The sequence below is a fragment of the Cryobacterium sp. Y82 genome (genome assembly GCF_002929495.1).
In the GTDB taxonomy this organism is placed as follows: domain Bacteria; phylum Actinomycetota; class Actinomycetes; order Actinomycetales; family Microbacteriaceae; genus Cryobacterium; species Cryobacterium serini.
This window is the reverse complement of record NZ_PJJJ01000021.1, coordinates 1-56434: the sequence shown is the minus strand read 5'-3', so window position 1 is coordinate 56434 and position 56434 is coordinate 1. Positions and strand designations below refer to the sequence as shown.

Annotated in this window: 55 protein-coding genes, 4 tRNA genes and 3 pseudogenes (1 of these 62 cut by a window edge); 30 read left to right on the top strand and 32 right to left on the bottom strand. The window is 62.6% G+C overall.

What is annotated here, in order from left to right:
* Positions 1-719: the 3' portion of a DeoR/GlpR family DNA-binding transcription regulator gene (locus CXY70_RS02135; RefSeq protein WP_233205690.1), read on the top strand. The gene continues 79 nt to the left of window position 1, outside the view; only the last 719 of its 798 coding nucleotides appear in the window; the start codon falls outside the window, past its left edge; the stop codon is at positions 717-719.
* A gap of 143 nt (positions 720-862) precedes the next feature.
* On the opposite strand, the pseudogene CXY70_RS18165 reads toward CXY70_RS02135, so the two are convergent.
* The 3 genes and pseudogenes from CXY70_RS18165 to CXY70_RS02120 all read right to left on the bottom strand — a co-directional run.
* Positions 863-1085: pseudogene (locus CXY70_RS18165) on the bottom strand (recombinase family protein); the annotation flags it as partial.
* Positions 1086-1126: 41 nt separating this feature from the next.
* Positions 1127-2413, bottom strand: a pseudogene (locus CXY70_RS02125) (IS256 family transposase).
* A gap of 233 nt (positions 2414-2646) precedes the next feature.
* On the bottom strand, positions 2647-4326 hold the full coding sequence (locus tag CXY70_RS02120) for an ABC transporter ATP-binding protein (protein ID WP_104190738.1): 1680 nt from the start codon (positions 4324-4326) through the stop codon (positions 2647-2649).
* 335 nt (positions 4327-4661) lie between these two features.
* Between CXY70_RS02120 and CXY70_RS02115 the strand changes: the two genes are divergently transcribed.
* From CXY70_RS02115 to CXY70_RS02100, 5 genes and pseudogenes are all read left to right on the top strand, one after another.
* A complete protein-coding gene (locus CXY70_RS02115; protein ID WP_104190737.1) occupies positions 4662-6305 on the top strand; it encodes an ABC transporter substrate-binding protein in 1644 nt (547 codons plus the stop codon).
* An 18-nt stretch (positions 6306-6323) separates the two neighbouring features.
* Positions 6324-6542: pseudogene (locus CXY70_RS18160) on the top strand (ABC transporter permease); the annotation flags it as partial.
* 51 nt (positions 6543-6593) lie between these two features.
* Positions 6594-7280, top strand: coding sequence for an ABC transporter permease (locus CXY70_RS02110; protein WP_233205695.1), 687 nt, complete (start codon positions 6594-6596; stop codon positions 7278-7280).
* The gene (locus CXY70_RS02105; RefSeq protein WP_233205689.1) at positions 7277-8152 is read left to right on the top strand and encodes an ABC transporter permease; all 876 of its coding nucleotides are present in this window, start codon (positions 7277-7279) and stop codon (positions 8150-8152) included. The genes CXY70_RS02110 and CXY70_RS02105 overlap by 4 nt, the downstream gene beginning before the upstream one ends.
* A 76-nt stretch (positions 8153-8228) precedes the next feature.
* Positions 8229-9827, top strand: a complete 1599-nt coding sequence (locus tag CXY70_RS02100) for a gamma-glutamyltransferase family protein (RefSeq protein WP_104190735.1) — start codon at positions 8229-8231, stop codon at positions 9825-9827.
* 8 nt (positions 9828-9835) lie between these two features.
* Here CXY70_RS02100 and CXY70_RS02095 read toward each other — a convergent pair whose 3' ends face one another.
* On the bottom strand, positions 9836-10732 hold the full coding sequence (locus CXY70_RS02095; RefSeq protein ID WP_158250884.1) for an N-acetylglucosamine kinase: 897 nt from the start codon (positions 10730-10732) through the stop codon (positions 9836-9838).
* Between the two features lie 249 nt (positions 10733-10981).
* On the opposite strand from CXY70_RS02095, the gene CXY70_RS02090 reads away from it, so the two are divergent.
* From CXY70_RS02090 to CXY70_RS02070, 5 genes are all read left to right on the top strand, one after another.
* Positions 10982-12199, top strand: coding sequence for an ROK family protein (locus CXY70_RS02090; RefSeq protein WP_158250883.1), 1218 nt, complete (start codon positions 10982-10984; stop codon positions 12197-12199).
* Positions 12200-12250: 51 nt separating this feature from the next.
* Entirely contained in the window at positions 12251-13033 is a 783-nt protein-coding gene (gene nagB, locus CXY70_RS02085; RefSeq protein WP_104190732.1) for a glucosamine-6-phosphate deaminase, read from the top strand.
* Positions 13034-13130: 97 nt separating this feature from the next.
* Positions 13131-13847, top strand: coding sequence for a YoaK family protein (locus CXY70_RS02080; protein WP_104190757.1), 717 nt, complete (start codon positions 13131-13133; stop codon positions 13845-13847).
* A gap of 93 nt (positions 13848-13940) precedes the next feature.
* Positions 13941-14294 (top strand): hypothetical protein, encoded by a 354-nt coding sequence (locus tag CXY70_RS02075; protein ID WP_104190731.1) that lies wholly within the window; start codon positions 13941-13943, stop codon positions 14292-14294.
* A 434-nt stretch (positions 14295-14728) separates the two neighbouring features.
* A complete protein-coding gene (locus tag CXY70_RS02070; RefSeq protein ID WP_158250882.1) occupies positions 14729-15262 on the top strand; it encodes a site-specific integrase in 534 nt (177 codons plus the stop codon).
* A gap of 78 nt (positions 15263-15340) precedes the next feature.
* On the opposite strand, the gene CXY70_RS02065 is transcribed toward CXY70_RS02070, so the two are convergent.
* Both CXY70_RS02065 and CXY70_RS02060 read right to left on the bottom strand, forming a co-directional pair.
* Positions 15341-15414: transfer RNA gene (locus CXY70_RS02065), tRNA-Met, on the bottom strand.
* Between the two features lie 31 nt (positions 15415-15445).
* Positions 15446-15517: transfer RNA gene (locus tag CXY70_RS02060), tRNA-Thr, on the bottom strand.
* Positions 15518-15643: 126 nt separating this feature from the next.
* Here CXY70_RS02060 and CXY70_RS02055 point away from each other — a divergent pair.
* Positions 15644-17344: a glycoside hydrolase family 13 protein gene (locus CXY70_RS02055; RefSeq protein WP_104190729.1), complete on the top strand. Its 1701-nt coding sequence runs from the start codon at positions 15644-15646 to the stop codon at positions 17342-17344.
* On the top strand, positions 17341-18165 hold the full coding sequence (locus CXY70_RS02050) for a GTP pyrophosphokinase family protein (protein WP_199183339.1): 825 nt from the start codon (positions 17341-17343) through the stop codon (positions 18163-18165). The genes CXY70_RS02055 and CXY70_RS02050 overlap by 4 nt, the downstream gene beginning before the upstream one ends.
* 160 nt (positions 18166-18325) lie before the next feature.
* Here CXY70_RS02050 and CXY70_RS18540 read toward each other — a convergent pair whose 3' ends face one another.
* The 3 genes from CXY70_RS18540 to CXY70_RS02035 all read right to left on the bottom strand — a co-directional run bounded on the left by CXY70_RS18540 (position 18326) and on the right by CXY70_RS02035 (position 20685).
* Positions 18326-19516 carry a M23 family metallopeptidase gene (locus CXY70_RS18540; protein WP_146066029.1) on the bottom strand — a complete coding sequence of 397 codons (1191 nt, stop codon included), beginning with the start codon at positions 19514-19516 and terminating at the stop codon, positions 18326-18328.
* A gap of 181 nt (positions 19517-19697) precedes the next feature.
* Entirely contained in the window at positions 19698-20534 is an 837-nt protein-coding gene (locus tag CXY70_RS02040) for an inositol monophosphatase family protein (protein ID WP_104190728.1), read from the bottom strand.
* A 66-nt stretch (positions 20535-20600) separates the two neighbouring features.
* A tRNA-Tyr gene (locus CXY70_RS02035) sits at positions 20601-20685 on the bottom strand.
* Positions 20686-20999: 314 nt separating this feature from the next.
* Here CXY70_RS02035 and CXY70_RS02030 point away from each other — a divergent pair.
* The gene (locus CXY70_RS02030) at positions 21000-21488 is read left to right on the top strand and encodes a YajQ family cyclic di-GMP-binding protein (protein ID WP_092106423.1); all 489 of its coding nucleotides are present in this window, start codon (positions 21000-21002) and stop codon (positions 21486-21488) included.
* A gap of 7 nt (positions 21489-21495) precedes the next feature.
* Here CXY70_RS02030 and CXY70_RS02025 read toward each other — a convergent pair whose 3' ends face one another.
* The 3 genes from CXY70_RS02025 to ubiE all read right to left on the bottom strand — a co-directional run bounded on the left by CXY70_RS02025 (position 21496) and on the right by ubiE (position 24734).
* Positions 21496-22878 (bottom strand): FAD-dependent oxidoreductase, encoded by a 1383-nt coding sequence (locus CXY70_RS02025; RefSeq protein ID WP_104190727.1) that lies wholly within the window; start codon positions 22876-22878, stop codon positions 21496-21498.
* 61 nt (positions 22879-22939) lie between these two features.
* On the bottom strand, positions 22940-24010 hold the full coding sequence (locus CXY70_RS02020; RefSeq protein ID WP_104190726.1) for a polyprenyl synthetase family protein: 1071 nt from the start codon (positions 24008-24010) through the stop codon (positions 22940-22942).
* Positions 24011-24032: 22 nt separating this feature from the next.
* The gene (gene ubiE, locus CXY70_RS02015) at positions 24033-24734 is read right to left on the bottom strand and encodes a bifunctional demethylmenaquinone methyltransferase/2-methoxy-6-polyprenyl-1,4-benzoquinol methylase UbiE (RefSeq protein ID WP_104190725.1); all 702 of its coding nucleotides are present in this window, start codon (positions 24732-24734) and stop codon (positions 24033-24035) included.
* Positions 24735-24827: 93 nt separating this feature from the next.
* Here ubiE and CXY70_RS02010 point away from each other — a divergent pair, with 93 nt between their 5' ends.
* Positions 24828-26060 carry an isochorismate synthase MenF gene (locus CXY70_RS02010; protein ID WP_233205688.1) on the top strand — a complete coding sequence of 411 codons (1233 nt, stop codon included), beginning with the start codon at positions 24828-24830 and terminating at the stop codon, positions 26058-26060.
* Between the two features lie 10 nt (positions 26061-26070).
* Here the strand turns inward: CXY70_RS02010 and CXY70_RS02005 are convergent, their stop codons facing one another.
* From CXY70_RS02005 to CXY70_RS01995, 3 genes are all read right to left on the bottom strand, one after another.
* Positions 26071-26940, bottom strand: a complete 870-nt coding sequence (locus tag CXY70_RS02005; RefSeq protein WP_104190724.1) for a DUF4190 domain-containing protein — start codon at positions 26938-26940, stop codon at positions 26071-26073.
* Between the two features lie 179 nt (positions 26941-27119).
* Positions 27120-28823 (bottom strand): 2-succinyl-5-enolpyruvyl-6-hydroxy-3-cyclohexene-1-carboxylic-acid synthase, encoded by a 1704-nt coding sequence (menD, locus tag CXY70_RS02000; RefSeq protein WP_104190753.1) that lies wholly within the window; start codon positions 28821-28823, stop codon positions 27120-27122.
* Positions 28816-29277 carry a PLD nuclease N-terminal domain-containing protein gene (locus CXY70_RS01995; protein ID WP_104190723.1) on the bottom strand — a complete coding sequence of 154 codons (462 nt, stop codon included), beginning with the start codon at positions 29275-29277 and terminating at the stop codon, positions 28816-28818. The genes menD and CXY70_RS01995 overlap by 8 nt, the downstream gene beginning before the upstream one ends.
* Positions 29278-29349: 72 nt before the next feature.
* On the opposite strand from CXY70_RS01995, the gene CXY70_RS01990 reads away from it, so the two are divergent.
* Positions 29350-29649 carry a DUF4229 domain-containing protein gene (locus tag CXY70_RS01990; RefSeq protein ID WP_104190722.1) on the top strand — a complete coding sequence of 100 codons (300 nt, stop codon included), beginning with the start codon at positions 29350-29352 and terminating at the stop codon, positions 29647-29649.
* Here CXY70_RS01990 and CXY70_RS01985 read toward each other — a convergent pair.
* Both CXY70_RS01985 and CXY70_RS01980 read right to left on the bottom strand, forming a co-directional pair.
* Entirely contained in the window at positions 29623-30615 is a 993-nt protein-coding gene (locus CXY70_RS01985; protein ID WP_104190752.1) for a 1,4-dihydroxy-2-naphthoate polyprenyltransferase, read from the bottom strand. The two genes, CXY70_RS01990 and CXY70_RS01985, sit on opposite strands and share 27 nt — an antisense overlap.
* Before the next feature lie 14 nt (positions 30616-30629).
* On the bottom strand, positions 30630-31826 hold the full coding sequence (locus tag CXY70_RS01980; protein WP_369851451.1) for an AMP-binding protein: 1197 nt from the start codon (positions 31824-31826) through the stop codon (positions 30630-30632).
* Between the two features lie 280 nt (positions 31827-32106).
* Between CXY70_RS01980 and CXY70_RS01975 the strand changes: the two genes are divergently transcribed.
* The 3 genes from CXY70_RS01975 to CXY70_RS01965 all read left to right on the top strand — a co-directional run bounded on the left by CXY70_RS01975 (position 32107) and on the right by CXY70_RS01965 (position 34523).
* Positions 32107-33069: an RNA polymerase sigma factor RpoD/SigA gene (locus CXY70_RS01975; protein ID WP_104190721.1), complete on the top strand. Its 963-nt coding sequence runs from the start codon at positions 32107-32109 to the stop codon at positions 33067-33069.
* Positions 33070-33108: 39 nt separating this feature from the next.
* Positions 33109-33444 (top strand): ATP-dependent DNA ligase, encoded by a 336-nt coding sequence (locus CXY70_RS01970; RefSeq protein WP_104190720.1) that lies wholly within the window; start codon positions 33109-33111, stop codon positions 33442-33444.
* 95 nt (positions 33445-33539) lie between these two features.
* On the top strand, positions 33540-34523 hold the full coding sequence (locus tag CXY70_RS01965) for an o-succinylbenzoate synthase (RefSeq protein ID WP_199183338.1): 984 nt from the start codon (positions 33540-33542) through the stop codon (positions 34521-34523).
* Positions 34524-34605: 82 nt separating this feature from the next.
* Here the strand turns inward: CXY70_RS01965 and ccsB are convergent, their stop codons facing one another.
* The 5 genes from ccsB to CXY70_RS01940 are packed head-to-tail and all read right to left on the bottom strand — an operon-like array spanning position 34606 to position 39380.
* Positions 34606-35679: a c-type cytochrome biogenesis protein CcsB gene (gene ccsB, locus CXY70_RS01960; RefSeq protein ID WP_369851449.1), complete on the bottom strand. Its 1074-nt coding sequence runs from the start codon at positions 35677-35679 to the stop codon at positions 34606-34608.
* Between the two features lie 15 nt (positions 35680-35694).
* Positions 35695-37371: a cytochrome c biogenesis protein ResB gene (locus CXY70_RS01955; RefSeq protein ID WP_104190718.1), complete on the bottom strand. Its 1677-nt coding sequence runs from the start codon at positions 37369-37371 to the stop codon at positions 35695-35697.
* Positions 37355-38116 carry a cytochrome c biogenesis CcdA family protein gene (locus CXY70_RS01950; protein WP_104190717.1) on the bottom strand — a complete coding sequence of 254 codons (762 nt, stop codon included), beginning with the start codon at positions 38114-38116 and terminating at the stop codon, positions 37355-37357. Before CXY70_RS01950 ends, CXY70_RS01955 begins: the two co-directional genes overlap by 17 nt.
* Positions 38113-38724, bottom strand: a complete 612-nt coding sequence (locus tag CXY70_RS01945) for a TlpA disulfide reductase family protein (RefSeq protein WP_233205686.1) — start codon at positions 38722-38724, stop codon at positions 38113-38115. Before CXY70_RS01945 ends, CXY70_RS01950 begins: the two co-directional genes overlap by 4 nt.
* An 11-nt stretch (positions 38725-38735) precedes the next feature.
* Positions 38736-39380, bottom strand: a complete 645-nt coding sequence (locus CXY70_RS01940) for a histidine phosphatase family protein (RefSeq protein WP_104190715.1) — start codon at positions 39378-39380, stop codon at positions 38736-38738.
* Between the two features lie 92 nt (positions 39381-39472).
* Here CXY70_RS01940 and aspS point away from each other — a divergent pair, with 92 nt between their 5' ends.
* Entirely contained in the window at positions 39473-40786 is a 1314-nt protein-coding gene (aspS, locus tag CXY70_RS01935; RefSeq protein ID WP_104190714.1) for an aspartate--tRNA(Asn) ligase, read from the top strand.
* Positions 40787-40943: 157 nt separating this feature from the next.
* Here the strand turns inward: aspS and CXY70_RS01930 are convergent, their stop codons facing one another.
* The 4 genes from CXY70_RS01930 to CXY70_RS01915 all read right to left on the bottom strand — a co-directional run bounded on the left by CXY70_RS01930 (position 40944) and on the right by CXY70_RS01915 (position 42316).
* Complete coding sequence (locus CXY70_RS01930; RefSeq protein WP_104190713.1) at positions 40944-41243, bottom strand: Dabb family protein; 300 nt, start codon at positions 41241-41243, stop codon at positions 40944-40946.
* Positions 41240-41509: a glutaredoxin family protein gene (locus CXY70_RS01925; RefSeq protein ID WP_104190712.1), complete on the bottom strand. Its 270-nt coding sequence runs from the start codon at positions 41507-41509 to the stop codon at positions 41240-41242. Before CXY70_RS01925 ends, CXY70_RS01930 begins: the two co-directional genes overlap by 4 nt.
* A gap of 131 nt (positions 41510-41640) precedes the next feature.
* A complete protein-coding gene (locus CXY70_RS01920) occupies positions 41641-41739 on the bottom strand; it encodes a 30S ribosomal protein bS22 (RefSeq protein ID WP_003792170.1) in 99 nt (32 codons plus the stop codon).
* A gap of 109 nt (positions 41740-41848) precedes the next feature.
* A complete protein-coding gene (locus CXY70_RS01915; RefSeq protein WP_104190711.1) occupies positions 41849-42316 on the bottom strand; it encodes a helix-turn-helix transcriptional regulator in 468 nt (155 codons plus the stop codon).
* A 153-nt stretch (positions 42317-42469) separates the two neighbouring features.
* On the opposite strand from CXY70_RS01915, the gene CXY70_RS01910 reads away from it, so the two are divergent.
* The 3 genes from CXY70_RS01910 (at position 42470) to CXY70_RS01900 (ending at position 45993) form a co-directional block, all read left to right on the top strand.
* Positions 42470-43852, top strand: a complete 1383-nt coding sequence (locus CXY70_RS01910; protein ID WP_233205685.1) for a TrkH family potassium uptake protein — start codon at positions 42470-42472, stop codon at positions 43850-43852.
* Positions 43845-44516: a TrkA family potassium uptake protein gene (locus CXY70_RS01905; RefSeq protein ID WP_104190710.1), complete on the top strand. Its 672-nt coding sequence runs from the start codon at positions 43845-43847 to the stop codon at positions 44514-44516. The genes CXY70_RS01910 and CXY70_RS01905 overlap by 8 nt, the downstream gene beginning before the upstream one ends.
* A 112-nt stretch (positions 44517-44628) precedes the next feature.
* Positions 44629-45993 carry a cobalamin biosynthesis protein CobQ gene (locus CXY70_RS01900; RefSeq protein ID WP_104190709.1) on the top strand — a complete coding sequence of 455 codons (1365 nt, stop codon included), beginning with the start codon at positions 44629-44631 and terminating at the stop codon, positions 45991-45993.
* Between the two features lie 7 nt (positions 45994-46000).
* Here the strand turns inward: CXY70_RS01900 and proC are convergent, their stop codons facing one another.
* Positions 46001-46849, bottom strand: coding sequence for a pyrroline-5-carboxylate reductase (gene proC / locus CXY70_RS01895; RefSeq protein ID WP_104190708.1), 849 nt, complete (start codon positions 46847-46849; stop codon positions 46001-46003).
* Positions 46850-46941: 92 nt separating this feature from the next.
* Here proC and CXY70_RS01890 point away from each other — a divergent pair, with 92 nt between their 5' ends.
* Positions 46942-47904 (top strand): cation diffusion facilitator family transporter, encoded by a 963-nt coding sequence (locus tag CXY70_RS01890; protein WP_104190707.1) that lies wholly within the window; start codon positions 46942-46944, stop codon positions 47902-47904.
* Positions 47905-47907: 3 nt separating this feature from the next.
* Here CXY70_RS01890 and tadA read toward each other — a convergent pair whose 3' ends face one another.
* Positions 47908-48384 (bottom strand): tRNA adenosine(34) deaminase TadA, encoded by a 477-nt coding sequence (gene tadA, locus CXY70_RS01885; protein WP_255412002.1) that lies wholly within the window; start codon positions 48382-48384, stop codon positions 47908-47910.
* 44 nt (positions 48385-48428) lie between these two features.
* Here tadA and upp point away from each other — a divergent pair, with 44 nt between their 5' ends.
* The 4 genes from upp (at position 48429) to CXY70_RS01865 (ending at position 52027) form a co-directional block, all read left to right on the top strand.
* On the top strand, positions 48429-49061 hold the full coding sequence (gene upp / locus CXY70_RS01880) for a uracil phosphoribosyltransferase (RefSeq protein ID WP_104190706.1): 633 nt from the start codon (positions 48429-48431) through the stop codon (positions 49059-49061).
* Positions 49062-49588: 527 nt separating this feature from the next.
* Positions 49589-50293, top strand: coding sequence for a winged helix-turn-helix domain-containing protein (locus CXY70_RS01875; RefSeq protein WP_104190705.1), 705 nt, complete (start codon positions 49589-49591; stop codon positions 50291-50293).
* Between the two features lie 384 nt (positions 50294-50677).
* A complete protein-coding gene (locus CXY70_RS01870; RefSeq protein ID WP_233205684.1) occupies positions 50678-51076 on the top strand; it encodes a MarR family winged helix-turn-helix transcriptional regulator in 399 nt (132 codons plus the stop codon).
* A gap of 252 nt (positions 51077-51328) precedes the next feature.
* Complete coding sequence (locus CXY70_RS01865) at positions 51329-52027, top strand: SDR family oxidoreductase (RefSeq protein WP_104190703.1); 699 nt, start codon at positions 51329-51331, stop codon at positions 52025-52027.
* A gap of 4 nt (positions 52028-52031) precedes the next feature.
* Here CXY70_RS01865 and CXY70_RS01860 read toward each other — a convergent pair whose 3' ends face one another.
* Together CXY70_RS01860 and CXY70_RS01855 are read right to left on the bottom strand one after the other, a co-directional pair.
* Complete coding sequence (locus tag CXY70_RS01860; protein WP_104190702.1) at positions 52032-53495, bottom strand: cryptochrome/photolyase family protein; 1464 nt, start codon at positions 53493-53495, stop codon at positions 52032-52034.
* A 99-nt stretch (positions 53496-53594) separates the two neighbouring features.
* Positions 53595-53667: transfer RNA gene (locus CXY70_RS01855), tRNA-Arg, on the bottom strand.
* A 150-nt stretch (positions 53668-53817) separates the two neighbouring features.
* Here CXY70_RS01855 and CXY70_RS01850 point away from each other — a divergent pair.
* Positions 53818-54537: a flavodoxin family protein gene (locus tag CXY70_RS01850; protein WP_104190701.1), complete on the top strand. Its 720-nt coding sequence runs from the start codon at positions 53818-53820 to the stop codon at positions 54535-54537.
* A 149-nt stretch (positions 54538-54686) separates the two neighbouring features.
* Positions 54687-55100, top strand: coding sequence for a DUF1294 domain-containing protein (locus CXY70_RS01845; protein WP_104190700.1), 414 nt, complete (start codon positions 54687-54689; stop codon positions 55098-55100).
* Here the strand turns inward: CXY70_RS01845 and CXY70_RS01840 are convergent.
* Positions 55097-55732, bottom strand: a complete 636-nt coding sequence (locus CXY70_RS01840) for a hypothetical protein (protein WP_104190699.1) — start codon at positions 55730-55732, stop codon at positions 55097-55099. The genes CXY70_RS01845 and CXY70_RS01840 overlap by 4 nt on opposite strands.
* A gap of 46 nt (positions 55733-55778) precedes the next feature.
* Entirely contained in the window at positions 55779-56150 is a 372-nt protein-coding gene (locus tag CXY70_RS01835) for a MerR family transcriptional regulator (protein WP_233205692.1), read from the bottom strand.
* Between the last annotated feature and the right edge of the window lie 284 nt (positions 56151-56434).

The window sequence follows — 56434 nt, the reverse complement described above, 5'->3', positions numbered from 1 at the left end:
CTGCCACGTTGCGCCGTGATCTCGCCGATTTGGATGAGCAGGGTCTCCTGATTCGCACCCACGGCGGCGCTCGGGCGTTGGATGCCCGTAATGAGATTCCGGTCCGGCTTCGAAACAATCAGTACCGAGAGGCCAAGCATCTCATTGCACGCAGAACTGTGGAGATGATTCCGCCTGGTCCGTATGCTCTCGCTCTCAGCGGTGGCACGACGACTGAAGAGGTTGCCCGCGCGCTCCGCAACCGTTCAGAGCTGACGATTGTGACCAATTCGCTGACCATAGCCATGGAGTGCGCTGCACGCCCACTCATCAAAGTGATCATTACAGGAGGGGTCGTTCGACAAAGCTCATTTGAGGCCGTGGGTTTTCTATCGGAATACACGTTCAACGCCATCAATGTTGCCACTGCTGTACTCGGCACAGACGGCATAAGCGCGGCTGGTGGAGTGACGACGCATGATGAAACGGAAGCTCGAACAAATCATGCAATGGTCGCGAAGGCTCGGCGAGTCATCGTCGTCGCCGACGGGTCCAAAGTAGGTCAGGTGACCTTTGCGAAGATGGCCGACCTCAGTGAGATCGATGACTTTGTCACTGACTCCAGCGCAAACCCAGAAGCCCTCGCTTTGATCGCCGAGAGCGGAATTGTTGTCCACGTCGTCAATCTAGCCTTGACCCGGTCGAGTGACGCAGAGGCCCTGGCCGCCGACGGCAGCTGACAATAAAGAAGACAAACAACTTGGGGTCGGGTGACACTCACCGCGGATCTCTTCCTGCCCATCACAACAATGCGGCGAAGTTTCAGTCGCAAAAGACGACGGCCGCCACACCCATCCGGCACAATTCTCAGCCAGCGGTGCTACTACTCCTGGGAGAGACGCTTCGCGCCGTCAGGTCGCAGCTCCCCCAACGGGGAAACATGGCGGTACAGCGTCTGCCGGGTGACCCCGAGCTCCTTACAGAGAGCACCCATCTTGGTTTCCCGCTGCCCCATCACAGCCATGGCTTGGCGAACCTTGGCTAAACGTCATCTTGAATGGACGCGCGCCCGTCCTCCCCCGTGCTCGCGCCGCGGTCGGCCCGGCGGCCGGGGGTGTCTTGGTAACGGTGTTTCCGGCGTTTTTCATTAGTAGGATTCTGCGTTCGGCCAGCGGTCGTGGAAGGTGATGACGAAGGCGTTGAGCGCTGGTTTCCACCTCATCGTTCAACGGGCTCGGCCTACTCCGGTGGGGTCGAGACTTCGCGTGACCAGAGACAAGCATTTCAGAGCGGCCTGCTCGGTGGGGAAATGTCCTCGCGCGCGCACCGCCCGCCGATACCGGGCGTTGAGCGACTCGATCGCATTGGTGGAGCAGATCACGTGGCGAATCTCGGGATCGTAGGACAGGAACGGGGTGAACTCTTCCCACGCCGACTCCCACAAACGGACGATCGCACCGTATTTCTTCCCCCAGATCTTGGTCAGATCATCCAACGCTGCCCGCGCGGCGTCGACGGTCGGAGCGGTGTAGATCGGCTTCACCGCTCGTTTCATCGCATCCCAATCCTTCTTTGAGGCGAGCTTGAACGTGTTCCGAATCAGATGAATGATGCAGGTCTGCACCGTCGTCAACGGCCACACGTTCCCAACGACGTCGGGCAGACCCTTCAAACCGTCCCAGACCAGGAAGAACGTGTCGATGACACCACGGTTCTTGATATCGGTCAGGACAGACATCCAGAACTTGGCGCCCTAACCGCCGGTGCCGGCCCACAACCCGAGAATGTCCTTCTCACCGTCCAGAGTCACGCCGATGGCCGCGTAGATGGGCCGGTTGGCGATCTGCCCATTGGTTTCTCCCTGCTCGGGATTCGCAACGATCAGTAGAAACTGCCCGGCGTCCAACGGGCGTGACTGCCAGGTCTGCATCCCCTCGATCACTTTGTCTGTGATGCGGGAGATGGTCTTTTTCGATACCTGCGCACCATGAATCTGGTTGAAGTGCGCGCTGATCTCGCCGGTCGTGAGACCGCGAGCATACAAGGACAGCACGATATCATCGACGCCAGTCAAACGGCGATGTCGTTTCGGCACGATCACCGGAGTGAACGTGCCGTCCCGATCACGGGGCACCTGAATGGTGACCGGCCCCGTCGTGGGACTGATCACCGTTTTGGTGCGGGTCCCATTGCGCACGTTCGAGTCGTCACGCTCGTCCGGCGCACGGTTCTTTTCATGACCGAGGTGATCGGTCATTTCCTCGTTCAGCGCGGTCTCGAGAAATCTTTTCGTGAACTGGCCCAGCAGCCTATTCGGACCGTCAAGGGCCAGGCCCTGCTCTTTGGCCAAGCGCACCCATTCCTTCGCCGCCACCGCCTCACGAGTGGGCTCAGATTTCGTTTTCTTCGTCACAGCATCAAGTGTCGTCATCACGGCGCCTTTCCCGCCAGACCCACGTCCAGCGCGTCAGGCCGGAAACACCGTTTAAGAGACAGTCCCGTCAGGCCGAAAACACCGTCAAAGAGACAGCCCCGATTTCGTCAGTGTGGTGCCTACCCCTTTGGACGCGCTTGGCGTGGGTGCATGGAATTGCCGTGAATGGTGGCTAGACAGCTGAGGGATTGGCGATCTCGGGAGGTGTGGTGGTCAGGGAGTGAGGACCCGCCTCACACGGCCTTGGCTCGAGCCTCGCGCTTCAATGCCTGGGCCCCAGGATCGGGCAACGGTACCGCGTTGATCAGGTTTCGGGTGTAGGCGTGTCTCGGCGAGTGCAACACCTCTCGGGTGGAGCCGAGCTCGACGATCTCGCCATATCGCATGACGGCGAGTCGATGGGCTAGGGAGCCGACGACAGCCAGGTCGTGTGTGATGAACAGGCAGGCGAAATTGAACTCTCGCTGCAAGTCGAGGAACAACTCGAGAACCGCTGCCTGAACGGACACATCTAAGGCCGAGGTCGGTTCGTCTGCGAGAACAAGCTTCGGACTCAAGCTCAGGGCGCGAGCCAAGCTCGCGCGCTGACGCTGGCCACCGGAAAGCTCGTGCGGGAAGCGCTGGGCGAAATTCGACGGCAGCTGAACCGCGTCCAGCAGTTCAAGCGTCCGCTTGCGGCGGTCATTTTTCGACCCTACTTTGTGGATCGCCAGCGGTTCGGCGATGCCTTCACCCAGTGTCATGCGCGGATTGAGCGAACTGCGTGGGTCCTGGAATACCATGCCGAGGTTACGGCGCAAGCGAGTGAGCTCAGACCCGCGGGCCACCGCCGGGTCGACGCCCAGAGTCCGCACCTGGCCAGATGCCGGAGACACGAGCCCCAGCACCGCTTTCGTGAGGGTCGACTTTCCAGAACCGGACTCGCCGACCAGGCCGAGGATTTCGCCGGGTGCAATTTCCAGATTCACCTTCTTGACCGCTTTGACGGGAGGTCGGCGGAATCCGCCTGGATAGGTCACTGTCACATTATCCAGTCGGAGTGCGGGTTCGATCGTCGAGTCCCGTTCTTTGACCAGTTCGTCCGGACGTGCCTCATCGAATAGCCGCGGCACGGCTGCCAGTAGGGTGCGCGTGTATTCAGCTACCGGGGCCGCGAAGACTTGGTTCACCTCGCCATCCTCGACGATTTCCCCTTTGTTCATCACGATGATCCGGTCAGCTAGGTCAGCAACAACGCCCATGTTGTGGCTGATTAGGAGGATCGAGATGCCGAGCCGGTCGCGGAGCGAGCGCAGGAGCTCCATGATTGACGCTTGCACAGTCACGTCCAGCGCGGTGGTCGGCTCGTCGGCGATGATGAGCGGCGGATCGAGTGCTATGGCCATGGCGATCATTACCCGCTGTTGCTGGCCGCCGGAGAGCTGATGAGGGTACGAGCGGATGCGCTTTGCGGGATCCGGGATTCCAACTAGGTTCAGCAATTCAATTGCACGTTCTCTTGCACTTTTTCGTGCAAGGTCTCCGTGTGCCATAAGCGCTTCAACGAGTTGGTCCCCGACCCGGTAAACGGGATCGAGTGCTGATGCGGGCTCCTGGAAGATCATCGATGCCTTGCGACCGCGAATGCTTTGGAGGTCACGTGGCGAGAGGTTCAGGAGATCCCTGCCCAAGAGCTCGATCGAGCCCGTCACTATTGCCGTGCGCGGAAGCAGGCCGAGCGCGGCACGGGCAGCCACGGATTTGCCTGAGCCGGACTCGCCGACTATCGCGAGAATTTCTCCTTTTTTCACATCGAAGGTTATTCCCTTGAGGGCTTCGACTTTCCCATTCTCCGTACTGAAGGCAACGTGTAATTCCGTGACGGATAGCACACGTCCTGTATGAGTCGCAGTAGTGCGGGGTGAAATCGCCATGAGCTGCCTTTCTTCGCTCTGAGTCGGTGAGAGTCAGGCCGCAGGCTTTTGAGAACTACTACGGACAACGTTCTTGCATACTAGGTTAATCGGGTTACAGAACTCAAGCAAGCCATTGTCTATTGCAAATGGATGAACTGGAGCGCGAGATTTTCATTACATATTGATCAAGCAACTAAGTTAATAAATTTGCTTATTTTTATTTTCAAGTCAGCTAGTATCAACCAACGCTCGTTTTAGCGACCTGAGGGTGCGAGACACAAGCGGTTCCGGTGGGGGACCGAGCGGAAGAGCGAGTCATTCTCCAAAACCAATGAAGACGAAAGAGAAAATCAATGCGACATAACGCGCGTTCCAACACGTTGACAGCACTTGTCCTCGTCGCTGCCCTTGGTACCCTGACGGCCTGCAGTCCCGTCGAGGCAAAGTCGGCGTCGGTCGCTGTTGACCCGGGCGGAGACGATTTCGGGACGGTCCTCAACGAATCGGAGGCTGTCAAGGGTGGCGATCTTGTCATGGGTCTCTCCTCGGAGCCTGACACCCTCGACCCGACTCAGGCCGGCACGTCTTACTCCCGTTTCGTCCTCGCGTCGATGTGCGAGAAGCTCTACGACACCGATGAGAAGGCATCCATCGTGCCTCAGCTTGCGACCGATCTCCCTGAGATCTCCGACGATGGACTGACCTACACGATCCCCTTGCGCAGCGATGCAGTCTTTGCGGACGGCACTCCCATGGACGCGGCTGCCGTGGCGAACTCGCTCCAGCGGGCCATCGATCTCCCGACGTCTAAGCGCAGGTCGGAGCTTGGCCCCATTAATTCCATTGAGGTCGTCGATAAATCGCATGTCGCCCTCCACTATACGACGCCCTTCTCAGTGTTGCCTGCGGTCCTCGCCGATCGGGCCGGGATGATCATGAGTCCGACTGCGTTGAAGACAACGGGGGATGATGGTTTCGGTACATCACCTGTGTGCGTTGGTCCCTTCAAATTCGTGAGTTGGGTTCCGCAGACGGCTATTTCGCTGGAAAAGGATCCGAACTACTACGCAGCGGACAAGGTTTACCTCGACACCATCGAGTTCCGTCTGATCATCGATGCCAGCGTTCGAGGCGCCAACCTCCAGTCCGGCGACATTGATGTGGCGGATACCCTTTCCACCCAGAACATCGACGCCATTGCCGCCGACCCAAACCTCAAGGTCCTGAAAAGCTCAGCTCTGGGCTGGCGCGGCCTCGTTGTCAACGTCGCCAACACGAGCGGCCCAGGAAAGCCAACCGGTGACATCGAGGGTGATCTTGCGAACAACTCGAAGGTACGCGAAGCCCTCTCCTATGCAGTCGACCGCGAAGCGCTCGTGGAGACCGCATTCGGGGGTTGGTACACATCGGCATGTTCTCCCATCCGAGAAGGCAGCGACTTCGCTACCGATGTGACCACCGCCTGCAACGAGTACGATCCTGATAAGTCCAAGGCACTGCTGAAGGAAGCCGGCGTTGCCGTGCCGTTCGAGCTCACTATCCTCGGATCGACCAACACGGACACACAGCGTTACCTGCAGGCGCTGCAGTCGCAACTCCCGGCCGCCGGCTTCAGCGTGAAGCTCGACCCGCGTGAGGAAAGTAGCCTCGTCAGCCAGATCAACGTCGGTGATTTCTCGGTTCTCTTCCAAGAGTGGTCAGGCCGTGTCGATCCGGATGGCAACATGCGTGCATTCCTGAGCACGGGTGGATCGCAGAATTACAGCGGATTCTCCACGCCCGAACTCGACGACGCCCTGAACAAGGCGTCCGTCACGAGCGACCTTGAGGGCCGTAAGGCACTGTACGAAGAGGCAACGTCGATCGTTCAGGAGGAGAACCCCCTGATTGTTTTGTTCCGCTCGCGCAATCTCACCGGCGTGGCAACTGGCCTGAACGGAGTCCAGGTGTTCCCAGACGGTCTCCCGCGCCTCGCTTTCGCCGCGTTCTCCGAGTAAGGGAAAGTTCGTAGTCCGATGAACGTCCGATACATTGCAACGAAGGCGGGTCAGGCCCTCCTGACCCTCCTTCTTGCGTCGGTCGTGGTCTTCCTGGGAGCGCGGGCGCTCCCAGGGGACCCCGCCCTGACGCTCGCCGGTGAGAACCCATCTCCGGATCTGATCGCTGCCATCAACGAGAAGTACGGCTTCGACCAGCCCCTGATCGTTCAATACGGCCGTTTCGTTCTGTCGGTGCTCCGAGGGGACCTAGGGCGGTCATCGCGAAGTGGGTTAGCGATCTCCGACATGATCGGACAGACCCTCCCGGTCACCATCCAACTCGCCGTGCTTGCAGTCGCCATGGCGGCGCTCATCGGCATCGTGTTCGGGGTTGCCGCGGCGTACTGGAAGGGGCGCTGGCCTGAGTGGGTCGCCAACTCTGCCGCCATCATCGGGTTGTCGGTCCCGAGCTTCTGGCTCGGCATGCTGGCCATTCTGCTCTTCTCAGTGCAGCTAGGCTGGCTTCCAGCTTCAGGTTACGTGTCCATATTTGTAGACCCGATTGGCGCGCTGTCGCACCTAATCATGCCGGCGTTCGTGCTGAGCACTGGTCTCGCCGCGGTGGTTATGCGCCAGACTCGGTCCGGGATGCTCGCGGCGTTCGCCACCGAATACATCGTTGCCGTCCGCGCCAAAGGTCTGAGTGAACGGCGTGTGGTGATCAACCATGCTTTGCGTAACAGCATGATTGTCGTCACGACAATCATCGGTCTCCAGCTCGGCGCCTTGATTGCCGGTGTCGTTATCACCGAACGCCTCTTTGGCCTGCCGGGCTTTGGAAAGCTCACTGTGGACGCGATTGCCCAGCGCGACTATGCGGTTATCCAAGCCGCAGTCCTTGTGGTCGCGGCGTCGTACGTATTAATCAACCTAGTAGTCGATGTTCTGTATACGGTCATCGACCCTCGTGTTCGCGTTGGAGGCTCTCAGTGACCGAGCTAGTCGAGGTTGAAAAGTCGACGTTGATCCAATACCGCACAGGGTCGAAGCGCGCGTTGTATCGGCTCGTCCATAATCCGCTCGGGCTGTCCAGCGCCATTGTCGTCGTGATAATCATCCTGATCGCATCGCTCGCTGCCGTTATTTCTCCCTACGGACCAGGCGATGCCAATTTTGGCGCCCTGACGCAGCGCCCAGGCACCGCAGGCTATCTGCTCGGCACCGACAACCTTGGCCGGGACATGCTCACCCGCACCTTCTGGGGGATGCAGGCATCGTTACTCGTCGGTGTGATTAGCGTCCTTGTGGCAATCGCTATCGGAGTCCCGCTCGGATTGCTCTCCGGCTCGAACCGCTACATCGATGCCGTGGTCTCGCGACTGAGTGACGTGACACTCGCATTCCCCGCACTCATCGTGGCGCTCGGGCTGGCCGCAATCAACGGCGCCAACCTCACAAATGCGGCCATCGCCATCGGAATCTCCTACATTCCAGTCATCACGCGTGTGGTCCGCGTCGAGACGCTTCGCATTTCAGCACTTGACTTCGTAACGTCGGCCAAGGTTCAGGGGGCAGGACAGCATCGGATCTTGTCGCGGTATGTCCTGCCTAACGCGTTGTCGCCCCTGATCGTGCAGGTGACCATGATCATTCCGACAGCTATTCTTATGGAGGCCGGTCTGTCATTCCTGGGGCTAGGGCTCCAGCCGCCGATGCCGAGCCTGGGCGTTATGCTCGCCGAAGCGCAGCAATATTTCACGGTCGCTCCGTGGGCCGCTGTCGTCCCCGGTCTCGCGATCCTCCTCATGTGCCTCTCGTTCAACATACTGGGCGACGCGCTACGAGACGCGCTCGACGTTTACTAGTCCGAGAACATCCGTCCGGACGTCGATTGCTTACAGGGCTCGGCGCCCCCGCACTACTTGACCAAAAAGGAGCCTCATGACGCTGCCAACCACTGGCGCCATCGTCACCCCGCATTATCTAGCGACTGATGCTGGAAATCGAATCTTCGGCTTAGGCGGAACAGCTGTCGACGCGGCGATCGCAGCCAGCGCTGTTCTGTGCGTGGTATACCCGCATATGGTCTCCTTGGCTGGTGACTCGTGGTCGTTGCTCGCCGACGATTCTCACGTTCGCGCCGTCGACGGCACCGGCCGTGCCCCGCGGGCCCTGAGTGCGGCGTTCCTGCGCGGGCGGGGCGACGAAGCCATGCCAGACCGTGGCCCACACACGATCACGGTTCCCGGTGGAGTGGCGGCCTGGGGACTGATGCACGCCGAGAGCGGACGAATCCCGTTTGCTGAACTCTTGAGTGACGCCATCGGATTCGCTGAAGATGGAGTCGAGGTGGCGAATTCGCTCGCCAGAGACATCGTCGACTACCGACCGATGCTCGAGGCGGATCCCGGCTGCAGAGCGCTCTTCTTCACCGTGGACGGCAGACCAAAATCCACAGCTGACCGTATCGTGCAGCCCGAACTCGCCGCCACGCTTCGTTCCATAGCCCTTGACGGGCCCAGGGTCTTGTACGAGGGGCCGATCGCCGAGGCTTTTGTGCGGGGAGTCGCGAAACGGGGGTCATTACTGACGACGACGGACCTCGCCGAACACCAGCCAGGGTTCGTTGAGCCGATCGCGCGCCAATACGGCGAATCCGAGGTATTGACGGCGCCACCGAGCTCGCAAGGCTTCGTGCTCTTGCAGATGCTCGGCGCGGCCGAGCTTGCCGGTTCGCCGGAATGGACTCACGGGGCAGACCTGGCCTGGATGCCGCGGGCGGTCGACGCATTCGGGAGGATGCGGGACGCTGTGCTCGGGGATCCGCGCAGCATGACGGTCACGGGGGAGGATCTCGTATCCGATGACACGATCCGTCGTATTCTCGAAGAGGCGACCGCTCCCCGGGATACGGGGTACGCGCAGCCGACTCTGACGGGAGACACTATTGCGCTGATGGCGGTCGATACTGAGGGCCGAGTCGTGTCCCACATCCAGAGCGTGTCTGGTGCCTTCGGCTCCGGCATCCTTGAACAGTCGACAGGAATGATTGGGCACAATCGCGGTTCGGCATTCACCCTTCAGCCGGGCGACCCTTCAGAACTAGTCGGGGGCAACAAACCGCCGCACACGCTGATGCCCGCACTCGTGCGACGCGGTGGACGAGTGATTGCTGCCGCAGGAACGATGGGGGGCAAGAACCAGCCTGCGATTGTCGCCCAGGTGATCGCGCGCCTCCTCAACGGTGCGTCCGCACAGGAAGCCGTCGATGCCCCAAGGTGGGTGGTTCCTTCCGTGTCGGGAGGCGAGACATCCACGATTTTGATCGAGCGCCGGACCGATCCCTCGAGCCTCATAATGCTCCGCAAGGCAGGCATGCCGATAGAACTGATCGATGAGGTCGACAATCGATTCGGCCAGGCCCAGGCGATCCTTATTACTAGCGACGGATTTCAATTGGGCTCGGACCGACGTTCCGACAGCCTCCGCACCTCAGGGTTGATCCGCGGGGTGAGCCTCACGTCGTCGCTGTCGGGCTGAGAAGCCGATCAGGTGGGGACCACACCGAGCAAGTGCTCGCGCGCGAGCCGAACTGCCCCTGCAACGGGAGCTCCAGCATGCACGACGAGCGGTAGCCCGTTGTCGTGTGCAAGGTAACGGGCCAACTTCGCGGCGAAAGTGGGCTGGTTGACGATGACGCCTCCCGCAGCCACGACCGCTTCGGCGATCGCCCCGCGTTGAAGGAGTGTAGTGACGAGCGCGGACAGAGTCCGGGCGCCCTGGGAAATTGCTTCTTCAGCGAGCGACGACCCGACGGCTGCTGCCGTGAAGACTGCGGACACCCAAGTGGCCCAGTCAGCGGCCGGCCAACGCTCCAGGTAGGCGACCAAGTCACGCAGATTTGCGCAGTTCGATGCCATCAGCAGTCCGTCCAGCAGGATCTGGTCGCCCTCGCCCCGGTCTGCTGCCGCAGTTAGCAGCATCACCGACTCGCGCACGATTCCCCATGCGGAGCCGGCGTCGCCGAGGAGCCAGCCCCAGCCGCCGGCATATAGCGTGGAGCCGTTTGCATCGCTGCCGAGAACGATAGACCCAGTACCACTGATCAGGCTGATGCAGCGACCATAGCCGGCGGCGGGACCCAGAAGTAGCGAATCATTCACGACAACGGTCGGCACGCCGACTCGAGCCTGGAGGTTCTCAGCCAGCGCGGCACAATCCGCATCGGTGTCACAGCCGTGTGCACCGACGACGATGCGTTCCAACGGTGACCCACCGATATCCCGAATGAGCTTCGCTAATGTGTCAGCCTTGGCGTGGAGAGTTGTTTCCCAGTCGGTCGTCGGGCGCACGACATCGATTACTATTCGTCCGTCGTCGTCCTGCACCCGCAGGTGCGTCTTCGTTCCGCCGACGTCGATTCCGAGAACAAGTCCTGTGGTCACGTCGCTCTTTCTTGTCTTGGCGAACGGCCTCACGCCCACACTCTCGGCGAGATGCCCAGGGCTTTGACCCGTAATAGTTAATTTTGTTTACGATATGCTGTGACCAGAGAAATCATACGCACCCGGGTGCTGTGTGACATAATTCTACAGACATCCAGAAGATAAAAGAAAACAATATTATTAACCAGTCCACGCGGCTAAAGTGGGCTCGGATGCTCGCTGAACGCGGAATGGGGAAAAAGAATGAGCATGGAATTATCCGAATCCTCGCTCGAACTTCTCAATGAACTCATCACGGGCGAGAGCGTCGCGCGCCCGGAGCTCAGTAGACGCCTCAGCGTCACTGCGCCGACCGTCGGCAGCGGCTTGAGGGAACTGCAGGCGGCGGGCCTTGTCGTCCAGACCGGGGCACAGAAGGGGCCCATGGGACGGACGGCGGCGCTCTTCGGCCTGAGCCAGAGGGCAGGCTGGGTACTCGGCGTCGATTTCGGTTCCACGCAAGTCGCCGTGGCAGCACGGGCGCTCAACGGGGCGTCCCTGGGAACGGAGCAATACTCGGTCGGGTTGGCAAGCGAAGCCCTCGATGGCCCGACCAACGACTTAATCGATGCGGCCAAGGAGCTGGTGACGCGACTCATCGAGAAGTTCAGCCCTACACACGGGAACCTTCTTTCCGTCGGGATCGCGCTACCGCACGTCGTTCCCAACGACATGGACTACGACACCTTCATATCCTGGGACGGCAACCCGATCCGCGTGAGTTCTCTTCTGGAGACCATCGGCATTCCGTCTGGTGTTCCGGTGTTGCTCGAGAACAACACCAACTGCGCTGCTCTGGCCGAACTTGCCGAGGGACGTGCCGTCAACGTGAAGAACTTTCTGTATCTGCAGATCGGTGTCAGAATCGGGGCCGGAATCGTATCGGACGGGCGACTGCACAGGGGTGCGCGGGGGGCCGGTGGCGAGCTGGCACTTCTTCCATTCCCATTCGCACCCGCTGAATCGAACGGGGAATCGATCACGTTCGGACTGGAGCAGCATGTCGGGTCCGAGAGTCTCATGCGTCGCGTGCGCGGTGCGTGGTCACTTGAAGCGATCGACGCGCCACGGGACGTGAAGGAGCTTTTCGCTTTGTCCGACGGTGGCCACCGCTTATCCCGGGAATTCACCGAACGACATGTGCAGGACGTCGCTCGGGTCGCTTTGACCGTGGTCGCAATTCTCGATCCGGAGCTTGTCGTCCTTGGCGGAGGGGTGGGGCAAAGTCCGGTTCTCGTTCCACAGGTACGGGCATTGGTTAACGCGCTAAATCGGGACATTGAGGTGGTTCCGTCGCTGCTCGGAGACCGAGGGACGGCCGAGGGCGCTGCTTTCCTCGCTGGCGAATTCGCCCGTGTTGAAATCCTCGGTGAACGACGCTACGTATCGACGATCGCAGCAAAGAGATCGACGATCGTCATGGCTTAAGGTCTGGCCGCACGTTCGCCCTGGTCGCGCTCAACAACGAAGGCACACTCCATGAAGGTATACATCTCGAACAACATCGACGCGTTGGCTGCGGTGGCTGCGGACGAGATCGAGGCATCGCTCCGTCGGTCGGCAGCCCCTGTACTAGGCCTGGCGACGGGATCCAGCCCCTTACCGGTTTATCGTGAACTTGCCCGGAGAGTAAAGCTAGGACTTGACCTCACGGAAGTAACAGCATTCGCTCTGGACGAGTACGTCGGCATCCCTGTTGAGCACCCGCAGTGCTATGCCCAAGTGATCCGGCGTGAGGCGCAGATCCCACTGGGACTCGATGCTGCACGAGTGTTCGTGCCGAACGGTCGTGCGACAGACCTGTCTGAAGCCTGTGTCGAGTATGAGAAAGCGATCGCCTCGGTTGGCGGGATCGATGTACAGATCTTAGGCATCGGATCGGATGGACACATCGGCTTCAACGAACCCAGCTCATCACTGGCGTCCCGCACTCGGGTAGTTGCGCTGACCGCGGAAACGCGGAGGGACAATGCGCGCTTTTTCGGGAGCGCCGACGAGGTGCCCACCACCTGTGTGACCCAGGGGATCGGCACGATCCGAGAGTCGGGAAGCATAGTGCTCATAGCCCAGGGCCGGACGAAATCGGCGGCTGTTGCCGCCATGGTGGAAGGCCCGGTCTCGGCCGTCTGCCCCGCATCCGCCCTCCAACTTCACCCGAAGGTCACCATTCTGCTCGACGAGCAGGCGGCTGTGGAACTCCGATTCGCTGACTACTACCGCGCGAGCTACACGGTCGCGGAACTTGTCCAGGACGACTCCTGATTCGTACAGGATTCCTCATCCCTGCATCCCACGCCTTCAGGAGAACACGTTGATCAAGTCATTCCGCCGCTACCCCGAACGTCTTCACCTCGGGCTGATGCTTGCCCTGACGTTCTCCACCGGGGTCATTGACGCGGTTGGTTTCCTGGGCCTCGACCGCGTCTTCACGGGCAACATGACGGGCAATGTGGTGATCCTTGGGATGGCGCTCGTCGGAGCGGATGATCTGCCCATTCTTGGGCCGATCATCGCGCTCGCCGCATTCATGGTGGGTGCACTGGTCGCGGGGTGCACACTGAGATACGTCCCTTCCGGCTGGGCAAGCCGTTCGACGTGGCTCCTCGTCCTAGTGGCCGGCATACTCGCAGCGATGTCTGTCATGGCCCTGGTCATCAACCCCTTGCCGGAAGTCCTCGCGTTCACTGCAACCGGCCTGCTGGGCGCCGCGATGGGGATCCAGGCCGGAACGGCGCGCCACATCGCGGTGAAGGATGTTACAACAGTCGTCGTGACCTCGACGATCACCGGCCTTGCGGCTGACTCCTGGCTCGGCGGCCGGACCGGACAGCCGTGGCTGCGGCGAACGGGAGCCGTCGTTCTGATTCTCGCGGGGGCTGCGCTGGGTGCCTTCCTCCTTACGGTGCACTTCAGCCTGGCGGTGGCTACGTCGGCAGTCATCTCGATCGTCGTTGCGGTTCTCGGTCACGTCGGGCGCCCGCATGTTTCTGCTGAGACTGAATTCGCGGGAGAAACCACCGTCACCCAAGCCGAACGCGTTCCGCGCGCCAAGAAGATCCGCGCCGGAAGGCTGTAACACCGTGCAAAACGAACCCCAGGCAGGCGTCGACAGAGGCTGCCGGGTGATCGTCCGTCATGGTGGGCCGCCCCAGCATTCGAGGAAGAATGTATGACGGCCAACACCGTGCACGTCGCGATGATGAATCTGCTCTGGGCACGAGAGCGCATCGACCAGCAGCGGTTCTACGACTACTGGTCTGCTGCCTACACGCAGATCGCATCGCGGCTCCCCGGCATCCACCAGTATTTTCAGCATCACGTCGACTATGAGTCCGGTGCCTCGTATCCGCACGGCGCCCATTTCGCGTCTGGCGAAGCCAGCTTTTTCGGTGACGCGGAGTCATTACCTTTGCCACCGAGGTGCACCTGCAGAATTTTTCAGACGCGCTCAGCCCACTCGTTGCAGGACGAGCAGAACATCGTCGCCAAGACGATCTCGTGGGCGTATTGGGGTAGCTCGTGAATTCGTCGAATATCCGACGCTAACGTTTTGTGGCGTGTGGCGTTGGGTAACAATCGTTCGCAAGACGCTCCGGGACAGGTTCAGGGTTCCGTTTGCGGGGTCAACCTCACGCACTCAGAGGGCTGTGCAGACGAATATTGAAAATGACACGAACCGACTGCTGTCAAGTAAATCGAAAACTGATCTTATTCTGACGTAGGCTTCGCGCAACCCTTGACGTCCGGTTGGGCTGGACGCCAAATTGACAGTTCGTTGCTAGCTTCCCCGTTGAAGCCTCCTACTGTCTCGTAACCGTTCTTACCTACAAGAATGGTAGTGCCGGTAAAAACACACGTTTCGAGACACAACGACTCATCCGTTGCCCATGGATAAGGCTGCCCAGATCCCGGTCAGTGGACGGAATGCGTTCTGTTGCGCTCTCCACAGTCGACGCTGTGGACGTGATTGTGTTCCTTGCCGGCACGGGTTGCCGGTTGGGAGAAGTCCTTGCCATTCGTTGGTCAGCACTCGACCAGGACGCCGGCACGGTAGCAAGCAACGCCAACGTGATCCGTGCACGAGGTCAAGGTGTTCTCCTGCAGGACCACACCAAGACCAAGGCCGGCGTGCGGACGATTGCGATCCCGAAGACGCTCGTCGACCTGCTCCGCCACCGGCAGTCGAACTTCCAAATTCGAAACGACCATGACTTGGTCTTTCCGACCCTGCGTGGCAATATTCGAGATCCTCGTAATACCTCGCGCGACTGGCGGATGGCTCGAAACCGGATCGGATATCCGACGGTCACGACCCATAGCTTCCGCAAAACGGTGGCCACCGCTTTGGACCAGTCAGGATTGAGCGCTCCTGAAATTGCCGAATACCTCGGACACACGAACCCGTCCCTGACCCAGGACGTCTACATGGCTAAGAACACGGGCGGTATCCGCGCGGCCGAAACGATGAATTTCCTGCTGCCGTCCCTTTGAATCTGCGGGGTTTATGCGGGGTTGGCCCTAAATCGGCGAAAAAATACCCCGGACTTCCGCAGAAATCCGGGGTTTTTGTAGCGGGAGCGGGAATTGAACCCGCGACACCACGATTATGAGCCGTGTGCTCTAACCAACTGAGCTACCCCGCCGCGACTTGTCGGCTGTTCGCTTCCAAGCCTGAGCCCCCTGTGGGAATCGGACCCACTACCTCTTCCTTACCAAGGAAGTGCTCTACCAATGAGCTAAGGGGGCAAAGCAACCAAAAAACAGTAGCAATGCCGCGTTTTTGGCAACCTAGAAACTTTATCACCCCGACAGGGCGCTCTAGACCACTTCCCACGCTACAGGCACACAGCGCCAATGCCGTAGCATTTTAGAATGACTGGCACCGAACTGACCCCTGGCACCGAGTGGTGGCGCACCGCCGTCATCTATCAGATCTATCCCCGATCGTTCGCTGACGCGAACGGGGATGGCATGGGCGACCTTGCCGGCATCAGCGCGCGCCTGCCGCAGCTCAAAGACCTCGGCATCGATGCCATTTGGTTGTCTCCTTTCTATACCTCGCCACAACGCGATGCAGGCTACGACGTTTCCGACTACTGCAACGTCGACCCTTTGTTCGGCACCCTCGACGACTTCGACGTGCTGCAGCGCACCGCCCACGACCTCGGAATCCGGGTCATCGTCGACATCGTGCCCAACCATTCCTCAAGCGACCACGGCTGGTTCCAGGCTGCCCTCGCCGCCAGCCCTGGCAGTGAAGAACGCGCCCGCTACACCTTTCGCGACGGCAAAGGAGACAACGGCGAGCTCCCCCCGAACAATTGGGAGTCTGTCTTCGGCGGTCTCGCCTGGACCCGCACGACCGATCCCGACGGCACCCCCGGCCAGTGGTACCTGCATCTGTTCGACAGCAGTCAGCCCGACTTCGACTGGGATAGCGAGTGGGTGCGCGAGCAGTTTCGCGCGGTGCTGCGTTTCTGGCTCGACCGCGGCGTCGACGGCTTTCGAGTGGATGTTGCGCACGGCATGATCAAGGCGCCCGGCCTCCCCGACTACACGCCGCCCGCAGAGGGTGGCAGCATGGGCGGGGCGCCGTCATCCATTCTCGAACCGGGCATCACCGCCGAGACGCCGCTGACCGCCCCCTACTGGGCGCAGGACGGCGTGCACGAGATCTACCGCGACTGGCACCAGGTACTCGCCGCCTACCCCGGCGACCGCGTTCTCGCGGCCGAAGCCTGGGTCGATCCGCTCAGCCAGATGGCTAAGTGGGTGCGCCCAGACGAGATGCATCAGGCCTTCAACTTCGCCTACCTGGAAACCCCGTGGAACGCGACGCAGCTGAAGAGCGTCATCGACGATTCGCTCGAAGCTTTCGGCAACGTCGGTGCGCCGAGCACCTGGGTACTCTCCAACCACGACGTTGTGCGCCACGCTTCTCGGCTGGCCCTCACCGGTGATAATCTGCAGGGTCACGGCATTGGCCCCAAGACAGTTGGCCTGCCCGACACGGTTCTGGGGCTGCGGCGCGCGCGGGCGGCATCCGCTTTGATGCTGTCGCTTCCCGGCTCGAGCTATCTGTACCAGGGTGAGGAACTCGGCCTGCCAGAAGCCGTCGACCTGCCCGACCATGCCCGCGAAGACCCCACCTGGTTTCGCACCAACGGTGAGCGTTACGGGCGAGACGGATGCCGCGTGCCGATTCCGTGGGAAGCCGCCAGCGAATCGTTCGGCTTCAGCACGGGCGCGAAGAGCTGGCTGCCGCAACCGGCAGAGTGGGCCGGGCTGGCCCGCGACCAGCAAGACGGCGTGGCCGACTCAACCCTCGAGCTGTACAAGCTCGCTCTGCGACTGCGCCGGGAGCACTCCCTCGCCTCCGGCACCGTCGAGTGGCAGGGCGGTTTCGACCCCGCGGTCGCGGCGTACCGCAACGGCGACGTGACCGTCGTCGCTAACACTGGATCGGCCTCCATCCAGCTGCCCGCCGGTGACGTTCTGTTGGCGAGCGAAGAACTCGTCGGCCGCACCCTGCCGGGAGACGCGACGGCCTGGTTGCTCACCGTCCAGCCATGACCGCGTTCGACGCTGCACCCGTCGGCAGCGCAGCCGACGAGGGCAGCGTCGTCGCCCCCGACTCCGGTACCGTCGCGCCCAGTGCCGCTGAGAGCATCGCCGCCATGCGGGAGTTGAAGCTCGAACTGACTCGGTTCATGATGTCGTACAAGTTCGCGACCGACGAGATACTGACCAAGATCAACATCTTGAAGGAGGAATTCAGCGCGATTCATGATTACAGCCCGATCGAGCACGTCAGCTCCCGGCTCAAGTCACCGGAGGGCATTCTCAAGAAGGCCATCCGCAAGGGGCATCCGCTCGAGCTGATCGGGATCCGCGACAACATCCAGGACATCGCCGGAATTCGCATCACCTGCAGTTTCATCTCCGACACCTATCGCGTTCGCGACATGCTCGCCGGACAGCGCGACGTGACGGTGCTCCAGGTCAAGGACTACATCCGAGAACCCAAGGCCAACGGGTATCAGAGCCTGCACCTCATCGTGGCGATCCCGGTATTCATGTCCGACCGTGTGCAGCCAGTCACGGTTGAGATTCAGATCCGCACGATCGCGATGGACTTTTGGGCGAGCCTGGAACACAAGATCTACTACAAGTACAACGGCGCCGTGCCAGACACCCTGGTAGAAGACTTGCGGCAGGCAGCGGACGCCGCCAACCGGCTCGATGTGAAGATGGAACTACTGCACGACCAGGTTGTGGCTCTGGAGCCCGTCACCGACGACGCCGATCTGTTCAGCTTCGACGGCCTGCCGCCGTTTCCGCTACCGAAGGGCCTGCTCGAGTCCTTCATGCGCGGGCGAAGCGAACCGAGCTAGACCGGCGGCGGCGCCCGGAGCTGGCCGCCCGACCCGCATAACTCCTGCAATTTGCGGGCGTTCCAAAAAACTCCCGCGACTTCCCGCGTCTTCACTGTTCGGGCGCAGGAATTTGCAGGAGTTGTGCGCCTGCCAACGACCGGGACTGGCCCGAGCTGCGTTAGTTGGTATTGGCGTAGAGCCAGGCGAGCGGGTCGACCTTGGTCCCGGCGATTCCGCCCTGACGAATCTCGAAGTGCAGGTGCGGGCCGGTCGACATCCCGGTGCTGCCGGTCTTGCCGATGACCTGGCCGACCTTGACCACGTCACCTTCCTTGAAGAGCATCGATCCGTGAATCATGTGCGCGTACACGCTGGTGACGAGCTCACCATTGATCATGTGGTCGATCATCATGTGCACGCCGAGGCTGGCTTCGCCGTCTTCGGCATAGCTGACCACACCGTCGGAAATGGCTTGGATCGGTGCGCCGACGCCCGGGTTGAAGTCCTGGCCGCCGTGGTTCACCGAACAGCCGGCGCAATTGCGGTAGCCGATCTGGTCGCCGATATGCACACCAACGGCGAACGGCCACTGAATGGTGCCGTTCGGGTTATTAGTGAAGGTATCTTCCATGCGGATACCGCTGGCCTCTGCAACCTCGGCGATGGTGCTCGACTTGTAGCCGTCACGCACGACGGTGACGGTGTCCCCGCCTGCCAGATCCATGCTCTGCATATTCTCAGTTGTCGGAACACGCTGCGACTCAAGAACGGATGCCTGCACGTCTTGTGACGACAATAACGCCTCGGCGGGAATGGACGTAGCAACGGCCATCAGAGCCACGAACGACATGGCGAGAATCGAAGCGCCTTTGGCCGCACGCTGGCGCATGGTGCTGCCGAGCGGTCGCGGGCGCGTGGTACGTCGGTGCGGCAGCGCCCCGGCGGGAACGAAATCGCGCGCGGGGGCGAACGCTTCACCCGGCTTCTGCTCGATGCGCTGGCGACGTGGTCGCTCACCAGCGGCGTGAATCACCGTCGGGATCGACTGGGTTACGCCGGGAGCCAGCAACTTTTCGTAGTCAGTAGGCTCGGCGTCGGCGACCGGCAGGGCCGCGACAATGCGGTCAGTCACGGTGACCACAACCGGTTCAAGGTCCGGCAGGGCCAGATCGGTTTCAACGACTAGCTCGGCGACAGGGCTGAGCCGCACGAAGTCATCATCGGTCTCGTTAAGCGGTGCCGTATCCGGTAATTCCAACCGAGAGAAAGCAGCCCGCTCGCGCTCGCGAAGCTCCCTGCGAGTAAGCGCTGCTGGCTCGGCCGGGGGAAATACGGTGCTGTCACTCTCACCGGACACGAAGGTGTCCATGGGTGGAATGTGACGTGGCAAAATGCAGCTTTCGGCGTAGAGGACGGGATCTAGTACTCGTTCTGGATAACGCCAAATGACGAAGAATCAGTATAACGAATCGGTTAAGGGTAACGCGTAACCCTGAGAATACCAGAGGAAAGCGACCAATCACACCCAAAAGGGGGTAATGGGCATCGTGTCAGCGGACTTCTGCGTCAGACGGGAAGCGCTCGAAGAGCCCGGTGAGTACCGGTTCGAACTGATCGTAAAGGGCCGGAGCGGCGGCGATGAGCAAGTCGCGGCCCTCGGCATCCGCTTGTAGAGCGCCGACCCGCGCACCAGCTTCCCGGGCGATCAGGGCGCCGGCGGCGTGGTCCCACGGATTGAGGCCGCGTTCGAAATAAAGGTCGAGGCGCCCGCAGGCCACCGCGCAGAGGTCGAGTGCGGCCGAACCGATACGACGAATGTCCCGCACCTGGCCGATGAGACCACCCACGACATTAGCCTGCCACACCCGCCGGGCCGCCTCGTAGCTGAAGCCCGTGCCGGCCAGGGCGAACGAGAGTGGAACGTCGTGATTCACGTGCAAGCGCTGGTCGCCCAGCCAGGCGCCCGAGCCCTCCGACGCGGTGAACACCTCGCGGAGGGCGGGGTTGACGACCGCGCCGGCGAGGGAGTTCCAGCTGGCCGGGTCGGGGTCACCCTGCACGACGGCGATACTAACGGCGTAGAACGGGATGCCGTAGAGGTAGTTGACGGTGCCGTCGATGGGGTCGACCACCCAGGTGAGCCCGCTGCTACCCCCGGATGCGTCGGATTCTTCGCCATAAAACCCGTCGTTCGGCCGGGCGTCTGCGAGCAGGCCGCGAATGAGTAACTCGACCTCGCGGTCGGCCGCGGTGACGATGTCTTCGGGTGACGACTTCGAGGCGGCAATCTCGACCCCTTCCGTGCGACGCCGGCAGGCGAGCGCCCCGGCGGTGAGGGCGACGGTGCGTGCAAGGTCGAGCAGCTCGGTCGGGGCGGGATGTGTCATACCCTCACGCTACAGGCAGCTCGTTAAACCTAAACAGGCAGGCCCGGAGGCCTGCCTGTTTAACGCTGGTGGCGAGTGCGAGGTTCGAACTCACGAAGGCTACGCCGTCTGATTTACAGTCAGATCCCTTTGGCCGCTTGGGTAACTCGCCAGGCGCTCCCGACCAGGTGTAATCACTTGACCGGAGACGCGGGTTAACAATACAAGACGAAGCGCCTCACCGAGAAATCAGCGGATGCGGATCTTCGTAATGGGGCACATCCGCTACCCGGCGGGCGGCCCTCCCGTGCCAGTCGGCGGGGTGCGCGTCTCGGTCGACGCGTCGACGCCGAGGCCGGAGACTCCTTCGATGCCGGCGTTATCCGCGACCTTGCGATTATTGATGCCCGAGACCGTAAGGAGCGTCCGGGTGAGGGGTCCAATCGCGTACTTTTTGCACTATCGCTGGTCGGATATCATTGGGGAATGGCAGATTCAACGTTCGACATCGTCAGCAAGGTCGACCCGATGGAGGTCGACAACGCCCTCAACCAGGCGCACAAGGAAGTCGCCCAGCGCTACGACTTCAAGAACGTGGGAGCTTCGATCGCAATGAGCGGCGAGAAGGTGCTCATGAAAGCCAACACTGAGGAACGCGTCAAGGCGATCCTCGAAGTGTTCGAGGCCAAGCTGATCAAGCGCGGCATCTCACTGCGCAGCCTCGACGCCGGCGAACCGTTCGCCTCCGGCAAGGAGTACCGCATCGAGACGAGCATGAAGGCCGGCATCGACCAGGAGAACGCGAAGAAGATCAGCAAGATCATTCGCGACGAGGGCCCAAAGGGCGTCAAAAGCCAGATTCAGGGTGACGAACTGCGGGTCAGCTCCAAGAGCCGCGATGATCTGCAGGCCGTGATGGCGCTACTCAAGGGCAAGGACCTCGACGTAGCCTTGCAGTTCACCAACTTCCGCTAGCCCCCGGCTACTCGGCGCGGGAGACCGCCACCATTTCGTCGCGGTCGACGACCTTGATGCGGATGCGGCCAGCGGCCTCGCCTAGCGCGAGTTCGTGCTGGTCGAGGTTGTGCCAACCGTCGAGACCGGTGTACTTCACGCCGCGCGCATCGAGCAAGTGCACGATGCTCTCCTCCGCCGGCGACTCGGGGCGCCACCAGTTACCGAGGTCATTGATCAGGTGGCGAATGGTTTCCATCGCATCACTCTTGGTGTGGCCAATCAGGCCGACCGGCCCTCGCTTGATCCAGCCGGTCGCGTAGACGCCGTACATTTGCTGGTTGAAAAGCCCGCCGGTACCGGCCGACGGGTCACGGCGCAGCACCTGGCCCTCACGGTTCGGAATGACGCCGCGCTTCTTGTCAAACGGCACGTCCGGCAACTCCGACCCGAAGTATCCGACCGCCCGGTAAACGGCCTGCACCGGGATCTCACGAATTTCGCCGGTGCCGACGACGCCGCCGGCGCCATCCGTTGTAGTGCGTTCCCAGCGGAACGCACCGACCCTGCCGGTCCCGTCGTCAACCAACTCGACCGGCTTGGCGAAGAAGTGCATGTGCAGACGGCGGCTGGCGGTGCCGGTCTCTCGGGCGCGCCACTGGTTCAGCGTCTTATCGATCACGAAGACCTGCTTATTGCTCGTGACAGCGGCCTGAGCGGCCTCGTCGTACTCAAAGTCCTCGTCGTAGACGATCATGTCTACATCATTCAGCTCGCCCACCTCACGCAGTTCCAGCGGCGTGAATTTAACGGATGTCGGCCCGCGCCGCCCAAATACGTGCACGTCGGTCACCGGTGACCCATTCAATCCGTCATACACGTTGCTGGGAATCTCCGTCGGCAACAGGTCATCTGCGTGCTTGATGAGCATGCGCGAAACGTCGAGGGCCACATTGCCGTTGCCGATAACGGCGATCTCGCGCGCGTCGAGCGGCCAGGTGCGCGCCACATCGGGATGGCCGTCGAACCAGCTCACGAAGTCGGCGGCGCCGTATGAACCCTTCAGGGATGCGCCCGGAATATTGAGGTCGGCATCCTGAACGGCGCCGGTCGCGAAGATGACCGCGTTGTAGTGCTTCTTGAGGTCGTCGAGGGTGATGTCCACACCGAAACGCACGTTGCCGAACACGCGAATATCACCACTGTCGAGCACGCCCCGCAGCGCAGTGACAATGCCCTTGATGCGGGGGTGGTCGGGGGCGACGCCGTAGCGCACGAGGCCATACGGCGCCGGCAGGTGGTCGAACAGGTCGATCGAGACCTCAAAATTGCGCTCGGCCTTCAGCAGAATATCGGCGGCATAGATGCCCGCCGGTCCTGCGCCGACGATGGCCAGTCTTAATTTGGTCACGGAAGATTCCTTACTGCGCGGGCACGCCGAGCCAAAGCCCAGGTGCACCTTCAAATAGGGTCTAGCTGGAGCGCTCGACGATGGACTCGGCGAATCGGGTGAGGGCTTTCTTGACCGAACCGTTCGGAAGCGGTTTCAGGGCAGCGACGGCGTCGCGCGCCCAGCCGTGCGCCTCGGCCAGGGTCTCGGACGTGACGGCATGCTCGCGCAGCGCCGTGATCGCCGCGTCCGCGTCCGCGCCCTGTTCAGCACCGGCCGTCATCACGTCACGTTCCAGCCGCCCCAGCAGATCAGCGGATGGCCCATCGCTTGCGGCACGTTCCCGCAATCGAAGCAGCGGAAGCGTGACCACGCCGGCGCGCAAGTCCGTTCCGGGCACTTTGCCCGTCTCCTGCGGCTGCGGTGACAGATCGAGCACATCGTCGATGAGCTGAAAGGCGACGCCGATCTTCTCACCGAAGTCCACGACCGGCTGCTCGTACTCGGCCGGGGCGTTGGAGAACACCACACCACCCTGGGCGGCCGCGGCGATGAGCGAACCGGTCTTTCCCGCGAGCACCTGAATATAGTGCGTGACCGGGTCTTCACCGGCGCGCGGGCCCACCGTCTCCTGAAACTGACCGAGCACGAGGCGCTCGAACGTGGTCGCCTGCAGTTTGATGGCGCGTTCGCCGAGCCGGGCCATCAGCTGGCTGGCACGAGCGAACAGTAGGTCACCCGTGAGAATGGCGATGGAGTTGCCCCACACGGTTTGCGCGCTCGGCACGCCACGGCGCTTGTCCGCGTCGTCCATGACGTCGTCGTGATAAAGCGAGGCCAAGTGGGTCAGTTCGATGGCTGTGGCCGCGGTGACAACATCGGGCACGACGCCCCCGCCCAGGTGCGCCGTAAGCAGCGCGAGCATGGGACGCACTCGTTTTCCACCGGCGTTGAGCAGGTAGCGGCTGGTGACGGTGGCGATTTCGTTGGCGTAGACGAGCTCATCGATGAGCGCCGCTTCGACCTTTTCGATGCCGGCGTCGATGTTGGCCGCCAAGCCGCGGTCGGCGGAAGTCGAGAAAATACGTTCGCCGAGGCCCACCTGGCTGGTCACCGACGCGGTGCGTCGAATCACGGGGACTCTGGATTTCACGTAAATCAGCCTATCGAGTTGGTCAGGGCTTGGTTCCGCGGTGAAGAGCCACGATGCCGAGTGTGAGGTTGCGGTAGGCGACGGCAGAATATCCGGCCGAGCGCAGCCATCCACTGAGCACCCGTTGGGTCGGCCAGGCCGCGATGGACTCGCCGAGGTAGTCATAGGCTTCAGCGTTGGAAGACGCGAGGCGTACGACGCGCGGCATGACGTGGTTGAGATAGGCAAAGTAGCTCTGGCGAACCAGCGTCAGCGGCGGGGTCGAGAACTCGCAGATGACGACGCGCCCGCCGGGCTTGGTCACGCGGTAAAACTCGGCCAAGGCCTTCTTCGGCTCGACGACGTTGCGCAGTCCAAACGAGATGGTGACGGCATCGAACTCGTTGTCTTTGAAAGGCAGCGCGGTAGCATCGGCCTGGACGAACTCGATGTGCTCATTGTGGGCGTGGCGAGCCCGACCGACTTCGATCATGCCGGCCGAGAAGTCGGCGGCGACAACGTAGGCTCCGCTGTGGGCCAGAGCGGCGCTCGAGGTGCCGGTGCCGGCCGCGATGTCGAGAATGCGTTCGCCCGGTTGCGGGTTGACTGCCGTGGTGGTGGCGATGCGCCAGAGCGACGCGTTGCCGACCGACAGCAGCGCGTTCGTGCGGTCATAGTGCGCGGCGACCTCGTCGAACATGGCAGCCACCTGCGCGGGCCGTTTGTTCAGGTCTGCTCTATTCACCCCATCATTCTAGGATGAATAGGTCTGCCGAAACTGCACGGTTGCCGGGCCCAGATTCGCGTGGGCGCAGTGGCGCGGGCGTAGGCTACAGAAGTGAATGTGCAGGCCTTGACGGTCGAAACCTCCCCGATAGCCGATATCCACCAACTGATCCTGCTGCTCGATGGCCGCACGCCACTGCTCTGGATGCGTCGCAACCAAGGCTTGGCTGGCATCGGCTGCGCGCTGCGGCTCGAGTTTTCCGGACCGACCCGCATGACGGATGCCGCGGCCGCCTGGAAACAGGTCGTCGCCTTGGCCACCGTGACAGACCCGCTCGCCCGCACGGGTACCGGGCTCCTCGCCTTCGGCGCCTTTACCTTCGATGAGACGTCGGCCCAGACAAGCGTGCTCATCGTTCCCGAGATCATCGTCGGCCGCGAAGACGGCCAATGCTGGGTGACGCGCATCTGGGAGACCGGCCAGAACACCCCCGAGAACCCGCTGACGCTGCGTCCGCTCGGCGACGAGTACCGCATCGCCCTCCTGCCCGGAGCCCTGCCGCCGGATGCCTTCCGCAACGCAGTCAGCTCCGGCATCGACAGTATTCGAGCTCAGCACATCAACAAGGTCGTGCTCGCTCGCGATTTGGTTGGGCGGGTGCCGGCGGAGTCCGACCTGCGCCGCGCCATCACCACACTCGCGCTTGGCTACCCGGACTGCTGGACCTACGCCGTCGACGGCCTCATTGGGTCGAGCCCGGAAACTCTTATTCGCGCCGACCACGGTTCGGTCAACGCCCGCGTGCTGGCCGGCACGATCTCTCGCGGAGCGGATGCCGAGGACGATCGCGAGGCGGCCCTCACCCTGGCCACGTCATCGAAAGACGGCGACGAACACGAATTTGCCGTGCAGAGCGTGCTCAAGTCACTACGCCCGCACACCTCGGTGCTCGCGACGAGCGAAATTCCGTTCACGGTGAAACTCCCAAACCTCTGGCATCTCGCGACCGATCTGGAAGGTACCCTGAGCGACGGGTCGACGTCTCTTGACCTGATTGCAGCGCTGCACCCGACTGCTGCGGTCGCCGGAACACCGACCGACGCGGCTCTGGCGCTGATTCGCGAACTCGAACCGTTCGACCGTGGCCGCTACGCCGGGCCGGTCGGCTGGGTGGGCGCCGACGGCGACGGCGAGTGGGCGATTGCGCTGCGCTGCGCGCAGGTAGTGCCCGCCGGAGGTATCACCGCGTACGCTGGCTGCGGCATCGTGCTGGACTCCGACCCCGACCGCGAGCTCGCCGAGACCAAAATGAAGTTCCGCCCCATCGTAGAAGCCTTCGGCTGATTCTTTGGGGCTACTTCCAGCGCCAGGAGTCGATGGCGGCGGCGATGATTTCTTCCCCGTTGTCTTCGGGAATGACGAAGGAGATTACGAAGAACTTCACCGGCTCCCCGGCTGACTGGTAGGTATCCGGTGCGAAGACGGTGAGGAACGCCTTGGTGCGGGTGTTCTCGGCGTTACTGATCATGCGGGTGAGGTTGGCGTCGACGCCGCCGAGGGTTACGGCCTCTTTCAGGCTCGTGACCTCGCCGGCCTCGGGAAAGTAGCTCTGGTTCAGGAAGTCGACCATATCGTCGAGGCTGCCGCCGGGAACCCATTCGTCTGTGCTGGCCACCGCCACCGGTTCCACCAGTACGCTGCCGAGGACGCTGCCCACGCCCGTCTTGTGAATGACACCGTCGGCGTCACGTTCACCCCACAGTTCCAGGGTAGTGATGCACCCATCCGTCTTCTCAGCGGATTGGTTGTTGAGGTAATCGCCCGGCCCATTGAAGGAAAAGCAGGGCGTAATGACGGGCTGGGCATTGGTGAAAACAGCCGTGCCGATTCCCGAATTGACCAGCGCGACGACGATCACAATGGTAACGAGCACATTGGCCAGCACGGCCAGGGATGATGCGACCAGTCCCGTGAGCCCGAACGATCTGCCGTCCGGCCTGCGCATCGCGAGGATTCCGAGGATGATCCCTGAAACTCCCAGCAATAGTCCCAGAATCGGAATCCAGCCGAGGACGAAGGCGCTGATGCCCACGACGAGGGCCGCGAGAACGATGCGGCTGCGACGAGTCGACGGGTTCGACGGGAGGGCTTGTCCGGGTGCGTGCTCGGGTGCGTGCTCGGGGAGGCCGCCGGTCTGCGAGTTGTCCTGGGGCGAATCGGTCATCTGAGCCTCCCGGCATCCGTGTGTCTTAAACGGTATCAAGCCGCCCGCCTGAGCATCCGCTCCCCACAAATCTGTGGATAACTCGCATCCATCACTTCTTGCGAAACCGGGTGAACGGTTGTTTCACGAGTGCTGAGGCAACCGGTTGACCCGCTTTCGCGGGCAAGACCGGCGCCCGGCTAACGGACCAGGGGAACCTCGAGGATCGTGGGGCGGGTCGGCGCACCGGTGAGCGCCCGCTCCAAGTCACTTCGGGTCGCGGCGAGCTCGTAATTCCATCCGTAGGCAGCAGCGAGCGCCTTCAGGTCGACCCTGCGCGGGGTGAACAAGACCCGCTCCATCGCGGCGGCCGAAGCCGTGGCTGCGACCTCCAGGCCGTCGAAGATGCTGCCGCCACCGTCAACGCCGACGATGACCTGCAGCCGCGGCTCCGGCTCGCCCGGTGCGAGCAGCAACGAACCGACATCGTGCAGAAATGTAAGGTCGCCCATCAGAACCCGGGTCACGCCGACTGAACGCGGCTCCGGCTCGGACTGACTGGCCAGCGCCACCCCGAGCGCCGTGGAAATGGTGCCGTCGATACCGGCCAGTCCACGGTTGGACAGCACGGTGATCTTCTTGCCAGGGACCCGCTTATCGGCCTCACGGATCAGCCGGGACGCGCCGAGTACGAGCCGGTCATGCGGCCACGATGCACGCCAGACCGCGTCGACGAGCAGCGTCCGCGTTAGCGGCGCTCGCAGAACTGCCAATTCAGCACGCGTTATGCCGCGTTTATCGATCGGTGCTCGGCCTTCATCAGCGGCGGTCTCGGCGAGAGCCCTGCTGGTCATGACCCAACGGCCCAGCCATTCCCGAGCCGTTGGCGTGCGGGCAGCCACCAGACACTCTGCATCCGCGCCGATCGATCGGGTGAACGCGCTGGCAGCATGGGCCGGGTTGTACCATTCCAGTCCGGTCGCTGCGACAATGATGGTCTCGACGCCGTCACGGGCAATGAGGGCCGGAATCTCCCGACTGAGGGTGGGATGACCAAACACGACCACCCGTTCCACCTCGCCGCCGAGATCTACGGCAGCGAGTAGTTCGCGGTAGTGCACGATCAAATTCGGGCCAAACCGAGCGCCGCTCGACACTTCGGCCATCAACGGCCAGCCGCCGGCGCGGGCCAGCTCTTCGGCCTCAGGTCCGGCACCATCACCGGCCACGACGACCGTACGCGGTCCCGGAGCAAGGAGCGTGGCCGGACCGTCACTTGACGTAGACGGGGCTGAGCGCATGGATCGTGCCGCCACGGAAGGGCGCACCGGCCGCGCAGCCGACAGCGGCTCGCGAAAGGCCAGGTTGAGTTGTGCCGGGCCGGGAGCCGCGGTGAAAACGCCGGTCGCAGCATCCATTGCCTGCCGTGCCAGAAGGGCGGCAATGCCCTCTTCATCGGGCTCACCAACCGGCGCCGGAACGTCGAGGCAGAGCCGGGTGGCAACGCCAAACAGTCCGGACTGCACGGTGGTTTGGTTCGAGCGGATGCCGCGCAGCTCGGCGGGGCGGTCGGCCGTTAGCAGGATCATGGGCACCCCGGCATGGTGCGCTTCGAGCACGGCCGGGTGCAGGTTAGCGACGGCAGTGCCCGACGTCACCACGACGAGCGCTGGTAGACCGGTTTCGAGGGCGAGGCCCACGCTGAGAAAGCCGGCACTGCGTTCATCTGTACGCACGTGTAAGCGGATGCTTCCGGCCTGTTCCAGCTCCGCCGCCGCCAAGGCGAGCGCTTGCGAGCGTGCTCCCGGACAAAGCACCAGATCACGAACGCCCCGCCGGATGAATTCGTTCAGGAGCGCGATGCTGAAATCGGTCGCCGGGCTGCTATTGACTCGTTCAGGCATCCCGACGGCCAGGCTGCTCGCCTTCACCCGGTTCGTTCTTCTTTTTCTTCTTCGTCGTCTCCCCGGGAGCTGGGTCGTTCTTGTCGAGGTCCGCGAGATCTTGTTCCATACGACGAATGCGTTCCTGCTGATCTTTTTCGTTGAAGGGACGGTTCTGGCCGATGTCGGAGTTCGCGTTGCCGCCGTTCACGCCGCCGCCGTTCAGCCCTCGCAGGAAGTCAAGATCGTCATCGGGCGCAACCGCACGAAAGGACCGAGTGGTGGGACTGGAGCGCCCATGGCCGACGAGCAGCCACAGCAACGGGCCGATTAGCGGCACGAGAACGATAACGAAAATCCAGACCCAGCGCGGCAATCCGCGAATGCGTTTGCGGTCGAATACGGCACAGTCCACAAGGGTGTAGACGGTGAGGATGACGAGGGCCAGTCCTAGTCCGATCAAGAGCTTGGGCATACCTCGATTGTAAGGCGCTTGCCCGTGAGAGACATGTGCGCCTACCCAGCCGCGGCATTCTAAGCTGGATCTATGAAATTCGTGCCCTCTTGGCTGTACTACTCCGTGTTGCGCGTCTTAATGTTTGTCATACCGCTGGCAATTCTGCTGTCCCTGGGGTTGTGGCCGTGGGCGTCCGCGGTGATCGCCGCGTTGGTCGGCCTGTGCCTGTCCTATCTTCTGCTGGGCAAGTCCCGCGAGAGTGTTGCCCGGGAGCTTTATCACGCGCGGCACCCCGACAAGCAGACGATCAACCCGGATTCCGAGATCGAGGACTCGCTGATGAATGCCCAGGAGCACACGAAGTCAGAACGCGAAAGCAAGTCCCAGTAGCAGGCCGTAGGCCAGCGCCGCGAGGCTCGTCAGCTTGAGGGCGAGGATGAGTTCTTTCGCCGACGTGGCGGTGATCGTGATGAGGCAGGCCGGCAGGGCCAGCAGCAGCACGAAGAACGTGAAGATTCCGAGCGGATAGACCAGGCTGAAAAGACCCGCGATCACGAACGGCAGCAATAAGAAGATGCAGAAGACGACCCGGGAGGCCGTGCTTCCGATTCGCACCGCGAGGGTGCGCTTACCGGCGGCCTTGTCTGGCACGATGTCACGCAGGTTGTTGACCATGAGCACGGCACAGGCGATCAACCCCATCGCGATACCACCGAGAACGCTCTCGGTGATGAAGTCGCCGACCTGCACATAGGTCGTGCCGGCAGTGGCTACGAGACCAAAGAACACGAACACGAACACTTCACCGAGGCCCAGGTAGCCGTAGGGCTTCTTACCGCCGGTATAGAACCATGCTGCAGCGAGGGCCACAACGCCAACGATCAACAGCCACCAATGCTGGGTCAGAATGACCAGCGTGATGCCAGCCACGGCAGCGAGACTAAAGAAGGTCAGGGCCACGCGCAGCACGGTGCGCGGGTTGGCGACGCCGCCGCCGGTGAGCCGAGCTGGTCCGACCCGGAAGGCGTCAGTGCCTCGAATACCGTCGGAATAGTCATTGGCATAGTTGACGCCGATCTGCAAAAACAGCGCCACGGCAAGTGCGAGCGATGCGCGCACCGGATGGTAAACGCCGGGTCCACTCGCCACGATCGCGGCGCCGGTACCGAGCAGTACCGGAGCAATGGCGAGCGGCAGAGTGCGCAGCCGTGCACCCGACACCCAGTCGGAGGCCGTAGCTGGCTTGACCCTGGCCGGTCCCTTGCGGGGCGGTCCGGACTTATACGCCGGGTGGCCGGACTTGCCGCTGCGGCCAACCGCGCCACCCGCCGTGCCACTGGCATCAGCGCCCGCCAGCTTCGCCTTAGGATTCAATCGTTGTTGTTTGGGCCTGACCGGCCGAGCTCCTTGTGCCACGCCCCCATATTAGTGGCCAGCGCAGCACTGCCCAGCGCGGTACCGGCCAGCGCGCGCCGGTCGGGCTTTCCCGAAGCCAGCAGCGGAATCGCCTCCACCCGCACGACGCGTGCAGGTCGGGCCGCACGTCCCAGCACCGCCACAACGGCTGCGGTCACTGCGGAAAAGTCCGCAGTGTCGCCCCCGACCACCACGACCGGCACCTGCCCCCACTCGTCGTCATCGGCACCGATCACGACAGCCTGTTCGAAACCGGAGCAGGATCGCACGATGCCTTCGACGGCGTCGAGCGAGACCTTTTCGCCGCCGGAGATGATCACGTTGTCGGCACGACCCAGCACCGTGACCCGGCCATCGACCGGGTCCACCTCACCGAGATCCCCGGTGCGATACCAGCGCACACCGTGCTCGAGGATGAAGCGCTCGGCCGTGAGTGCGGCATCGCCGAGGTACCCTTCCGCGAGCACGGCGCCAGAAAGCTCCAGCTGCCCGTCAACTACCCGCACAAGGGTGTCACCAATCGGAACACCGTTGTAAATACAGCCGCCAGCGGTCTCCGACGACCCGTAGGTGCGCACGACTCGCACGTCGAGTTCAGCCGCCCGAGCAATGAGATCGGGCCTGATCGCCTGCCCGCCCACCAAAATCGCGGTGAAGCGACGCAGCACGGCCAGCAGGGCAGGGTCATCCGCCGCGTCGAGCAGACGGGCCAACTGCACCGGCACCAGCGCGGTGTAGCGCAGCGACTCGGTCATGGTCTCGGCCAGCCGAAGAAAGTCCTGGGGATCGAAGCGGCCAGATGGCAGCATCAGCGGGGTGGTTTCGGCGGCGATCGACCGCACGAGTACCTGCACCCCGGCGATGTAGTGCAGGGGCAGAGCGAGCAGCCATTGTCCGGCCCCGCCGAGGGCGACGGTCGAGGCCGCAGCGCCGGCCAGCAGGGCGTTGGTGGCGAGCATGACCCGTTTCGGCGTGCCCGTCGACCCTGAGGTTTCGATCACGACCGCGACCCGTTTCGGCACGTCTTTGAGCATCCCGTCACGGTGTATCGGCACCGGTAACAGCGCCGGTCCACTGCCCGCGAGCGCATCCCGCAACGCGGCGAGAACGGCGGGCGGATGCTCAGGCGTGAGAGTCCGCAGTGGCCTCACCACGGTCCTGCTGCGTCAGAACAGCCTCCTGCGGAGGGGTCGCACACCTGTTCACTCATGGTGTCAGCCTACGCGGCGCCAGCATCGACTTTTTGAATTTTCCAACCCGTAAGATTAGGGGTTGAGAAGACGAAAAAACCTCAGGTAATGTGAATCGAGCAAGAAGTCAACCCCTTGTCGTCCACCCCGTTCGAGGGGTGGACTAATGACTTGGAAAGTACGGGGAGGTCGTCATGAACATCACACACGGCATGAAACGCAAATGCGAGGGCTCACAACCATGACCACCACCGTTCAGGCGCCTCGCCGAACAGTCTCGCCGGGCACATACACCGCCGCATCAACGGATGCCTTTGGCGACTACCTGCGGCGCATCGGCAAGGGGACTCTGCTCAACGCCGAGCAGGAAGTCGACCTGGCACGCCGCATCGAGGTCGGGCTATTTGCTGAGGCCAGGTTGCTGCAGGGCGACAGCGCCGGCACTCGCGACTCGGTCTACGAGCGCGAACTGGCCTGGCTTGCGCATGACGGGCGCCGCGCCAAGAATCAGTTCATTGAGGCCAACCTGCGTCTGGTCGTTAGCATTGCCAAGCATTACTCCGGCCGCGGAGTGCCCATCATGGACCTCGTGCAGGACGGCAACATGGGGCTCGTTCGTGCCGTTGAGAAGTACGACTTCATGACCGGCTACAAATTCTCCACCTACGCCACTTGGTGGATCCGCCAGGCAATCCACCGCGGCATGGCCGACAAGTCCCGCATGATCCGTATCCCGGTGCACACCGCCGAAAAGCTTAACAAGATCAAACGCATCCGGCGCGACCTGACCAGCGTTCTCGACCGTGACCCCACGGCACGTGAAATTGGCGAAGCCGCCCAGCTTCCCGTGCGCGACGTGTTGCGCTTACTGCAATACGACAATGAACCGATCTCCCTGCACACGCCGGTCGGTGACGGCGCAGGCGATATGGCCGAACTGATTATTGATGATGACCTCCCCCAGCCTGACGAACACGCCACGCTGACGCTGCGAGCGGCAGACATCCGCTACTTCCTCGACACGCTGCCGCCTCGGGAACGTTCTATTTTGCGAGCCAGGTTTGGCCTCGACGGTAACGAACCGCGCACCCTGGACCAGATCGCCCACATTGAGGGCGTTACCCGAGAGCGCGTGCGCCAAATTGAGAAGCGTGCCCTCGCCCTGCTGCACGTGCCACGGTTGGAACATTATTTGAGGGACTAAACGCCGACAGCATCGAGTGCACGCCAGCAGGAGCGCGACATGGGAAAACTGACCTACGACTCGTCCCTTACCGCGGACTTCGACGATCGCGTGCTCGCCCATATTCAGGTTGTGATCGGCGCCAAGCTGCGGCGCGGGGAATCGTTCTACTTCACTTGGCGGGACGACCCGCAGGCCGGCGATGGACGCAGCACGATCTGGCTCCACCCCGGCATCCCCATCGCCTACAAGTATTTCGGCAGCCGTTCGCCCACGCTCAACCGCGAGTGGATCGAAGCGCTCATGGCGACGGCAAATTCTTCCAGCGGACTGCAGATCATTCCGGAAACCAGCGCCCCGGCCGCACAGTCGGGCACTTTGAAGGACGAGCCTTAAACCATCGGCATCGTCTACGACGCCGAACCGTATACGAGAAGCGGCCGTTTCCGTCTCTGGCCGTCTACCCAGCCGGAGGCTGACACACTGGAATCATGATGCCCTCACTGGATGAGTTACTCGGTTCCGCGCACGTCGTCTCCCTGAACCTGTTCGACCGGTTCCGTGGGTTGGACAGTCGGGAAGCACTGCTGCTGGAAGGCCCAGAGGGCTGGACCGAGTTCTCCCCCTTCGTCGAATACGATGATGCCGAGGCCGCCAACTGGCTCCGAGCCGCCATCGACTTCGGCTGGCAGAGCACGCCGCACCCCCTGCGCACGAGCATTCCGGTCAATGCAACCGTACCGGCCGTGCCGGCGGGCAAGGTCGCCAAGGTGCTCGCACGTTTTCCCGGCTGCCGCACGGCAAAGGTGAAGGTCGCCAGCCCGGATCAAACCCTGGCCGACGATGTCGCCCGGGTGGCCGAGGTACGTCGCGTACTCGGTCCGGAAGGTCGCATCCGTATCGATGCGAATGGCCTGTGGAACGTTGATGAAGCCGAACACGCTATCCACGCGCTGAGCGCTTTCGACCTGGAATACGTCGAGCAGCCGTGCATGAGCGTGCCCGACCTCGCCGAGATTCGTCACCGCACCACCTACCTGAGCGTACCGATCGCCGCCGACGAGAGCGTGCGCAAGAGCGGCGACCCGCTCGCCGTGGCCCGGGCCGGCGCCGCCGACATTCTCGTCATCAAGGCCCAGCCGCTTGGCGGCATCCGAGCCGCACTGTCGATCATTGGCCAGACGGGGCTGCCGGTCGTAGTCTCCAGCGCTCTCGACACGTCGATCGGGCTATCGATGGGCGCGCACCTCGCGGCATCCGTTCCGGGATTGTACTTCGACTGCGGCCTCGGCACCGCCTCGCTACTCGCCGAGGATGTCACGGGAGAGCCGCTGCTGCCGATAGCCGGTGCCATTCCGGTGCGCCGGGTCGTGCCGGATGCGGCCCTGCTCGACCAGCACGCGGCCAGCCCCGAACGTCGAGACTGGTGGCTCGCTCGTCTCGCGCGTACGCACGCGCTTGTCGCCGCCGAGTAACCCGAAATCGATCCCGGGAGCGGGTGTTTCGTTGCTTCAATCCGGTTGAAGCAACCAGACACCCGCTTTCGCGTGAGTCGGGTTAGAGAGAGAGACCCGAGTAGGCGTGCAGGCCCTTGAAGAACACGTTGACAATGCCGAAGTTGAACATGACGGCGGAAAATCCAATGATCGACAGCCAGGCCGAGCGTGATCCGCGCCAGCCACGGGTTGCGCGAGCGTGGATGTAGCCGGCATAGATGACCCAGATAATGAAGGTCCACACCTCTTTGGTGTCCCAGCCCCAGTAACGCCCCCAGGCCTGTTCGGCCCAGATCGAGCCGGCCATGAGGGTGAAGGTCCACAGGATGAAGCCGATGATGTTGATGCGGTAGGCCAGGTTCTCCAGTGTCGCCGACGATGGCAAGGTCGACAGAAAACGCAGGCGCCGACCGGATGCCACGGCCGAGCGCCCAGCGGCGGCGTCCTCCCGCACCCTGTTTTCGCGCCGAAACTGCAGCACTTGCACGGTCGACAGCGCGAAGCCGAGCGCGAACATCCCGGTGGCCAACGACGCCACGAATACGTGGATGACCAGCCAGGCCGACTGCAGTGCCGGCGGCAGGGGGGCAACCTCCACATAAAACTGCAGGGACGCCACGCCGAGCAGCACCAGCACGAGGCCCGTGACGAAGGTACCGAGAAAACGCAAGTCGGAGCGGATCAGCACGATGAGGAACACCGTCATAATGAGCAGCGTGCCCGTCAGCGCGAACTCGTACATGTTCGCCCACGGCACCCGGTCGGCCGCGAAGCCGCGCATGATGGTAGCCGCGAGGTGCAACGCCCAGGCCAGTACGGTGAGGGCAACTCCCACGCGCAGGCTCGACGAGCGGCCGTACGGCAACGCCGCGTCGTCGTCCATACGGGCGCTGATGCGCGACAGTACGGGTCGCTTCACGGCCGGCCGTTCGAGGGTGCTGGTGCGGCCGGCGGCTACTACTCTGCCCACGGAAGCAGCGGCATCCACTTCAGTCAGGTCGGATTCCATCGCACTCACGGCGCTTGAACGACGCGCGAGGTCGACTGCGAAAGCGATGAAAGCAAAGGCGTAGATGGCCATCGCCGAGTACAGCGCGTAGAGCGAGTATGAGTTGAGCAGTGCGGTGTCAGTCAGATTCACGATGTAAGCCTAAATCGATTCGGGATTCGCTGCGACGGGTTGGTGGGTTTTCAACAGCTTGAGGTGACGGTCAGCCACATTCGTGATGGCACCTTCGAGAGCCGGGTCATCGCCACGGGCCAGGCCCGCATACTCGAGATGCACGGTTCCGTCGGTTCGGGTCGTGGCCTTCACCCAAACGCGGCGACGCGGCACGAGCAGCCCGGTGAACAGGCCGAACAGCACGAGCATCGAGAAGGAGATCAACCAGATCTGCGTTGGGTCGTGGTGAATGTCAAAACTTGCGAAGCGCGGAACCGACTGGGTGAAGTCGTCGGCGGCCGTTGCGGCCGGGTTGTTGTCGACGAAGCTGACGGTGCCGAGGTCGCCCGGCAGCTCGGCCGATTCACCCGGCTTCAGTTCGATCGACGCAACGCCGGTCTCGCCGCCGGTCTGCCGGGTCAGGGTATCGGTGACGAGCGAATAGACGGATGTTGGCACGCCGGCATCAAGACCGAGATCGCCGGTATAGACGTTCAGAGTGAGCAACGGGTACTCGAGGTCGGGGTAGCTGGAGAAGTTTGCGCCGGACGCCGCTTTGTCCTGAGTGGGATAGAAGAACCCGATCATGCCGACCTGTTCGGCCAGTCCGTCCGGCACTTTCACGATGCCAAGCGAGGTGAGATTGGCGTCCTGCGGCAAGAATGGCACCGAGTCTGAAAAGACGACGGTACCGTCGGGGGCGGTGACCTGAATGGTCGGTGCGTACCCGTTGCCAAGCAGGAAGATGCTCGTTCCGTTAGTGCGCAGCGGTCCGTTAACCTTGACGACGCCGGGCTCAGCCGCCTCACCCTTGGGGGTGACGGTCACGTCGGCGGTGAAGTCGACCGGCTGGCCGTAGGCCTGCAGATTCTGCTGTTCGTAGGAGACCGCGAAGTCATCCAGGCTCAGCGTGTACGGGTCGAGCGTGGTGTCGTCGAAGAATCGTCCCGGGTTAAAGGAGTCGTAGGCGAGCAGCGTGTTCACAAAGGTCTGCCCTTCGACGATCACTCGTTGGCCGCTAAAGCCATAACCGCCGCCGAATCCAACGGTGACCAGAATGCCCACGAGCGCAGCATGAAAGACGAGGTTGCCGGTCTCCCGCAGGTAGCCACGCTCCGCCGAAACGGATGACTCGGTGTCGGAATCAAAGCGGACGACGCGGTAGCCGCTGGACTTCAGGAGGGTGCGGGCGTGCGTGATAGCGGCGCGGGCATCCGTGTGCGCCGGCGCGTCTTGCGTGGTGAAACCGGACAGCCGCCCTAGGCGGGCCGGTGTGGTTGGCGGCTTGGCGCGCAGGGCCTGGAAGTGATGTTTGGTGCGCGGAATGACGCAGCCGATGAGAGAAATGAACAGCAGCAGGTAAATCGACGAGAACCAGGCCGAGGTGTAGACGTCGAAGGCTTGCAGTTTGTCCAGGATCGGCGCCAGGTCGGCATTGTCGGCGAAGTACTGGGTGACACCGTTCGGGTCGGAGCTGCGCTGGGGCACGAGCGATCCGGGAATGGCCGCGATGGCGAGCATAAGCAGCAGGAACAGTGCGGTGCGCATGCTCGTGAGCTGACGCCAGAACCAGCGCAACCAGCCGGTCAGGCCGAGCTTGGGCTGCACGACACCGGTTTGCGGCGCCTGCGGGCGGGAATCGTAGTGGTCAGATGGCCGGGACAAAGCTGCCAATCACCCCTTGCAAATCGAGGAGCCAGGCGTTCCAGATGCCAGTCACCATGAGTACTCCAATGACGACGAGCAGAACGCCGCCGAACAGGTTGATGGCACGAATATGCCGTTTAAGGAAGGCGACCGATCCGGTGGCCCAGTTGAGGCCGAGGGCGATCAACAGAAAAGGAATTCCGAGGCCGAGAGAATAGAAGAGGGCCAGCAGGCCGCCTTGCCAGGGCGAACCGGTGCCGAGACTGAGCGAGTTGATGGCCGTGAGGGTGGGACCGGTGCATGGCGTCCAGCCCACCGCGAAGACCGCACCGAGCACGGGGGCGCCGGCGAGACCCATCTTGGGGCGCCAGTTGGTTTTGAGGGTGCGTTGCATGGCACCGAACTGGCCGACGAAGACGAGGCCTAAGAGGATAACCACCACGCCGGCGAGTCGCGTGATCAGGTCGCGGTAGGAGTTGAGCCAGAATCCGGCGGCACCAAAGACAACGCCGGTGAGCACAAATACCACGGTAAAGCCGAGCACGAACAGACCGACCCCGGCCAGGAGCCGGGTGCGACCGCGACGGTCACGCTTGGAGGCACCGGTGCGTCCGTCGGTGAAGCCACCGATGTAGGCGAGGTAACCGGGAACGAGCGGCAGGATGCACGGCGAGGCGAACGACACGAGGCCGGCGAGGAGTGCGATGGGAATGGCGAAGAGCAGCTGGCCGCTGAAGACGATCTCTCCGAAAGGATTGTTCACTCGGTCGTGCCAGTCTCCGCGATCGTGTCCCGAATCAGGGTTTCCAGAACGGACGGCGACGTGACCTGGCCCAGAATGCGCGCCGCGACCCGCCCTTCGGTGTCAAGCACCAGAGTGGTCGGCACCGCGTTCGGCGGAATGCTGCCGCTGAACGCGAGCTGCATGGCTCCGGTATCAACGTCGAGCACCGAGGGGTAGGTCACGCTGTAGGTTTCGTTAAAAGCAATGGCATTGGGGGCCTGGTCACGCACGTTGACGCCGAGAAAACTCGCGCCCTCGTTCTCGAATTGGGCATTGATGCTTTGCAGATCGGATGCCTCAGCGCGGCACGGTGCACAGCTGGCGTACCAGAAGTTGACGACCAGAACCTCGCCTTGCGTGTCGGCGCTCGTCACCGTATCGCCCGTCTCTGTCACGCCGGAGAACTCGATGGCCTCACCGCGATCGGCGAGGGCGATCTCGGTGACGCTGCCATCGCCGGCGATGAAACCCTTGTTTGAGCCTTCCCGGTACTGATCCGCGAGCGGATCAGAGGAGCAACCCGAAAGCACCAGGGCACCGGCGGTCAGCCCGGCCAGCAGCGGGGCGAGGCGGCGGCGTTGGCTCACGCGGCGATGATTCATACAGCACCCACATCGTTGCTCGGGTCGAGAAGGGCCAGTGCCGGGCTGGCGTAGCCGGTTTCGGCGAAGTGGTCGCCGTGCCAGCACAGGGTGGTGATGCTCGACAGGTCGCAGCGGCGTTTGCGCGGGTCGTGCGCAAGCTGTTCGTGGGCGAGAGCGCGGTGCACCATCCAAATCGGCAGCTGGTGGCTGACCAGCACTACGTCACCCTCATCGACCGAGTTCCAGGCGTCGTCGATCGCCGCGAGCATGCGGGCAGAGATTGAACGGAAGGGTTCTCCCCAGCTCGGCTTCAACGGATTGATCAGGGCCGGCCAGTTGCACGGGTCGCGTAACGCGCCGCCCTGGCCACGCATCCGCTTGCCCTCAAAGGCGTTCGTCGGTTCGATGATGCGTTCGTCGGTGTCGATCGTCAGCGCGAAGGCGGCGGCGATCGGCGCGGCCGATTCCTGCGCGCGTTGCAGGGGCGAAGCGATGACACGCACAACCGCGCGGCCCCGTTCGACCAGTTCTTCCGCGGCGGCTTCGGCCATCAGGACACCCCGCTCGGAGAGCCGGTAGTTCGGCAGCCGTCCGTAGAGCACGCGTTCGGGGTTGAAAACCTCACCGTGACGCACGAGATGCACTTGACTGGCTACCACCCGACCAGTCTACAAAGGGGTCAGCCTAGAATCCGCCGTGAGCGGCCCGCTCAGGCGGCTCCGGCTAAACTCGAACTGTGACTTCGCGCGTATTGATCAAAAACCTGTCCGCTCTCGACGACGGCACCGTATCGGTGTCCGGCTGGGTCGATACCGTTCGAGACCAGAAGAAGGTGCAATTCGTCGTTCTGCGCGACGAGTCCGGCGCCGTGCAGCTGGTCAACCCCCGCACAACGGATGCCGATGGCGTCGTGATCGCCGACGAGCCCGCCACCAGCATTTCGGGCCTCGCCCAGGGCACCTTCGTCACCGTGACCGGGCAGCTCAAGCACGACGAACGGGTCAAGCTCGGCGGCATCGAGATCAAGCTCGCCACCCTCACCGTGGTGTCGGCCGCTATTCCGGAGACGCCGATCGCGGCCGACTCAAGCCTTGACAAACGCATGGACTGGCGCTTTCTTGACCTACGCAACCCGAAGCAGAACCTTATCTTCCGCATCCAGACCACGTTCGAGCACGCGCTGCGCACCTACTGGATTGAGCACGACTTCATCGAACTGCACACCCCCAAGCTCATGGCGAGTGCGAGCGAGTCGCGCGCCGAGCTGTTCGAGGTCGGCTACTTCGATACCAAGGCGTACCTCGCGCAGAGCCCGCAGTTCTTCAAGCAGATGGCACAGTCGGCCGGCTTCGGCAAGATCTTCGAGGTTGGGCCGGCGTTCCGCGCCGACCCCTCGTTCACGAGCCGGCACGCCACGGAGTTCACGAGCGTCGACAGTGAGATCAGCTGGATCAACAGCCATGACGATGTCATGACGCTGCATGAAGACCTCATGGTTGCCGGGTTCACTGCGGTACAGGCCAAGCACGGCGACGAGGTCAAGGCCCTGTTCGACGTTGAGGTGACCGTTCCAAGCACGCCGTTCCCGCGCATTCCCCTGGCCGAAGCCAAGGAGATCGTCAAGAGCCGCGGCTATGAGGTTCCTCGCGACGACGACGACATGGACCCGGAAGGCGAGCGGCAGATCGCCGCGTACGTGGCCGAGAAGTACGGGCACGAATTCGTGTTCCTCACCGACTACGCCTCGAGCATCCGCCCGTTCTACCACATGCGTCACGAGGGTGATGCGTCGATAACCAAGAGCTACGACCTCATCTTCAACGGCACCGAGATCTCGACCGGCGCCCAGCGCGAGCACCGCATCGAGGTGCTCGAAGCCCAGGCGATCGAGAAGGGTCTCGACCCGAAGGAGATCGAGGGCTACCTCGACTTCTTCCGCTACGGCGTGCCGTCGCACGGCGGCTTCGGCATGGGCCTGGCCCGGGTGCTGATGCTCATGCTGCACCAGGCTTCAATTCGCGAGGTCACCTACCTGTTCCGCGGTCCGACCCGCCTCGAGCCGTAGCCGGGCTCTGGCCCGGCTCGGCCCCGTGCCCCGCCCGCACCGAGCCGTGAGTTTGCGTCGCCGAGCCGTGAGTTCTGGCCTCTTTCGAGCCAAAAATCAGCCAATACTCACGGCTCGGCGACCCTAGACCGCGGAAAGTCACGGCTCGGCGAGCGGGTCAGACCTCGAGGTCGACGGCCAGGCGATCGGCGACAACGGTGCGAATAAACGCGCCGACCTTTTTGTGCTCGGGGTGCTTCTGGTAACGCTCAAGGGCCTCAAGATCATCGAAGTCGGCGACCAGCGCGACGTCCCAGTTTTCATTGCCGGCAACATCCGGCCCGACCGTCAGCGCACGAATCTCGGGTACAACACGGACGAGGGATTCCAGGCCCGCCACGATGCCCGCGGCATCATCGGCCTTCTTGCGTGGCGTCAGGGCATTGAGCTTCCAGCAAACGATGTGGCGAATGGTCATGAGACCTCCAGTAGGGCGGCGCGCAGGCGCACAGGGTCGATGCGCCAGTAATTGTGCACTTTGCCGTTGATGAGGAGCACCGGGATGTCCTCCAGATAGAGCTCGTGCAGCTCGGCGTCATCGAGAATGGAACGTTCCTCGAACGTGATCTGTGGGGCCGACACGTCGTCGGCGAGCTTGGCCACGACGCTTCCGACCAGGTCCCGCGCATCGTCGCAGAGGTGACAACCGGGCTTGCCGATCAGGGTCAGGTGTGCGGTGGGCATGGTTCCAGCCTACGGCGACTTCATGCCGGCGCGCACTGGCACGACGCACCGCGCGGGCGACAGCAAAAAGCGCCAGTCCCGAAGGGCTAGCGCTTTGCTCGGGAACGGTTAAGACGTGAGTCTTAGTCGTTCTACTTCTTATTACGACGCTGGTGGCGAGTCTTGCGAAGCAGCTTGCGGTGCTTCTTCTTCGCCATACGCTTGCGTCGCTTCTTAATTACAGAACCCACACGGACCTCACAAGTATTGGTTTAGTCGCGGGGCCCGCGACTGACACGAAAACACCATTCTACCGGACAAAACCGGCTCCAACTACTCAGCAGCCGGATCGGGCCTCCTTCAGCCGTTTCTACGCCACTTTTTTGCGGTTGCATCTTTGACGACGTGCGACATTTGCGAGGCGTCAGCGAACGCCTTGCCAATAGCCGAGGCGAAGGCGCGCTGCTCGTCCTTCAGGCCGGCATCGGCATCCAGATCTACGTCCTTGACGGCCTGGTCGAAGTCGACGCTCAGAAAGGGAATCAACCAGTCCTCGATCTCTTCGAGCGGCGAAAACTCCAGACGATAGAAGCGGTGCTGCCCGTCTTCGCGAACGGTGACCAAACCGGCCTCCCGCAACACCTTGAGGTGCTTTGAAACGGTTGGCTGGCTCAGCCCGAGGTGCCCAACGATGTCGGACACGCTCAGCTCGCCCCGCACTTCCCGGGACGGACCGCGAATTTCAGCGGCGGGAACTGCACGCTCCAAAAGAATGCGCAAGATGTCCCGTCGCGCCGAGTCCGCCACCACGGTGAAGATGTCTGCCATAACCTCAGGGTAGTCATTACTGCTGGGTAATAACCAACGCTGGGTAGTACCATTTCAAACTGGCAATAGTCGCAGGCTAATCGGGGGTTCCAGGTGTCGTTGAGAACCGGAGCTGAACCATTCTTTTCGCGCCCCCTCGCCATTCTGATGCGGATGCGCGACGAAGTGGACTCGCTCGCCCACAAGTCGCCATCACGGTTCGCGATTTTGGTGTTCTCCGCGCTCATCCTGGTCTTCACCGTGTTGTTTTCGCTACCGATCGCCGCAGCGGATCGCACGATCACCCCACTGCACGACGCCGTTTTCACGGCAGTGTCGGTCATCTGCGTCACCGGTCTAACCACGGTCGACATGGCCACCCACTGGTCAGCGTTCGGCAATATTTTGGTGTTCGTCGGTGTCAATATCGGCGGCATCGGCGTATTGACGCTCGCGTCACTGATGGGACTGGTCATCTCGCGCAGACTCGGGCTGCGCGCGAAGCTGATGGCGGCGAGCGATTCCAACCCCTCCCGCATTCACGCCGGGCCGGTGAACGAGGGCCAGACCATTCGCCTCGGCGAGGTCGGCAGCCTGCTGCTCACGGTGGCAATCAGCGCATTCGTCATTGAGGTCGGTGTGGCAGCGCTGCTTTTTCCCCGCATGCTGCAGGCCGGTGTATCCCTGGGCGAAGCGGTCTGGCACAGTTTCTACTACGCTGCGATGGCCTTCACCAACACCGGTTTCAACCCGAACCCCGGGGGCCTCGCCCCGTTCGCCGATGACTACTGGTTTCTCGGCGCGCTCATGATCGGTGTCTTTCTGGGCAGCCTTGGGTTTCCGGTGATCTACGCGTTCGCGCGCGGCTGGCGCAAACCGCGCCGCTGGTCGGTACACGTCAAGCTGACACTCGTCACGACAATCGCCCTGATGATCCTCGGAATGATCTTTTACATCATTCTCGAGTTCGATAATCCCAAGACTTTTGGGTCGCTCAATGCCGGCGATACCATCTTTCAATCGTTGTTCATGTCGGTGATGACGCGCTCAGGCGGGTTTGCGACCATCGAAATCAGTGACCTGCACGGGTCGAGCCTGCTGCTCAGCGACATGCTCATGTTCATCGGTGGCGGGTCAGCGTCGACCGCCGGCGGCATTAAGGTCACGACCCTGGCCATCCTCTTTCTCGCCGCGTTTGCCGAAGCACGCGGCAAGCAGGAAATGGAAGCGTTCGGCCGTCGTATTCCGAGCGACATTCTGCGCTTGTCGGTCAGCGTTGTGCTGTGGGGCGCGACCACCGTTGCAGTCGCGAGCATTCTCATACTGCACATTTCGAAACAACCCTTCGACATCGTTCTTTTTGACGTGATCAGTGCTTTCGCCACCTGCGGCCTGTCTACCGGGCTGACCGCTGATCTACCGCCGGAAGGCGTCTACGTTATGGCGGCAACGATGTTCATGGGCCGGGTTGGTACAGTGACTCTCGCGGCAGCTCTGGCCGCGAGCCACAGCAGGCAACTGTTTAAACGCCCGGAAGAGAGACCCATCGTTGGTTGATCGCATCAAACACGACGCCCCCGTGCTCATTATCGGGCTCGGACGGTTTGGCGCGGCCACGGCCGGCCAGCTCGACCGACTGGGCCGCGAAGTGCTCGTCGTCGACACGAGCGATGCCCTTGTCTCGAAGTGGTCGGAGCGGGTGACGCACGCCGTTCAAGCGGATGGCCGTTCCCTCGAGGCCCTGCAACAAATTGGCGCCCAGGACTTCTCGATCGCCGTCTGCGCGGTCGGGTCGTCGGTGGAAGCCAGCGTGCTGATCGTGGCCAATCTGGTAGACCTAAAGATTCAACAGATCTGGGCCAAGGCCATCTCCAAGTCACACGGCAAGATTCTCGAACGCATTGGCGCCAACCACGTCATCTACCCCGAGGCGGAGGCCGGCGAGCGCGTCGCCCACCTGGTGTCGGGTCGCATGCTCGACTTCATCGAATTCGACGATGATTTTGCCCTCGTGAAAATGTACCCGCCGAAGCCCATCCGTGGCCTCGCCCTCGTCGATTCGGGCGTGCGTCGCAAGTACAGCGTGACGGTCGTCGGCGTCAAAAGCCCCGGCAAGCCATTTACCTACGCAACTCCGGAGACCGTGGTGTCCAACCATGACCTCATCATCGTGTCGGGCGCCGAGGCCGATATTGAACGGTTTGCCGCGCTCGGTTCGTAGTTCTCCCCCTATTCGGGGGAGTCGACCAGCTATTCTGCTACTACGGACACTTCTCGCCGCGGCTCACCTGAGCCTTGGCGCCGGCTCGTGTGCGTGAACGGAAAGGCTTTCTATGTCACCCCACGTACCCGCTCTCGCCAAAACCCCGGCCGACATCGTCGCCACGGTTCAGACTGACACGACGGGCGAGGTGACCATTGATGGCTCCCCGCACCGCGTCACCAGTACCGATGAGGCCGGCGTTCGCGAGGAGATCATCGGCCTCGTGGTCGAGACCGCTCGTCGTCGCGGGCAATCGGTTCTGCTGCAGGTGAGCGACGAGCAGGGCGATTGGCCGCTGACTGTGCACCCCAACGGGCGGGTCGAGGCAGCCGGGCCGGTTGTCGTGGCCGGCCACCCGAAACCGGCGCGCACCGCTCCTGTTCCGGTCGTGACTCCCCTCGAGGTGCCGACACCATTTGCCACGCTGATGCAGCCCCCCGTTACGGCGCCGCCTACCGCCCTGTTCGAATCTCTGGTGACACCCGCAACGGATGCCGCGCCCGCTGTGCCGAACCTGGCCGATTTTCTCAGTTCGCGGCCACCGGCCCCCGCCGGACCGGCCGCGCTGGGCTGGCAGGGCGCCCTGCGTCGTCTCAGCGGCGGGTTCGTCTCCCCCACGCCGAGTCCCGCCGAACAACGGCAGCGCACCGCCATTGCGGCCGTGCAGCGCAGCCTGAACGGCCCGCGCACGATCGTGGTACTCAACCCCAAGGGAGGAGCGCACAAGACGACGGCAACGCTGCTCATCGCGGCCACGTTCGGCATCTACCGCGGCGGCTACACCCTGGCCTGGGACAACAACGAGACCATGGGCACGCTGGGCGTGCGGGCACAGGCCGCCCGGCACACCAATACGGCCGTCGACCTGCTGCGCGACCTCGACCGGTTCGGCGATTCCCGCTCCCGGGTGGGAGACCTCGACAACTACGTGCGATCGCAGGGCGACGCCCAGTTTGACGCCCTCGCCTCCGACCTCGATCCGGCGGGCGCTGCAAGCATCGACGATGACGCCTTCCGCAAACTTCATCGGACTCTGAGCCGCTTCTACCGGATACTGGTCATCGACACCGGCAACAATATGCGCGCCAGCAACTGGGAAGCCGCGGTCGATACCGCCGACCAGCTCGTGATCGTGTCGACCATTCGCGAGGACACCGGCTACGGTGCGGCCTCGCTGATCGACGGCCTGCGGCAGAAGGGCCATGCCGAAAAGGTCGCCGAGGCGGTCACTGTGCTTGCGTCGCCGTCGAAAACCGCTGATGAGCAGCTGTCGAAGCGTCTGCACGACCACTTTCAACAGCTCACCCGCACGGTTGTCGACGTTCCCTACGATGCCTCGCTGGTGGGTGGCGGACCGCTCAAAATCGACGCACTGGCGCCGCGCACCCGCGCAGCGTGGGTGCAGGCGACGGCGGCCATCGCCGAGGGGCTCTAGGCCTGCCCTAGGAGGCGGCGAGTTCTTTCGCGCGCGCGAGGGCGGCGTCCGTTGCGGTGTCGAAGAGCTCCTTGAGGCCGCCCTTTTCGAGTTCCCAAACGGCCCGCTCGGTCGTACCGGCCGGGCTGGTTACCTGGCGGCGCAACTCGCTCGGCGACTTGCCGGACACAGCGAGGAGCGCGCTCGCACCAAGGAAGGTGCCATTGACCATAACAGCGGCCTCTTCGGGGGTGAAACCCTTGCTTCGGGCCGTTTCGGTGAGCTGTTCGATCAGGTAAAACACATAGGCCGGCCCGGAGCCGGAGATGGTACTGAGGGCGTCGAGCTTGCTCTCGGGTACGACCAGCACATCGCCGACGGTTGCAAACAGGGCTCGAGTGAGTTCGAGGTCGACGTCGTTGGATCGAGTGCCAGCGCTGATGCCGGTAACGGCCATGCCGACGACGGCGGGGGTGTTCGGCATGGTGCGGATGACGTGCACGGAATCGGGCAGGAGCGATTCGAAGGTGTCGATCGTCACGCCGGCCGCGACGCTCAAGACGAGGGTGCCCGGCGCGAGGGAGTTGCCGATTTCGCCGAGCAGATCGGCGACCATGTGAGGCTTCACGGCGATAATGACGATCTGAGCGCCGTCGATGGCCTTGAGGTTGGCGTCAGCGTCAACCTCGGTCGCGTAGGCGGTGACGCCCTCGGTGTCGGCCAGCTCCGCGGCCTTCGCTGCGGTGCGGTTGGTGACTCGAATGTCACCCTCGACGTTCACGCCGGGTTTAAGCAGACCGGCCAGAATGGCACGAGCCATGGATCCGGCGCCGAGGAAGGCGATCGTGGGCAGAGTCACATTCGGGGAGGAAGTCATCCGATCAGTCTACTTTTCCCAGCTTTGGGGTGCCCAAAACCGTCACGCCGGCGCCACCTGCGACCGGAGATGCGCGGTCTTAAGATGATTTCATGAGCGCATCCGGCGGAAACAAGGCAATTGTGGCGGCATTCGCGGCCAATCTAGGCATCGCCGTCACCAAGTTCGTGGCGTGGGGCCTGTCGGGGTCGTCCTCGATGCTCGCCGAGGGCGTGCACTCGGTAGCGGATGCCGGCAACCAACTCCTCCTGCTGCTGGGCGGTCGCAAGGCGAAGAAGCGGGCCGACCTGGAGCATCCGTTTGGCTATGGTCGAGAACGCTACGTCTACGCCTTCGTGGTGTCGATCATTCTGTTTTCAATCGGTGGGGTGTTCTCGCTCTATGAAGGCATCGACAAGCTGCAGAACCCGCATCCGCTGGAAAATGCCTGGGTGCCGATTCTGGTGCTCGCCATCGCGATGGTGCTGGAAGGGTTCTCTTTGCGCACCGCGATCAAAGAGTCGAACCATGTGCGAGGAAATGAGACCTGGGTGCAGTTCATTCGGCATGCGAAGGCCCCCGAACTGCCCGTCGTGCTGCTCGAAGACGTGGCGGCCCTTACGGGCCTGGCCTTCGCTTTCGTGGGCGTCGGGCTGACCATCGTCACGGATGAGCCGATCTGGGACGCCGTCGGCACGCTCGCCATTGGCGCACTGCTCGTTTTGGTCGCGATTATTCTCGGCATTGAAACCAAAAGCCTTCTCGTGGGCGAGGGCGCAAGCAAGAAGGACCTCGACGCCATCAAAGCGGCCATTCTCGACGGCCAGGAAATCAAGCGCATCATTCACCTCAAGACGCTCTACCTCGGGCCGGATGAGATCCTGGTCGGCGCCAAGGTTGCCTTCGACGGCGAGCACCGATTTGCCGACGTCGCCACCGACATCGACGCCGTCGAAACTCGTATTCGCACTGCGGTGCCGCTCGCACGCACGATCTATCTCGAGCCAGACATCTTTTTTGATTCAAATTCGGCCAATCCGCCGACCGATGCCTTTGTGATCAAGGGGCTGGAATAGGCCTCAGCGGGCTGTGCGTCGTGCTGGATTGTCGAAAAATTCTCGGAGGATTGCGCCGCACTCCACCGCGTTGACGCCGGCGAAGACTTCAACGCGATGGTTGAGCCGACGGTCGCGCAGCACGTCGTACACCGATCCGACGGCGCCCGCCTTCGCATCCCAGGCGCCGAACACGACCGTGGGCACCCGTGCGGCGAGGATCGCACCGGCGCACATCACGCAGGGTTCGAGCGTGACGATCAGGGTGCAGTCGGTCAGGTGCCAGTCGCCGGTGTGCACGGCCGCCTGCCGGATGGCGACGACTTCGGCGTGCAGGGTCGGATCCTGATGCCGTTCCCGCTCGTTGCGGCCCCAGCCGATAACCGCGCCCGCAGCGTCGACGACGATGGCTCCAACAGGCACGTCGTCAAAGACCAGGGCGGCATGCGCTTCGGTGAGGGCGAGCAGCATCCACTCGGCGTGCTGATCTCGTGCGCGCATCTGTCACCTTAAACCGGGGGTTTGCCTCTAGTAGAATTGAGCCTATGCGAGTCCACGTTGCCGACCACCCGCTCATTACGCACAAGCTCACCGTGCTTCGCGATAAAGACACGCCCTCACCGCTGTTTCGATCACTCGTGGAAGAACTCATGACGCTGCTCGCTTATGAGGGCACGCGCGGCGTGCGCGTGGAGGCGGTCACCGTGCAGACCCCCGTGTCGGCGGCTCAGGGCGTGCGCATCAGCGACCCGAAGCCGCTGGTCGTGCCAATTCTGCGCGCCGGTCTCGGCATGCTTGAGGGCATGGTGAAGCTGTTGCCCACCGCCGAGGTTGGCTTTCTCGGCATGGCCCGCAACGAAGAGACGCTGCAGCCCACGACCTACGCCGAGCGTCTTCCGGATGATCTGTCGGATCGGCAGTGTTTTGTGCTCGACCCGATGCTCGCCACCGGCGGGTCGCTCATCGCTGCCATTAATTTTCTGTTCGACCGTGGTGCTGTGGACGTGACGGCGATCTGTATTCTGGCCGCACCGGAAGGCCTCGACGCCGTGGAGCAAGCTCTGGCGGGCCGCGAGGTGACGATTGTGCTGGGCGCCGTGGACGAGAAACTTGACGAACAGGGTTACATCGTGCCGGGTCTCGGCGACGCCGGCGACCGCCTGTACGGCGTGGTCTGACGACCTGATCGAAATAAACCCGGTCGACGCATGCAGGTCCTGCGACCAGCGACACGCCAGGCCGGGTTTATATCAATAATCTTCGATTTTTTGACGTTTTGTTTTGGAAAATTTTACAACACCGTGATGGTGCAACGAATCGCCTAAATGGACGCGGCCCCGCGAACGTGGTGCACGTCATGAGAAGACTTACCGCGACGTCAAATTGACACACGGCGTCACATTCCGCTTTACTCACAGGTATGACAACAAGCGCACGCCCCCTGACCTCCCTCGAGGCCCCCGGGACTGCCGCCATGATGATGGCCGGCACCCCCGCCATCCGCTGTTGCCGAATGTGCCGCTAACCGAGACTTCCCTTCGCGTCCCTTGCCTGACTGATCTTTGAATCGTCAGGCCGACGCGCCGAATGCCTTCTAGAGCATTCGACCTCCGGCCCGCAGGGGCCAACTCGAGCTTTCACCGACGGAGATCGCGCATTCGCGCTACGTCGGGCTCCCCTTCGATCGAACAATCAAGGACCTCTCATGTCTCTCGCACACATTCACGCCAATCGCCCCACGCACTTCAACCGGCCCGACCTGACGCTGGCGCCGACCGTCGCCGCCCCACGCATTCGCGCCGTCCCGACCGGCACCGAAGCTCGCGGCTTCGTGCTTTACGTCGGCATCGATGAGGCCAAAGCGGCCGCAGCCGGCACCAGCCTGAACCGCATCGTTGAGGCGCTCAAGGCCCTCGCGGCCGACATCGCTCCGTCCGCCGAGACGTACGCCGCCGTCGCCCTCGCTCCGGAGGGCGCTGGCGGCCGGGACGTCGACGTCGTGCGTCTGGCCCTCCAAGACCCCGCCGCCCTGGCCCAGCACCGTGCCGAGCCGGAGGAACAGGACCGTGCCCGCAGCGGCGTCGTCGTGGACATCTCCCGCAAGCGCGTCATCCTTGACAACGAGACCGCTGCACTGACCTACAAAGAGTTCGAGTTGCTGCAGTACCTCGTACTGCGCGAGGGCCGTACGATCGATCGTGCCGAGATCATTGCCTCACTGTGGAACTCCGCCGACGAGGACGATGCCCCTAACGAGCGCACCATTGACGTGCACGTTCGCCGCCTGCGCTCCAAGCTCGGCCGCTACGAAGACATCGTGCGCACCGTACGCGGCGTGGGCTACCGCTTTGACCGCCACGCGGACGTAGCCATACGCCAGTCGACCACGCCGAGCCCCGACCTGTTCTAGACGACCCCTCAAGATGCCTTTTAAACGGACTGAGGGCCAGTCGCAGAGGCTACGACCGACCCTCTTCCCTTGCACCAAGAGTGTCCTGCAATCACATTTCACGTCGTCCGCCACAGCAAACGGTTGACGCACCTAAAACATATAACGAATCGGTAACGGGCGCCACCTTTCGTAGAGGAAATCCCCTGCGAGTTTCATGCACAGCACCTGATAATCTCCGTTCAAGCCGTCGCCGCCGCCACAGTCACCCGCGGTGCATGCCGACCTTGTCGAGTCTCTATTCTTGGAGAACGACGTGGTGAACGAGGCGAGGAGCCGCAGGTGGTGGATCGGATGATTGCGGTGGGCGCGTGGGAGTCCCTTTTTCGGGCTCAGGTTGCCATTATGCGCAGTCTGGCAGCGAATTTCCCTTCGAAGGAGATTTCGCTCAACGAGTACGACGTGATGTTCAACCTGTCTCGGCAGCCTGACCGGTGCATCCGCTTGCGTGAACTCAACCAGCATGTGCTGTTGACCCAGCCGAGCGTGAGCCGCCTCGTCGACCGGTTGGTTTCTCGTGGATACCTGCACAAGCACACCGACCCGGCCGACGGGCGCGGCGCCATCATTGAGCTGACGGATGCCGGCCTCGCGCTGTTTCGGCGGGTCGCCGTTGACCACATGAGCTCTATTACCCAGCGCATCGGCGAGACGCTCAATGAACTCGAGCTGCAACAGTTGACGATGCTCTGCGACAAGCTGCGTATCGATTGCCCCGGCGACGACTCGATGCTCCACGACTAGTCGGGATATGGGGCGATGGAACGAGGGCCCTACCCCTCGTCCCACCGAGGCAATCCCTCGCAGGAATGCCTTCCTCACCGGGCGCCCGAACATTGCCCGGTGAGAAACTCGGGCGCAAGCACGTACCGATCCCTATGAACAAAACGAACGCAGACCGGTTGAGCGATGCTCACGTCGGTCGATGCTATCCCAGCTTGGGGGTCAAAACCCTAATCTTGCGTAAGAACTCAGCATCTCGTTTACTCTGGAGCCATGACTTCCCTCTCCGGTTCATCTGTTCTTGTCGTCGGCGCTACCGGTGGCTTAGGCCGCGAAATCGCCCAGCTTCTGAGCGAAGAGGGCGCTCTGCTCACCCTGCACGGGCGCAGCGCTGAGCGTCTCGCCGCACTCGGCATCTTTGGGGCGACGGTCACTGGCGACCTCAGTGCACCGGGCACGGCCGCACAGCTCGTGGCCGCCGCCCTCGCCGCTCACGGCCGTCTCGACGGAATCATCAACGCCGCCGGAGTCGTAGCGTTCGGCCCGATGGCGGATGTCACTGACGAAACAATAGATACCCTGATGGCGGTAAACGCGACGGCACCGATGCGCCTGCTCCGTGCAGCCCGTCCCGCTCTGACCGAATCGTCCGGCGCGCATCGTGACCCGTTCTTTGTCACGCTCAGCGGCATTGTGAGCGAGCGCCCTACCGCGAACATGGCGGCATACTCGGCCTCGAAGGCAGCCCTCGCGGCCTTCGCGCAAGCGGCAGGCCGGGAAATGCGGCGGGACGGCATCCGTTTTCTTGATGCACGACCCGGCCATACCGAAACGGGACTGGCCACGAGGCCGATCCAGGGGTCAGCACCGCCACTACCTACCGGCTATCAGCCAGCGGATGTCGCCCGACGCGTCGTCGACGCGATCATCTCTGGCGAGCGCGACCTGCCGAGCACCGCCTTTGCCGGATAGGCCCCTACCAGTCTGTGCGCGTGCGCTCCTGAGCCACAACTTCGTCACGGTCCACAAGCCGCCTCAAGCCGGCAAGCGGCTGGGCCATGCGGTGATTACCGCGGATGCGCGGCTCCACGCGATCCAGGAATGCCCAATATCCGGCCGTGAACGGGCAAGCGTCCGGCCCCAGCCGGATCTTCGGGTTGAACCGGCAACCCCCGCAGAAATCGGTCATCTTCGAGATGTACGCGCCACCGGCGGCGTAGGGCTTCGTCGCGACAATACCGCCGTCGGCGTGCTGCGACATGCCGACAACATTGGCCGGCATGACCCACGGTGTTCCGTCGACGAAGGCATTGATGAACCAATCCGACAGTGCCGAGGGTTCGTAGCCTCGCTGCAATGACCAGTTGCCCAGAATCATGAGGCGCTGGATATGATGCGCGTACCCGGTGCGGGAAACCTCATCGAGCACGTGGCTCAGGCACCGCGCTTCGACGGCGTCACCGTTTAACTCCAGAAACGCCGGTGGAAGCGGCTCATGGGCGCCAAGAAAGTTGCTCTCCGCGACGTAGTTCTCGCCGAGGTGCCAGTACAGGTGCCACACCCAGTCCCGCCAGCCCATGACTTGGCGCACGACGGCCTCGGTGCTGGGCAGCGGCACCCCACCGGAGTGATAGGCCGTCACGACCGCGTCGATAACTTCCTGCGGATGCAGGAGGCCGAGGTTGAGTGGAACGCTCAACCTCGCGTGGGCCATCGTGCTGTCCCCGATCAGCGAGGCATCCTCGAAGGGCCCGAAGTCCGACAGTCGCGTTTCGATGAAATCATCCAGCGCCGCGAGCGCTTCCGCACGGGTGGCTGCAAATCGGCGCGGGCCATCCGCTCCGATCAGGTGCACTCGGCCCACGGCGACGAGCCGGTCGAGGTCTCGGCGCACCTCCTCGTCGATGTCGTCTTCGACCGGGGCCCACGGGTCGGGCAGGCCGAGGCTGGTCGCACCTTTCGGGGGCGGCTGACGATTGTCGTGATCGAAGTTGAAGCGCCCGCCCTCCGGCTCAGGGCCACGCATAAGTGTGCCGGTGGTCGTGCGCACGTGGCGGTAGAACTGCTCCATCACAAGCCGGGATGCGGGCCGGCCGTCGGCCCAACTGGCGAAGTCCTGCTCGCTCGTCACGAAGCCTCGACTCGGCAGGACGGATGCACCCAGTTCGGCGACCAGCGCGCGTGCACCCCACGAGGTGGGGTTGATCACTTCGAGGTCACGACCCTTGAGTACGTCCCGGTAGTGCTCGGCTTGCAGAAACTCTGCGCGATCGCCCAGCTCGCGCGCGCGGTGGCGGAGTGCGCTGAGTATGAGGTGGGCTTTGGCCCGATGGTACGTACGTCGCCCCAGCACGGCAGTCGCCTCGACCAGCACGATAGGCCCACCGTCGTCGTAGTGGGGACCAAGTTGGTCGGCAAAAAGAAAACGGGGAGGAGGCATACCAGCGAGCTTACCGACGTGCTCTAAGCCAGGCCGGAAATTCAGGCGGCTGCGCACAAAAAGCCCCGTCCGACACAGTGTCGAACGGGGCTGAATCTGTGCGCCCGAAGGGATTCGAACCCCCAACCTTCTGATCCGTAGTCAGATGCTCTATCCGTTGAGCTACGAGCGCATGTGAATCTTCCGAGCTGTTACTCCCGGAGACAACTTGAAAACTATACCAGCTATCGGGAGCGCTCCGTGCCGCTCCGGGGTACACCGCGCCCGGTTCAGCAGAAATCAACCCCTTTTCTCGTTTTTCAGCCAGTGCTTTACTAACCAGATGCAACGTGAATCCTTTGACTACTCCGGCCTGCGCGCCGTCTTCATTAATTGCACCCTTAAACGCAGCCCCGAGGTCAGCAACAGCCAGGGCATCGTCGACCTCAGTGCCCGCATCATGCGGGAGCAGGGTGTGCACGTAGACCTGGTTCGGGCCGTCGACCATGACATCGCCACCGGCGTTTACCCCGACATGACCGAACACGGCTGGAAAACGGATGACTGGCCGTCACTGTTTTCCACGGTGCAGGCCGCCGATATTCTGGTGCTTGCCGGGCCAATCTGGCTCGGCGACAACGGCTCGGTGACCAAACGCATCGTGGAACGGCTCTATGCCCACTCTGGCGAATTCAACGACGAGGGTCAGTATGTTTTCTACGGCAAGGTTGGCGGCGCCATCATCACCGGCAACGAAGACGGCGTGAAACACTGCGCGGCGAACCTGCTGTATAGCCTGCAGCACATCGGATATTCCATTCCGCCCGCTGCCGATGCCGGCTGGATCGGCGAGATCGGCCCCGGCCCGAGCTACCTCGACGAAGGATCCGGGGGACCTCAGAATGAATTCACCAACCGCAACGTGACCTTCATGAGCTGGAACCTCATGCACCTCGCCTCGATCCTGAAAAAGAACGGTGGCATTCCAGCCTTTGGCAATCTTCGCCAAGATTGGGACCGCGGCGAACGCTTCGGGTTCGAACCGAACCCGGAATATCGGTAGCTATCAGCAAACCGGCGAACCCCGTGGTACGCCAAGCACCCTCGACAGATTCTTGGGTTGTTCCTCGTGCACATGCCGAGCGCCCTGACGTGCGTGTCACCGGTGGTGCGCGGCAATGGTGACGGACCCCGTAGCCTTTAGCATGGGGTATGGCCTTCGTCCGCTCCCGCCGTGCAGCGGGCAGGGGCAGCTATCTCGCGATCGCCATGTTCGTCTTGGTCTACCTTGTCGGCGCCGTGTACTGGCCAAGGCCGCTCTGGGTGGTCGGGCTCTACTTGGTCACCGGTCTCACCTGTTTCACGCTCTACGCGGTCGATAAGCGGCGGGCGAAGTTTGGCGGGTGGCGGATATCGGAACGCACCCTGCTGTTCTGGGGCTTTATCGGCGGCTGGCCGGGCGCGATTGTGGCGCAGCAGGTGCTGCGCCACAAAACCCAGAAGAAAAGCTTTCGAGAAGCATTCTGGGCTACGGTCATCGTCAATGTCGTCCTCTTTGCCCTGCTGAGCACTCCGGCATTTGACCGGCTGGTAGCGCAGGCGATCACCGACTTCAGCGCTCTCTAATACTCATTGAATTCAGGGCTGGTCGCCGCGTCGTGTTTGGCTTGCAAAATAGCGAGGTTGATCAGAACGAAGGCTTCCAGCCGTTCGCTGCGGTGTTCGGCGTAGTCGGGCGCGCGCGGGTCGACGGCCAATTCGATGAGTTTCGACGACACCGCCGAGCTGACCTCTTCGCTCGCTGATCGTTGCGCGCTCGCCACGATGCGCGCCACCTGATCGTTGTCGTCGGCCACGGCGTCGAGGGCGAGCGCCAATCGCTCGTGCACGCGGAACCTGAGGGCGAACTGTTTGAGGTCGTGGCGCTGGTCGTCGGTAAAACTCGGCCGCCACTTCAAAGCTGCGAGGTCTCGCCCCATTCGACTCACCCGTCGGGCATACTCTTCGTTCTGTCGAGCCAGCCGATGTAATTCGCTGCAGGCGTTTTCGGCGTACCGCGCAAAGTCGTAGTCGAAGTGCTCCCGCAGCGCTCCGACGATGATGTCATTTTTCACGGCCATTCTCACGGCTGACACCGCAATGAGCAGGCCTTCGTCAACCGTGCGTTCGAGGTCGGGCAGCTCAGCGTTCACGTCGGGTTCACTGACGTGCGCGCGAGCGTCGGCACGACGCCGGGACCGGTTCCAAATGATTGCCACCACTTCCTCGTGCAGGTGACTTCTATTTTATCGGTGAATGCGTTTGCTACTGCGCGCGGAGCAGCGCGAGGAATTCATCGGCCATGCCGAGCTGGTCCTGGAGCCTCTGGCGTCGCGTAACGGTGTCGGTGATGAAGGCATCCAGCTGGTGCCTGGATTCGAGGCTGTCGGCATCCGCTCCACCGCCTTGCCGCAGGTTGATGACCGCAAGCAGGGCCGTCATCTCGTCGAGGGTGAAGCCGAGGGGTTTCATGCGGCGAATGAGCATCAGCCGGGTGAAGTCGTCGGGCGAGTAGAGCCGAAAACCACCATCGGTGCGAGCGGATGCCTTGAGCAGACCGACCTCGTCATAGTGGCGAATCGTGCGCAGGGACAGCCCGGTCTTCTCGGTGAGTTCGCCGATGTGCATCGTGACCATGGCCCCTGTAGTGCTTGGTGTCACCGGAACCCTCTTTCCTTAAGTCACAAACAACCCTAACGTTAAGGTAGTGTTGCAGTAGTCGGCTGACATTCATCTGTGAGCCCTCTCTCCCACCATTGTCCTCGATGACCGGTGGAGGTGCGCACCGCGGCGCCCACCCAAATTTTCTGTATCCATTTCGGCTGCACAGCCGGCCCAGCTTTTGGAGGCCTCATGGCCATTGTTCATAAATCCACCGCGCCCAACCGCTACCGAGCGGAACCCTCCGTTCTCACCGCTCT

Coding starts and splice junctions, on each gene's coding strand:
- CXY70_RS01975 (WP_104190721.1), top strand. CDS start 32,107: ATGACCACCACCGTTCAGGCGCCTCGCCGAACAGTCTCGCCGGGCACA.
- CXY70_RS02115 (WP_104190737.1), top strand. CDS start 4,662: ATGCGACATAACGCGCGTTCCAACACGTTGACAGCACTTGTCCTCGTC.
- CXY70_RS01845 (WP_104190700.1), top strand. CDS start 54,687: ATGGCCTTCGTCCGCTCCCGCCGTGCAGCGGGCAGGGGCAGCTATCTC.
- CXY70_RS02090 (WP_158250883.1), top strand. CDS start 10,982: ATGGAATTATCCGAATCCTCGCTCGAACTTCTCAATGAACTCATCACG.
- CXY70_RS01930 (WP_104190713.1), bottom strand. CDS start 41,243: ATGACCATTCGCCACATCGTTTGCTGGAAGCTCAATGCCCTGACGCCA.
- CXY70_RS02030 (WP_092106423.1), top strand. CDS start 21,000: ATGGCAGATTCAACGTTCGACATCGTCAGCAAGGTCGACCCGATGGAG.
- CXY70_RS01910 (WP_233205685.1), top strand. CDS start 42,470: ATGCGCGACGAAGTGGACTCGCTCGCCCACAAGTCGCCATCACGGTTC.
- CXY70_RS01990 (WP_104190722.1), top strand. CDS start 29,350: ATGAAATTCGTGCCCTCTTGGCTGTACTACTCCGTGTTGCGCGTCTTA.
- CXY70_RS01900 (WP_104190709.1), top strand. CDS start 44,629: ATGTCACCCCACGTACCCGCTCTCGCCAAAACCCCGGCCGACATCGTC.
- CXY70_RS01915 (WP_104190711.1), bottom strand. CDS start 42,316: ATGGCAGACATCTTCACCGTGGTGGCGGACTCGGCGCGACGGGACATC.
- CXY70_RS01995 (WP_104190723.1), bottom strand. CDS start 29,277: ATGCCCAAGCTCTTGATCGGACTAGGACTGGCCCTCGTCATCCTCACC.
- nagB (WP_104190732.1), top strand. CDS start 12,251: ATGAAGGTATACATCTCGAACAACATCGACGCGTTGGCTGCGGTGGCT.
- CXY70_RS18540 (WP_146066029.1), bottom strand. CDS start 19,516: ATGGACACCTTCGTGTCCGGTGAGAGTGACAGCACCGTATTTCCCCCG.
- CXY70_RS02110 (WP_233205695.1), top strand. CDS start 6,594: ATGATCGGACAGACCCTCCCGGTCACCATCCAACTCGCCGTGCTTGCA.
- CXY70_RS02080 (WP_104190757.1), top strand. CDS start 13,131: ATGCTTGCCCTGACGTTCTCCACCGGGGTCATTGACGCGGTTGGTTTC.
- CXY70_RS02120 (WP_104190738.1), bottom strand. CDS start 4,326: ATGGCGATTTCACCCCGCACTACTGCGACTCATACAGGACGTGTGCTA.
- CXY70_RS01870 (WP_233205684.1), top strand. CDS start 50,678: ATGCGCAGTCTGGCAGCGAATTTCCCTTCGAAGGAGATTTCGCTCAAC.
- CXY70_RS02005 (WP_104190724.1), bottom strand. CDS start 26,940: ATGACCGATTCGCCCCAGGACAACTCGCAGACCGGCGGCCTCCCCGAG.
- CXY70_RS01970 (WP_104190720.1), top strand. CDS start 33,109: ATGGGAAAACTGACCTACGACTCGTCCCTTACCGCGGACTTCGACGAT.
- CXY70_RS01860 (WP_104190702.1), bottom strand. CDS start 53,495: ATGCCTCCTCCCCGTTTTCTTTTTGCCGACCAACTTGGTCCCCACTAC.
- CXY70_RS01850 (WP_104190701.1), top strand. CDS start 53,818: ATGCAACGTGAATCCTTTGACTACTCCGGCCTGCGCGCCGTCTTCATT.
- CXY70_RS01890 (WP_104190707.1), top strand. CDS start 46,942: ATGAGCGCATCCGGCGGAAACAAGGCAATTGTGGCGGCATTCGCGGCC.
- CXY70_RS02050 (WP_199183339.1), top strand. CDS start 17,341: ATGACCGCGTTCGACGCTGCACCCGTCGGCAGCGCAGCCGACGAGGGC.
- CXY70_RS02040 (WP_104190728.1), bottom strand. CDS start 20,534: ATGACACATCCCGCCCCGACCGAGCTGCTCGACCTTGCACGCACCGTC.
- menD (WP_104190753.1), bottom strand. CDS start 28,823: ATGCCTGAACGAGTCAATAGCAGCCCGGCGACCGATTTCAGCATCGCG.
- CXY70_RS01875 (WP_104190705.1), top strand. CDS start 49,589: ATGTCTCTCGCACACATTCACGCCAATCGCCCCACGCACTTCAACCGG.
- proC (WP_104190708.1), bottom strand. CDS start 46,849: ATGACTTCCTCCCCGAATGTGACTCTGCCCACGATCGCCTTCCTCGGC.
- CXY70_RS01925 (WP_104190712.1), bottom strand. CDS start 41,509: ATGCCCACCGCACACCTGACCCTGATCGGCAAGCCCGGTTGTCACCTC.
- CXY70_RS01865 (WP_104190703.1), top strand. CDS start 51,329: ATGACTTCCCTCTCCGGTTCATCTGTTCTTGTCGTCGGCGCTACCGGT.
- CXY70_RS01965 (WP_199183338.1), top strand. CDS start 33,540: ATGATGCCCTCACTGGATGAGTTACTCGGTTCCGCGCACGTCGTCTCC.
- CXY70_RS02100 (WP_104190735.1), top strand. CDS start 8,229: ATGACGCTGCCAACCACTGGCGCCATCGTCACCCCGCATTATCTAGCG.
- CXY70_RS02075 (WP_104190731.1), top strand. CDS start 13,941: ATGACGGCCAACACCGTGCACGTCGCGATGATGAATCTGCTCTGGGCA.
- CXY70_RS01835 (WP_233205692.1), bottom strand. CDS start 56,150: ATGGTCACGATGCACATCGGCGAACTCACCGAGAAGACCGGGCTGTCC.
- tadA (WP_255412002.1), bottom strand. CDS start 48,384: ATGCGCGCACGAGATCAGCACGCCGAGTGGATGCTGCTCGCCCTCACC.
- CXY70_RS02055 (WP_104190729.1), top strand. CDS start 15,644: ATGACTGGCACCGAACTGACCCCTGGCACCGAGTGGTGGCGCACCGCC.
- upp (WP_104190706.1), top strand. CDS start 48,429: ATGCGAGTCCACGTTGCCGACCACCCGCTCATTACGCACAAGCTCACC.